Here is a 56008-nt window from a genome sequence, read left to right as displayed (position 1 = left end):
GTTGTGCCGCCACCAGGTGGAGACGGTGGTGGCCAGGATGCGGTCGTGGTCCTCCGGGAGGGTGGTGTACTTGTCCTTGAGGAAGCCGAAGAACTCGGAGTTGGTGGAGTTCAGGACGGTCAGGTCCTTGAACCCGGAGAGCACCTGGATGCCGTGGCCGTCGTAGGTGATCTGCGCGACGCGGGTCTCCTGGCCGGTGCGGACGAAGGAGTGCGCGATCTCCTCCGCGCCGACGAAGCGGGCGCCGCCCTTCGAGGTCTCGATCCGCTCCCAGCCGTACTCCTCGATGCGGATGCGGGCCCGGTGGATCGGCTCGTTGTTGTCGACGAAGTGGCGGGCGAGCTTGACGCCGAGGTCCTCGGCGCTCTCGATGCCGTGCTCCTTGGCGAAGGCGAACACCGTGTTCTTGGTGGTGTCGGTCGGCAGGACGTTGGCGTTGGAACCGCTGCGGTGGACCTCCTCCATGTCGCCGGACAGGGCGACGGAGACGTTCAGGTCCTTGATGTGGTGCGTGTCGCCGTCACGCGTGATCTTGACGACGCGGTTCTCTGCCTTGCCGTACTGGTTCTGTCCCAGGACGAAACGGGTCATGTGTCGGTCAGCTCCCTCGGTAAACGGAGTAGCCGAACGGGTTGAGCAGCAGCGGAACGTGGTAGTGCTCGCCGGGCACCACCGCGAAGGCGATGGTGACTTCGGGGAAGAACACGGGCCGGCCGTTCTCGCTGTCCCGGAGCGCGGGGGCGTCCTGCTGGGCCGCGGCTTGTTTCTTGGCGAAGTACGTCTCGGTGTCGTACACGAGCCGTACGTGGGTGGTGCCCTCCGGCAGGGCCGGGAGGTCCTTGCACCGGCCGTCGGCGTCGGTCGCGGAGCCGCCGAGTGCCCGCCAGTCCGCGTCCGCCCCCGAGCGGGCGGCGAGCCGGACGGCGACGCCCTCGGCGGGACGGCCGACGCTGGTGTCCAGGATGTGCGTGGACACGGAGGCGGTGGTGCTGGTGCTCATGGTCAGGCGTCCTGTTCGACGAGTCGGGTCAGGCGGATGCGGTTGATCCTGCCCAGTTCGGTGCGGACGATCTCCCGCTCCTGCTCGGGCGAGTTGCCGATCCGTTCCTTGACCGCGTCGCGCATCTGCTCGCCGGTCCGGCCGGTGGCGCAGATGAGGAAGACGTGGCCGAACTTCTCCTGGTAGGCCAGGTTCAGTTCGAGCATCTCCGCCTTGAGTTCCTCGGCGGCGCCGGCCATGCCCGCCTGTTCGCGGGACGATGTGGGGTCGCCCGGCTTGGGGCGGCCGATCGGCGGGTGCCCGGCCATCGCCTCCGCGAGGTCCTCGGCGGTCAGTCGGGCCATGGCGGCGTCGCTGGCGGCGTACAGGTCCTCGGGGGTGGCGAAGGGGCGGGCGGCGAGCAGTTGCCGGGCCCATGCCGTGGCGGCGCACGCCTCGAGGAGTTCGGCGCGTGCCGAGGACTCCTCGAGGGTGTTGAAGCGGGCCAGGCCCGTCGCGGAAGTGGACGTCACGGGAGCCTCCGTGGCCTTGTGCTGAGCGGGCGTGCCGATAGCTAACGCCCTCGGAAACAAGCCGTCAACACTTTGTTGAAAATTTGGGGTCAGAAAAGCCGCCGCCCGGTGACCGGACGGCGGCTGGAGGTGCGGGGGAACGGTGCCGCTCAGGTGTTCTTCTCGCGGTTGAGGTAGTTGTACACGGTGAAGCGGCTGACGCCGAGGGCGCTCGCGACGGTCTCCACGCCGTGCCGTACGGCGAAGGCGCCGCGCGCCTCCAGGGCCCGTACGACCTCCTGCTTGGCCCTGCGGTCGAGCTCGGCCAGCGGCCTTCCCTCCCGGCGCTCCATGGCGGCCAGGATGTGGTCCAGGGAGTCGGCGAGCTGGGGCAGGCGCACGGCGACGACGTCGGCGCCCTCCCAGGAGAGCACGACGTCCTCCCGGCCGGCCTCGTCCGGGGGCAGCATCTCGCCGCCCATGGCGTCGACGAGGGGTTTGACGGCGGCGACGAACGGCTCCTCGGCCGGGCCGGTCACCGCTCGACCTCACCCTCGGCGCCGTCCCCGACCACGTTGACCTGGAGCGAGATCCGGGTGGCGCCCGCCTCCAGGGAGCGGCGCAGCAGCGCCTCCACGGCACTCAGCACCTGGTCGGCGCCGCCCTCGGCGGTGTTGCCGAACGGGCCGACGTCGACGGCGTCCAGTTCGGCGGCCTCGACGACCTCCCGGGCCACCACCGCGTGGGCGGGCGCCTCGTCCAGGTCGAAGGGTTCGGTCGTGAACTCCACTCTCAATCGCACGCGGTCAACCTAACGCGCGGCGAGCGCGTTGCGCCGCCCCCTCTTGACAAGGGCGACACTCCCCGGGCAATCTTCCATTAAGCAGAAACGAACTTCCGTAATACGGAAACACCCTCGACACGGAAGGGAGCGCGGCACCCGATGGGATTCGCAGACCAGCGCTTCAACGTCAACCTGTCGATCCTCTTCACGGAACTCCCGCTCCTGGAGCGCCCCGCGGCCGCCGCCGCGGCCGGCTTCACCGCGGTCGAGCTGTGGTGGCCCTGGATCGACGCGCCCACCCCCGAGCAGTCCGAGCTCGACGCCCTCAAGTCGGCGATCGAGGACGCGGGCGTCCGGCTCACCGGGCTGAACTTCTACGCCGGACGGCTGCCCGGCCCCGACCGGGGCGCGCTGTCGCTCCCCGGCGAGGAGTCGGACCGCTTCCGCGCCAACATCGACGTGGCCGCCGACTTCGCCCGGTCGCTGGGCTGCACGGCGCTCAACGCCCTGTACGGCAACCGCGTCGAGGGCGTGGACCCGGCCGAACAGGACCGGCTCGCGCTGGAGAACCTGGTGCTGGCGGCCCGCGCGGCCGACCGGATCGGCGCGATCCTGCTGATCGAGGCGCTCAACAAGCCCGAGTCGCCGCGGTACCCGCTGGTGTCGGCACCGGCCGCGATCGAGGTCGTGGACAAGGTCAACGCGGCCACCGGCCTCGGCAACGCCAAGTTCCTCATGGACCTCTACCACCTGTCCATGAACGGCGAGGACCTGCCGCAGGTGATCGACGCGTACGCCGCGAAGACCGGACACGTCCAGATCGCCGACAACCCGGGCCGCGGCGCCCCCGGCACCGGCACCCTCCCGCTGGAGGAACTGCTCGACCGACTGGCGAAGGCCGGGTACGAGGGCTGGGTCGGCCTGGAGTACAAGCCGGGCGACGGCCCGAGCGCCGAGTCCTTCTCCTGGCTGCCGGCCGGGGCCCGCGCGGCCCGCTGAGCGCCACCCGCAGAACTTTTCTCAGAGATCGCCAGAGAGGTACCCATCATGAGCACGCTCCCCAAGGTCGCCTGGATCGGACTCGGCATCATGGGCTCGCCCATGTCCGAGAACCTGATCAAGGCGGGTTACCAGGTCACCGGCTTCACGCTGGAGCAGGAGAAGCTGGACCGCCTGGCCGCCGCCGGCGGCACCGCGGCCGGCTCGATCGCCGAGGCCGTGCGCGACGCCGACGTGATCGTCACCATGGTGCCCGCGTCGCCGCAGGTCGAGGCCATCGCCTACGGTCCCGACGGCATCCTGGAGAACGCGAAGTCCGGCGCGCTGCTGGTCGACATGTCCTCCATCACCCCGCAGACCTCGGTCGACCTGGCCGCGGCCGCCAAGGACAAGGGCGTGCGCGTCCTGGACGCCCCCGTCTCCGGCGGCGAGGCCGGTGCCGTCGAGGCCGTGCTGTCCATCATGGTCGGTGGCGAGCAGGCCGACTTCGACGAGGCCAAGCCGCTCCTGGAGGCGCTCGGCAAGACCATCGTGCTGTGCGGTCCGCACGGCTCGGGCCAGACCGTGAAGGCCGCCAACCAGCTCATCGTCGCCGTGAACATCCAGGCGTGCGCCGAGGCCGTGGTCTTCCTGGAGAAGTCCGGCGTGGACCTGAAGGCCGCCCTGGACGTGCTCAACGGCGGTCTGGCCGGCTCGACCGTGCTGACGCGGAAGAAGGACAACTTCCTGGCCCGCGACTTCAAGCCGGGCTTCCGCATCGACCTGCACCACAAGGACATGGGCATCGTCACCGACGCCGCCCGCAACGTGGGTGCCGCGCTGCCGGTGGGCGCCGTGGTGGCCCAGCTCGTCGCGTCGCTGCGCGCCCAGGGCGACGGCGGCCTGGACCACTCGGCCCTGCTGCGGGCCGTGGAGCGCCTGTCCGGCGCCCAGGTCTGACCGTCGTCGCACCCACCCGATGACCTCCGGGCGGCGCCGCCGCTGACACCTGTCCTGTCGCGCCCGAGCGGCGGCGCCGCCCGGAACCCACTTCAACAAACTGTTGACGTGCCCTCGCCCCAAATCTAGGCTCCACGAAGCGGAAACAACTTTCCACCATGTGATCCGCTGAACCCCTCGTCTGCAAGGCCACGGAAGGTCCACGATGTCGCAGCGCGTGCTCACCACCGAGTCCGGCGCCCCGGTCGCCGACAACCAGAACTCCGCTTCCGCCGGCATCGGCGGCCCCCTCCTGATCCAGGACCAGCACCTCATCGAGAAGCTCGCCCGCTTCAACCGCGAGCGCATCCCGGAGCGCGTCGTGCACGCCCGCGGCTCCGGCGCCTACGGCCACTTCGAGGTGACCGACGACGTCAGCGGCTTCACGCACGCCGACTTCCTGAGCACGGTCGGCAGGCGCACCGAGGTCTTCCTGCGCTTCTCCACCGTGGCCGACTCCCTCGGCGGCGCGGACGCGGTCCGCGACCCGCGCGGCTTCGCGGTGAAGTTCTACACCGAGGAGGGCAACTACGACCTCGTCGGCAACAACACCCCGGTGTTCTTCATCAAGGACCCGATCAAGTTCCCCGACTTCATCCACTCGCAGAAGCGCGACCCGTTCACGGGCCGTCAGGAGCCGGACAACGTCTTCGACTTCTGGGCCCACTCCCCCGAGGCCACGCACCAGGTCACCTGGCTGATGGGCGACCGCGGCATCCCGGCCTCGTACCGCCACATGGACGGCTTCGGCTCGCACACCTACCAGTGGACGAACGCCAAGGGCGAGTCCTTCTTCGTCAAGTACCACTTCAAGACCGACCAGGGCATCCGCTGCCTGACCGCCGACGAGGCCGCCAAGCTCGCGGGCGAGGACCCGACCTCGCACCAGACGGACCTGGTGCAGGCGATCGAGCGGGGCGTGTACCCGTCCTGGACGCTGCACGTCCAGCTCATGCCGGTGGCCGAGGCGGCGAACTACCGCTTCAACCCGTTCGACGTGACCAAGGTGTGGCCGCACGCCGACTACCCGCTCCGGCGCGTGGGCCGGCTGGTCCTCGACCGCAACCCGGACAACGTCTTCGCGGAGGTCGAGCAGGCGGCGTTCTCCCCGAACAACTTCGTCCCGGGCATCGGCCCCTCCCCCGACAAGATGCTCCAGGGCCGCCTGTTCGCCTACGCGGACGCGCACCGCTACCGCCTGGGCGTCAACCACACCCAGCTCGCGGTGAACGCCCCGAAGGCCGTGCCCGGCGGCGCCGCCAACTACGGCCGCGACGGCCTGATGGCGTCCAACCCGCAGGGCCGCCACGCCAAGAACTACGAGCCGAACTCCTACGACGGCCCGGCCGAGACCGGCCGCCCGCTGGCGGCCCCGCTCCCGGTGTCCGGCCACACCGGCACCCACGAGGCGCCGCTGCACACCAAGGACGACCACTTCGTCCAGGCCGGCGAGCTGTACCGGCTGATGAGCGAGGACGAGAAGCGGCGCCTGGTCGCGAACCTCGCCGGCGGCCTGTCCCAGGTCTCCCGCAACGACGTGATCGAGAAGAACCTCGCGCACTTCCACGCGGCCGACCCCGACTACGGCAAGCGCGTGGAGGGGGCGGTCCGCGCCCTGCGCGAGGACTGACCCACCGGCTCGCGCACGGAACCCGGCGGGGAGGCCGGGGCCGTGTGCGCGGCCCGCGCAGGCACCGAAGCGGCCCGGATGAGGGGTGACCGCCAGGTGCCGGCGCGGGCAGGGCGAGGACCGCGGCGGCCAGCGAGCCAGTGCGGTGGTGAAGGGCGGGAACGTTCCTCCTACGACCTGAGGGGAGGAGCCGTTCCGGCCCGTCGCACCGCCGCGGTCCCAGCCACCCGCCTCCCACACCGGGAGGCCCCCCGAGCCCCGTCCGGCGGCGCGAACGACCTGTCGCGCCCAGCCTCGCGCCGCCGGACGGACACCACGTGGAGAGATCCTCGGCACGCACCCTCACCGAGCACCTTCACCGGCCGACGAGCGCCGGATGCGGACGGTCCCGCATCCGGCGCTTCCCCGCGTTCACCGGGTGCGGATTCCCCTCCCGCGCAGCAGCCTGGAGACATGGCAACGGCACACCCACCCGAGCAACCGCACATCGTCGTCCACTCCCCCGCGCTCGACGGCTCCCGCCGGGTCACCTCCGGGGACGAGACCCTGGGCGTCGCCTCGCACATCGACGACGTCGCCGAACTGCTGCGCCTGGCCGACCTGTACGTGACCGACGTGGAGGGCAGCGACCTGGTCGAGTGGCAGGGCGGCGGCCCGGAGGACTGGCCGGGGCTGCACGAGCACCAGGAGCACGACTGACACCGTTGCGGACGAGCGCGCGTAGGAGTCCCCCGCGGCGGGCACAACCCCGTCACGGCACGGGGCGCACGGGGGTGGGGTCGTGGACGGTGGCACGGACATCGAGTGGGAGCCGCACCAGATCGCGCTGCTCGCCGGCGGGCCGCCGGGCGCCGTCACGGTGGCGTTGGTCGCCCTGCACCTGCTGGGCGCCGTAGAGAACGGACCCCGCAGGACGCTGTGCGCGGCGGGACCGGAGCCGGAGGGGCTGGGCCCCTTCGAGGGGGCGGTCCTCGACTGCCTCCACGAGCCGCGGACCGCGCGCGAGCTGGTCCGGCACCCGGACGTGCGCCTCGCCCTGGCCCTGACGCGGATCCCGCTGGCCGAGGGCGGGCTGCTGGGCCACCCCCGGCTGAGACCGACCAGGAGCGCCCGCCGGAGGGTGGAGTTCTGGCGGCAGCGGCACCCGCTGCCGACGGTCAGGCACGGGCTGACCGACGACGACACGCTGCTCGCGGTCGCCCTGCACGGCGATGTGGCCCTGAGGCTGCTCCTGCCGCGCTTCGCGCTGCGGACCGGGCTGGCGGCCCCGGGCACGGCGGCCGACGGGGTGCGCTTCTCCCTGGGCCGGGGCAGGTTCCTGAGGTGGCGCGACGCGTACGAGGACTCCGTCTCGGGCGACTGGGGCGGCACGGGCCACGGGGACCAGGCGGGCGGCTGCGGCTCGGGCGGTGGCGGGTCGGACTGAGCGCGCGGGCAGGCGGCCCGCGCACACGGGAGAGCGGCCCGTCCCCCGGGGGACGGGCCGCTCTCGGTGCGCTGCGGGCCGGGCGGGTCAGACCTTCAGCGGCTTGACCGCGGTCGGGGCGTGGCCCGGCTCGGTCGCCAGCTCCTCGAACTCCACGACGTTGCCGATGTCGTTGGTGCCCGACATGGAGATGTTGGTGACGCGCTCCAGGATCGCCTCGACGACGACCGGCACCCGGTGCTCGGCGGCCAGCTTCTTGGCCTGCTCCAGGGCCGTGCCCAGCTCGTTCGGGTCGGTCACCCGGATCGCCTTGCAGCCCAGGCCCTCGGCGACCTTGACGTGGTCGACGCCGTAGACGCCCAGCTCGGGCGAGTTGATGTTCTCGAACTCCAGGTTGACCTGGAAGTCGATGTCGAACGCCCGCTGCGCCTGGCGGATCAGGCCCAGGTAGGAGTTGTTCACCAGGACGTGCACGTAGGGGATCTTGTGCTGGGCGCCGACGGCCAGCTCCTCCAGCATGAACTGGAAGTCGTAGTCGCCGGAGAGCGCCACGACCTGGGCGTCCGGGTCGGCCTTGGCGACGCCGAGGGCGGCCGGGACGGTCCAGCCGAGCGGGCCGGCCTGGCCGCAGTTGATCCAGTGCCGCGGGCGGTAGACGTGCAGCATCTGGGCGCCGGCGATCTGGGAGAGGCCGATGGTGGAGACGTACCGGGTCTCCGGGCCGAAGGCCTTGTTCATCTCCTCGTAGACGCGCTGCGGCTTGATCGGGATGTCGTCGAAGTGCGTACGGCGCTGGAGGGTGGCCTTGCGCTCCTGGGCCGAGGCGGCCCACGCGGAGCGGTCGGGCAGCCTGCCGGCCGCCTTCAGCTCCTTGGCCACCTCGACGAACAGCTCCAGGGCGGCCTTGGCGTCGGAGGCGATGCCGTAGTCCGGGGCGAAGATCTTGCCGATCTGGGTGGGCTCGACGTCGACGTGGACGAACTTCCGGCCGGCCGTGTAGACGTCCAGCTTGCCGGTGTGGCGGTTGGCCCAGCGGTTGCCGATGCCGAGGACGAAGTCGGACTCCAGGAAGGTCGCGTTGCCGTATCGGTGCGAGGTCTGCAGGCCGACCATGCCGGCGTTCAGCTCGTGGTCGTCGGGGACGATGCCCCAGCCCATCAGGGTCGGCACGACCGGGGTGCCGGTCAGCTCGGCGAACTCCACGAGCAGGTCGGCCGCGTCGGCGTTGATGACACCGCCGCCGGCCACGATCAGCGGGCGCTCGGACGCGTTGAGCAGGCCGACGGCCTTCTCGATCTGGGCGCGGGAGGCGGCGGGACGGTAGACCGGGAGCGGCTCGTAGGTCTCCGGGTCGAACTCGATCTCGGTGGTCTGGACGTCGATGGGCAGGTCGATGAGGACCGGGCCCGGGCGGCCGGAGCGCATCAGGTGGAACGCCTGCTGGAAGACGCCCGGGACCTGCGCGGCCTCCAGGACGGTGACGGCCATCTTGGTCACCGGCTTGGCGATGGAGGCGATGTCGACGGCCTGGAAGTCCTCCTTGTGGATCACCGCGGTCGGCGCCTGGCCGGTGATGCACAGGATCGGGATCGAGTCGCCGGTCGCCGAGTAGAGACCGGTGATCATGTCGGTGCCGGCCGGGCCCGAAGTGCCGATGCAGACACCGATGTTGCCCGGGTGGGTGCGGGTGTAGCCCTCGGCCATGTGCGAGGCACCCTCGACGTGGCGGGCCAGGGTGTGCTGGACACCGCCGGACGCCTTGAGCGCCGCGTAGAAGGGGTTGATCGCCGCGCCCGGCACACCGAACGCGTCGGTGACGCCCTCGCGCTTGAGAATCTCAACTGCCGCTCGGGCAGCGGTCATACGAGCCATCGAGTACTCCTGCTCCGGCTGTCGGATTCGCACTCCCGTCGCGCCCCGCGGTGAGCTTCTTCCGTAGCAACTTCCGTATAGCGAAATTTGTTTTCTACGATCTGGAAGTAATGTAAGTGGGCAGCCCGGGGCCGTCAAGAGAGGACGATGGGGACATGTCCGGGACCATCTCGGTGTGCTGCACCGCCTGCGGGCGCCGGCACCGCTACACGGCACCGTCGTACCCCTGCGCGTGCGGGGCGCCCGTCGCCCCGGAGCTGGACCCGCGCGCCTCCGCGACCGCGGTCACCCACCGCACGTGGGACGAGGAGTGGATCGGGGTGCGCTGCGCGGCCTGCGGAACCGAGAGCCGGTGGCCGCGGCCGGAGCTGGGCTGCCCCTGCGGGACGGTGCTGTGCGTGCCGGTCGACCCCGCGGCGGCGGGCCGGGCCGGGCGCACCCCCGGCTCCCGGGTTCCGGCGCACCGGACCGTCCCGGTGCGCACCGCCCGCGACGCGGTCACCGCGGCGGTGCTCTACCTGCGCGGGCTGGGTCACCGGGACGTGCGCCGCGCCGATCAGCCGCCCCTGTCCGGCATCGGGCTCGCCGCGCCCGGCCTCGTCGTCCAGGTGGATCCGACGGTGGGCCCGGCCTCGGTGCGGGACGTGGAGTGCCTGTGGCTGACGGCCATGGCGGAGTCGGCGCTCGGCCTGTACTTCTCGCTCGCCGGGTACACCGAGGACGCCCGCGCCCGGGCCGACCTGCTGGACCTGCCGCTCTTCGTGCTGGACCCGACGGGGGTGTCGCGCCCGGTCAACGCGCCGGCCGTGGCGCTGGACGCCACGGCCGGCTGAGTCGTCGAGGTGCGGGGGGCTACGGGTGGGCGGCGTACCGCTCCCGCAGCTCCACCTTGCGCACCTTCCCCGAGACGGTCATCGGGAAGGAGTCGAGGAGCTGGAGGCGGCTGGGCACCTTGTAGTGGGCGAGCTGCCCCTCGCAGTACGCCCGCAGCTCCTCCAGCGTGAGCGGGTCGGCGGCGTCGCGCGGGACGACGCAGGCCAGCACCTCCTCGCCGTAGCGCTCGTGCGGTACGCCGACGACCTGCACGTCCGCGATCTTCGGGTGGCCGTACAGGAACTCCTCGACCTCGCGCGGGTAGATGTTCTCGCCGCCCCGGATGATCATGTCCTTGATGCGGCCGACGATCTCCACGTATCCGTCCTCGCGCATCACCGCGAGGTCGCCGGTGTGCATCCAGCGGCCCGCGTCGATGGCCTCGGCGGTCTTCTCGGGCTCCTCCCAGTAGCCGAGCATCACGCTGTAGCCGCGGGTGCGCAGTTCGCCCGCGTCGCCGCGCGGCAGGGTCACGCCGGTGACCGGGTCGACGACCTTGACCTCGATGTGGGGCAGGACGCGGCCGACGGTGCCGGTGCGGTGTTCGAGGTCGTCGTCCATGCGGGTCTGCAGCGAGACCGGGGAGGTCTCCGTCATGCCGTAGCAGATGGACACCTGCTCCATGTGCATCTCGGCGACCACCCGTTTCATCACCTCCACCGGGCAGGGGGAGCCCGCCATGATGCCGGTGCGCAGGGAGGTGAGGTCGTAGGAGGCGAAGTCCGGCAGGTTCAGCTCGGCGATGAACATGGTCGGGACGCCGTACAGGGAGGTGCACCGCTCCCGCTGCACCGCCTCCAGCGTGGCCGCCGGTTCGAAGGAGGGGGCCGGGATGACGATGCAGGCGCCGTGCGAGGTGGCGCCCAGGTTGCCCATCACCATGCCGAAGCAGTGGTAGAAGGGCACCGGCAGACACACCCGGTCCTGCTCCGTGTAGCCGACCGTGCGGCCCACCCAGTAGCCGTTGTTGAGGATGTTGTGGTGGGAGAGGGTGGCACCCTTGGGAAAGCCCGTCGTGCCGGAGGTGTACTGGATGTTGACCGGGTCGTCGCAGCTCAGCTCGGCGGCGAGCGCGTCGACCCGCTCCTGCGGCACCGCGGCGGCGCCCGCCGTGAACGCGTCCCAGGACGGGTCCGCGAGGTAGACCGTCTCGCGCAGCGCCGGGCACCGGCCGCGGACCTGTTCGACGATCGCCCGGTAGTCGCTGCTCTTGTGGGCCAGGGAGGCGACCAGCAGGGTGATGCCGGACTGCCGCAGGACGTACTCCAACTCGTGCGCCCGGTAGGCCGGGTTGACGTTCACCATGATGACGCCGATACGGGCGGTGGCGTACTGGACGAGGACCCACTCGGGGCAGTTGACCGCCCAGATGCCGACCCGGTCGCCCTTGGTGACGCCCTTGGCGAGCAGGGCCCGCGCCACCTCGTCGACGGCGGCGCCGAACTCGGCGTAGGTCCAGCGCCGTCCGGACGGCACGTCGACGAGGGCCTCGCGGTCCGGGTGGGCGGCGACCGCGCGGCCGAGGTCGGCGCCGACGGTGTCGCCGAGGAGCGGGGTGGTGCTGGTGCCGTGGGCGTAGGAGAGCGCGGTCACCGGAAGTCCTCCTCGCGGTACTCGGCGGTGGAACCGGCCGCGGTCGCCTCGCGCAGTTCGATGCGGCGGATCTTCCCGGAGACCGTCTTGGGCAGCTCGCCGAACTCCAGGCGGCGCAGCCGCTTGTAGGGGGCGAGGGTCTGGCGGGAGTGCTCGAAGAGGACCTTGGCGGTGTCGGGTCCCGGCTCCCAGCCCGCCGCCAGCACGATGTACGCCTTCGGCACCGCGAGGCGCAGTGCGTCCGGGGCGGGCACGACCGCGGCCTCGGCGACCGCCTCGTGCTCCAGCAGGGCGCTCTCCAGCTCGAAGGGGCTGATCTTGTAGTCGGACGCCTTGAACACGTCGTCGGCCCGGCCCACGTAGGTGAGGTAGCCGTCCTCGTCGCGCGCGCCGATGTCGCCGGTGCGGTAGTAGCCGCCGGCCATCGCCTCGGCGGTGCGGTCGGGGTCGCCGTGGTAGCCGGTCATCAGGCCGACGGGGCGGTCCGACAGGTCCAGGGCGATCTCGCCCTCGGCGGCGCCGGGCGCGCCGGTGACCGGGTCGAGCAGCTCGACGCGGTAGCCGGGGCTGGGACGGCCCATCGAGCCGGTCTTCAGCACCTGGCCGGGGCTGTTGGAGACCTGCACGGCGGTCTCGGTCTGCCCGAAGCCGTCCCGGATGGTCCGTCCCCACAGGCGGCGGACCCGCTCGATCACCTCGGGGTTGAGCGGCTCACCGGCGGCCACGACCTCGCGCGGCGGGGTGGCGAGCCGGGTGAGGTCGGCCTGGATGAGCATGCGCCACACGGTCGGCGGGGCGCAGAAGGTGGTCACCCCGGCCCGGTCCATCGCGGCCATCAGGCGGCCCGCGTCGAACCGGGTGTAGTTGTACAGGAAGACGGTCGCCTCGGCGTTCCACGGCGCGAACAGGTTCGACCAGGCGTGCTTGGCCCAGCCGGGCGAGGAGATGTTCAGGTGCACGTCGCCGGGCTTCAGCCCGATCCAGTACATGGTCGCCAGGTGACCGACGGGGTACGACACGTGGGTGTGCTCGACCAGCTTGGGGCGGGCGGTGGTGCCGGAGGTGAAGTACAGCATCAGCGGGTCGTCGGCGGCGGTGGGGCCGTCCGGGGTGAAGGCGTCGGAGGCGCCGTACACGTCCTCGTAGGCACGCCAGCCGGGGGCCGTCGTGCCGCCGCCCACGGCGATGCGCGTGTAGTCGCCGGGCACGTCGTCGAACTTGCCGGTGTCCTCGGCGCGCGCGACCACGTGCCTGACCCGGCCGCGGTCGACGCGGTCGCGCAGGTCGGCGGGGCCGAGCAGCGTGGTCGCCGGGATGACGACCGCGCGCAGCTTCATCGCGGCCAGCGCGGTCTCCCACAGCTCCACCTGGTTGCCGAGCATCACCAGGATGCGGTCCTCGGGTCCGACCCCCCACTCCCGCAGGCGGTTGGCGACCCGGTGGGAGCGGGCGGACATCTCGGCGAAGGAGACCCGGACCTCGCGGCCGTCCTCCTCGACGATGTGCAGGGCGGTGCGGTCGTTGCCGTCGGCGATGACGTCGAACCAGTCCAGCGCCCAGTTGAAGTGATCGGGACGGGGCCACCGGAACCCCTCGTGGGCGGCGGTGTAGTCCTCGCGGTGTTCCAGCAGGAAGTCCCGTGCGCTGCGGAACTGCTCCGTGGCCGTCGTCATCTGTCCTCCTCGGTGCCGGACCTTGCCGGGCGGCTCCGTGCCATCGTCTAATCCGTGATGTGGGTCTCACTACCCCCGAACGGGGGTGTGCGTCCCGGCACGATCGCGAAGGAGGGCGGGACGAGTGGCGGTGGACGCGGCGGAGGCGGCCCAGATCCGCAGCGCGCTGGTGCGGCTGCGGCGTACGACCGGGCTGCCCGTCGCCTTCGGCGGTCTGGTCGAGTCCGGGCAGCGCCAGGTGCGCATCAGCGAGCTGAGCGGCACGGCCACGGGGGCGCTCAGCGCGCTGGCGGTGACCTCCGGCAACGGGCTCGGCGGACGGGCGGTGGCGCTGTCGCGGCCGTGCGCCGTGACGGACTACTCCGTCTCGCGGCAGATCAGCCACGAGTACGACCTGCCGGTCGCCGCCGAGGGCCTGCGCTCGGTGCTCGCGGTGCCCGTGGTCGTACGGCGCCGGGTGCGCGGCGTGCTGTACGGCGCCCTGCGCACGGCCCAGCCGCTGGGCGACCGCACGCTGGGCGCGGCCGTCGCGGCGGCGCGGGACGCGGAGCAGGCGCTGGTGCTGCGGGACGAGGCGGACGAACTGCTGGCGGCGGCCTCGCCCCCGTCGGCGCCCGCGTCCGGGCCGGCCGGCGGCGCGGCCTGGGAGCAGGTGCGGGAGGCGCACGCGGCGCTGCGGGCGCTGGCGCCGCGGATCGCGGACCCGGCGCTGCGGGACGAGCTGCTGCGCGCGTGCGGCCTGCTGGCGGCCGGGGACGGCCCCGCCCCGGGGCCGAGGCTGGCGCCGCGCGAGGTGGACGTGCTGGCCTGCGTGGCCGCGGGCGCGACGAACGGGGCGGTGGCCGAGCGGCTCGGGGTGGGCCCGGAGACCGTCAAGAGCTATCTGCGCTCGGCGATGCGCAAGCTGGGCGCCCGCACCCGCACGGAGGCCGTCGCCGTCGCCCGCCGGACGGGGTGGCTGCCGTAGGACCCGGACCGGGTGCGCGGGCCCGGCCCGCCCCGTCGTCCCTCCGTGGGGCGCTGCCCCGGTGCCTAATATTGGCCCGGACACGACACACGGAGGGAGCGGTCACCGTGCCACGGGACTTCGCGGAGGCAGCCGGTTGCCGCTCCGACCTGGTGATCGGGCGGGAGGAGTCGTTCGGCGCGGCGCGTGAGCAGCTCTCCCGGGGCGGCAGTGTGCTGCTGCACGGTCCGGCGGGCATCGGGAAGTCGACGGTCCTGCGCACCCTGGCCGCGGAGTACGCCCGCTCCGCGCACACCGTGCTGCGCTGCTCGGCCACCGAGTCCGAGTCGCACCTCCCCTTCCTCGCCCTCGCCGACCTCCTCGGCCTGGTCCTCGGCGACGTCGCGCACGCCCTGCCCGCCGCGCAGCGCACGGCGCTGGAGTCGGCGCTCACCGGCCGCGGCGAGTCCACCCTGCAGCGGGACGGGCTCGCGCTGCGGCTGGCGGTGCTGTCCGCGCTGCGCGCCCTGGCCGACGCGGGGCCCGTTCTCGTGGTCGCCGACGACCTGCAGTGGCTGGATCCGGCCAGCGCGGAACTCCTCGGCTTCGCCGCCCGCCGCCTGGGCGACACGCCGGTACGGCTGCTGTGCGCGGTGCGCACGGAGGGGCCGGAGACGCGGGACGCGGAGTACGACCGCCACCTGCGCGCCTCTCCCCCGGACACCCGCGCGGTGCGGCTGGGGCCGCTGACCCGCGCCCAGGTGTCGGCGCTGCTGGACGAACGCGGCTACACGGGCCTGCACCGTTCCACCGTCCGGGACATCCACCGCACCAGCGGCGGCAACCCGCTGTTCGCCCTGGAGCTGGGCCGGGCCCTGGCCGAGAGTCCCGCCGCACCGCGCCCTGGCGAGCCGCTGCCGGTGCCGACCTCGCTGCGCGCCCTGGTCCTGTCCCGCCTGGAGATGCTCTCCGACGAGGCGCGCCGCACCCTCCTGGTGGCCAGCGCCGGCGCCCGCCCCACCCCGGCGCTGCTGCACGCGGCCGGGCGGGAGAACGCCGAGGCGGAGACCGCGCAGGCGGCCGCCCTGGGACTGCTGGCGCCCGACCCGGAGGGCCCGGCCGTGCGGTTCGCGCACCCGCTGATCTCGGCGGCGTTGTACGCCGAGGCCCCGGCGCCCGAGCGGCGGGCCGCGCACGCGGCGCTGTCCACGGCCGCCTCCGACCCGATCGAACGGGCCCGGCACCTGGCGCTGGCCACCACCGGCACCGACCCGCGGGTGGCGGCGCGACTGGCGGAGGCGGCCGCGCTGGCCCGGGACCGCGGGGCGCCGTCGGTGGCCGCCTCGCTGGGGCTGCTGGCCGCCCGCCGCACCCCGGCGGAGGGCACCCCGGGCCCGGACGAGCGCCGGCTCACGGCCGCCGAGGACGCCATCACCGCCGGAGAGCCGGACCTCGCCCGGGACGTGGCCCGCGAGGTGCTGACCCGGGCCACGGCGCCCGGCGAGCGGGTGCGGGCGTGGATGGTGGTGATCGAGGCGGCCGGACAGGCGATCGGCGAGGTCGACGCCGTCTTCCCGCAGGCGCTGGCCGACGCGGGCGACGACCCGAGGCTGCTCGCGCTGGTCCACTACCAACTGGCCTGGCGCTCCCTGGTGGTGCAGGGCGACTTCGCCCAGGGCCGGGAGGACGCCGCGCACGCGGCCCGGCTGGCGGCGCGGGGCGGGGACCGGCGCACCGAACTGCTGGCGCTCGCGTTCCAGGCGCAGTCGGAGACGCTGATGGGCCACCCGGACGCCGCGGCGACCATCCGGCGGGCGCTGGAGGAGCCGCAGGACGCGCGGGTGGCGTGCCACCACAACGGGGCGGGCTCCTCCCGGTTCCGGTGGCTGGTGATGAGCGACCGGCTGGCCGAGGCGCGGACCACGGTCACCGCGCTGCTGCGGGAGGTGCGCCGGCGCGGGATGGCCGAGAGCGAGGTCCACTACCTGCGGTTCCTCGCGGAGACCGAACTGCATTCGGGCCACTGCGGCCGGGCCCTCGAACTGTCCCGCGAGAGCCTGACCCTGGCGCGCGACGCGGGCATCGGGGAGGGCGCGGGCGTGATGCAGGGTGCCCTCGCCGAGGCCGCGGGCGGCGATCCGCAGCGGGCGCTGGAGCTGGCGCGGGAGGCGGTGCGGCGGACGGAGGAGGACGGCGACGCCGTGTACCTGTCGCGGGCGCTGGCCGCGCTCGGTCACGCGCACCTGGTGACGGGCGACGCGGCGGCGGCCGTACGGGCGCTGCGCCGGGTGCGGGAGCTGGAGGCGGGGGCGGGGATCACGGACCCGGCGCGCGGCCGGTGGCAGGGCGACCTCGCGGAGGCGCTGGTGCGCACCGGGCAGCCGGCCGAGGCGATGGACGTCATCGAGGTCACCCGGGCGCACGCGCTGCGGCTGGGGCGCCGGAGCGTGCTCGCCGTCCTCGACCGCTCGGAGGCGCTGGTGCGGGCGGCGCGGGGCGAGCACCGGGCGGCGGTGACGCGGCTGACGTCGGCGCGCGAGCACCTGGCCGCCCTGGGCTTCGGGCTGGAGGAGGCGCGGGCGGTGTTCGCGCTGGCCGAGCTGCACGCCGAACGGCCGGGGCGCGCGCCGGAGACGGCGTCGTACGACGAGGCGGCGCGGCTGTTCCGGCGGTGCCGGGCGCTGCCCTGGCTGCGGCGGGTGGAGGCGGCCGTCGCGGCGCGGACGGCGGAGCCGGGTCCGGCGCGGGCGGCCGAGCCGGACCGGCTGGCGGGGCTCGCCGCGATGGAACGCCAGGTGGCCGCGCTCGTCATGGAGGGCTCGACCAACCGGGAGGCCGCCGCGCGGCTGTTCGTCAGCGTCAAGACCGTCGAGGCGACGCTGACCCGGGTCTACCGCAAGCTCGGGATCCGCTCCCGGGTCGACCTCGTGCGGCTGGCGGCGGGCGGGCGCGGCGACTGAGCACGCTCGGGTTTACGGCCGCCGGACCGAGGGTTTTCCCTGTCCGCCGCCCCTTAGGGGGTTCCCTCATTGGGCCGCCGGACCGCCGGTTCTAGCGTGAGCACGTGCCGCCGGCCCGGGCACGCGGGGGCCTGTCCCGAGACCCCCGTCCCACCCCCCACCCCGGGCCACCCCCACCGGCGACCGTCCGAGGAGTCTCATGTCCGGGCCCACCCGTTCCAGACCGACCGCCGCCCCGGCCTTCGCCCGCGGCACGGACACCTGCCAGGGCGAGTGCGGCGGACCCCCGCGTGCGGGGGGCGCCCTGGCAGGTCCACCGGTGTCCTGAGCACCCCTCAGGTGCAAGACCGGGGGGCGTTGCGGGCCTCCACGAGCGGCCCGCAACGCCCCCTTTCCACGTCCGTCTCCCGGGTTCCTCCCGCACCGGTGGTTGCCGGGGCGCCGGCGGGGCACCCGGGGCCACTGTGGACGCACGGGACGGCGGCGGAATCCTGGTGACCGGCTGGTTCAGCTTTCTGCACGGGGAGGCGACGGCCGGGGACGTGCTGGCGCTGGCACGGGTGGAGGAGGTGCTGCGGGACGCGGACCTCGCCTACGACGTGGTGTGGAGTCCCGGTTTCCGTGCCGACGGCATGCACTTCGCGGACGTGGACCCGGCGGCGTACTCCCGGCTGGTGTTCGTGTGCGGGCCGGTGCACGGTCCGCAGGTCGAGGAGTTGCACCGGGTCTTCGCGCACTGCGTGCGCATCGCCGTGGGGGTCTCCGTGGTCGACCCCGGCTCCCCTGCCGTCACCGGCTTCCACCGGGTGCTGGCCCGCGACGCCGCCGGGGCCGCGCCGGGCCTCGACCTGGCGGCCCGCGCCCCCGCGCTGCCGGGCGTACCGGTCGTCGGGGTGGTGCTCACCCACGGGCAGCACGAGTACGCGGGTCGGCGACGGCACGAGGAGGCCGCCGCGGTGCTGACGCGCTGGCTGGGCGGCCTGGACTGCGCCCGGCTGGAGCTGGAGACCCGCCTCGACGCGCACGACTGGCGGCTGTGCGGCACACCGGCCCAGTTCGAGGCCCTGCTGTCCCGGCTCGACCTGGTCGTCACCGACCGGCTGCACGGACTGGTGCTCGCGCTGCGGGCCGGCGTTCCGGTGCTGGCGGTGGACCCGGTGGAGGGCGGGGCGAAGGTGACGGCGCAGGCCGTCGCCTGCGGCTGGCCCGCGGTGGTGGGCGCCGGGCGGCTGGACGCGGCGCTGCGCGAGGGCGTGCTGGAGCACTGGTGGCGCTGGTGCCTGACCGACGGCCGGGCCGAGGCGGCGCGCACCGGTGCCCGGTTCCGGGCGGACGACGCGGTCACGGACGCGGCCGACGCCCTGGTCGCGGCGCTGGGTCCCGCCGGCCGGCCCGCATGACGCCGCCCGCCGGCTAGGCGTGGAAGGCCGTCGTCGCCTCGATCGGAGCCCGCTCGGTCCTCACCCGGTTCACCGGTGCGGCCTCGTCGGCGTACCCGAAGGAGATGCCGACGAGCAGCTTGCCCCCGGTGACGCCGAGTTCGGTGCGGACGGTGTCGGCGTAGAAGCTCAGCAGTCCCTGCGGGCAGCTGTCCACGCCGTACGCGGTCATCGCCAGGAGCAGCGTCTGCATGTAGGCGCCGACGTCGGCGGCCAGCCGGGCGTCCCCGTCGCCGTGGACGAAGAGGAACGCCGCGTGCGGCGCGCCGTAGAAGCCCAGGCTCTCCGCGTCGTAGGCCGCGCGGGCCGGGTGGTCGTCGGGGCCGATGCCCAGCGCCCCGTACAGCTCGGCGCCGAACGCCGCCCGACGGGTCTGGTGCACCGGCGCGTACATCTCCTCGGAGTACGGGAAGTCCACCGAGGTGCGCCCTTCGGCGTGGGCGCTTCGCAGGGCGTCGGCCAGGCGCCGGCGTGCCGCGCCGCTCACCACCTCCACCTGCCACGGTTGTGCGTTGGAGTTGGACGGCGCGGCGCCGGCCAGCGAGAAGATCCTGCGCATCGTGTCCTCGGGAACGGGTTCGGGACGGAAGGCGCGGGACGCGTGACGGCCGCGTATCAGCTTCTCCGCGCTGCCGCTCAGCTCGGTGGGCAGGAAGGTGCTCATGGGACTCCTCGGTGACGGAGGCTTCAAGTAAACGGGTCCGTTTACTTGCGGAGTCACCTTAGCGCGACGCGGCCGACGAAGTAAACGAGTGCGTATACTTACTTCATGAACACGACCGCGAGTACGACGGCCACGGCGTCCCGGCGGCCCGGGCGCGGCGGGCGGGAGCGCATTCTGGCCGCCGCCGCCCGGCTGTTCGCGGCCCAGGGCATCGGCGCGACCGGCATGGAACAGGTCGCCGAGGAGGCGCCGGTGTCCAAGCGGACGCTCTACGCGCACTTCCGCACCAAGAACGACCTGGTCATCGCCCACTTGCGGGGCCTCGCGCAGTCGGGGGCGACCCTGGAAGGCGTGCTGACCCGTCAGGACGTCCCTCCGCGTGAGCGGATCCGCCGGTTGTTCGACCAGCCGGCGACGGACGCGGCCCCGGTGCGCGGGTGTCCGTTCATCGACGCCGCCGCGGAGTTCCCCGACCCGCAGAGCGCGGTGCACTCCTACGCCCGGGAGCAGAAGCTGCGCATGGTGCACCTGATCGTCGCGGTGCTGACGGAGCTGGGCTGCCGCGACCCCCTGCCGCTCGCCGAGCAACTGGCCACCCTCGCCGACGGGGCGGCCAGCCGCGCCATGGTGCTGGACGACGCGGACTACGGCCGCCACGCACGGGCGGCGGCGGAGGTACTCCTCGATCAGGCGCTGCGTCAGCCGGTGTAGCTGCGGGCCGTCGAGTCGCGCTGGGCGGGCTCCAGCGACCGCAGCCGGGCCTCCACCTCGGGCGGCAGGACCCGGCGTTCGCGCAGCACCCACGGCAGGGCGGCCGTCGCCTCGGCGAAGGCGCGCAGGGACGCGGTGTCGCGGGGGACGGTGCGGGCCAGGTGCAGGGTGCGGCGCAGGGCGGGGCCGAGCGGGCGGCGCAGCCAGGTGAACCACAGGGTGTTGCGGATGCCCTGCGCCCGGCGCACCGTCGAGTCCCGCACCCGGGACGGCTGGTGATGGATCGTCAGGTGGTCGGCGTAGGTCAGCCACCAGCCGTCGGCGGCCAGGTCGGCGGCGAGCAGTTCCTCCTCGCCGCCCAGCCACAGCCGGGGGTGGAAGCCGCCCGCGGCGCGGAAGGCGTCGGTGCGCAGGACGGTCGCGGCGGCCAGGAAGGAGCCGAGCGCCGGTCCGGGGAGCCAGTCGGGGCGGGGGACGGGCGAGTCGCGCAGTTCCCCGACGATCGGGTCCTCGGTGCCGTCCGGTTCGACCAGGATGCGGGCGGTGACGGAGCCGACCGCCGGGTACCGGTCGAGCAGGTCGGCGGCCCCGGACAGGGAGCCGGGCGCCCACCAGGAGTCGTCGTCGCAGAAGGCGACGTAGGGGGTGCTCACCTGACGGACGGCCAGGTTGCGGCCGACGGCGCCGAGGTTGCGGCCGGGCCGCAGGAGCCGCACGCCGGGGTGGTGGCGGGCGACGGCGGCGGCCGTGCCGTCGGTGGAACCGTTGTCGGTGACGATCACCGCCGGTTCCTCGGGCAGTTCGGCGAGCCGGTCCAGGGTGCGCAGGAGTTCGGGGCACCGGTTGTGGGTGATGACGACGACGGTGGTCCGGGTGTCCGTCACGAGGCCGCTCCGTCGAGGAGGCGGGCGGCCCGCTCCACGTGCGGGGGCAGCGGCCTGCGGGCGCGCAGGGCGGCGGGCAGGCGGGTGAGGGTCTCGCGCAGGGCGTGCCGGGCGTGCGGGTCGCGGCGGGCGTCGGCGGCGAGGGCGCGGGTGCGGGCCAGCGCGTACGGAAGGGGGCGGCGCAGCCAGGCGGTGAGGAGTTCGTTGCGGCGTACGACGGCCGGGCGGCCGCTGCGGGGGCGCGGGTCGGGGTGGTGGTGGGCGACCACGTCGGGGCAGTGCGTGACGCCCCAGCCGCGGGCGGCGAGGTCGTAGGCGAGGAGGGTCTCCTCGGCGCCGAAGAAGAGCAGCGGGTGGTAGCCGCCCGCGTCGAGGTAGGCCGTGCGCCGGGCGACGGCGGCGCAGCCGAGGAAGCCGAGGACCTGGGTGCCGGGGAGGTCGGTGGCCGTGCCCAGCGGGGAGCGGGCGAGCAGGTCGTTGAGGGGGTCGGCGGCGTCGGCGGGCCCGACGAGGGTGCGGGCGGAGAGCAGGCCGAGCCGGGGGTGCGCCTCGAAGTGCCGGGCGGCGGCGGTCAGGGAGCCGGGGGCCCACCAGGAGTCGTCGTCGCTGAACGCGACGTAGGGGGTGTCCAGGGCGCGGACCCCGTGGGTGCGGGCGAGGGCGCCGCGGTTGACGGGCAGGGCCAGGACGCGGACCCGGGGGAAGTCGCGGGCCAGCATGGCGCGGGTGCCGTCGGTGGAGGCGTTGTCGACGACGAGGACCTCGGGCCGTTCGGGCAGGGCGAGCAGGTTCCGCACGGTGACGGCGAGGCTCGCGCGGCGGTTGCGGGTGGCGATGACGATGCCGACGGGGGCGGGGCGCGTGGGGTCCGGGCGGGAGCGTTCGCGCGTGGTCGCCGGACCGTGGTGCTGCGCGGCGTGCTTCATGGTGCCTCTTCCGGGGCGTCGTGGGGTGCGTCCAGCGCGTGCAGGGCTTCGAGGACGGCGTCGGGGGTGATCCGCAGCAGCGCGGGGTCGGTCTCGTGGCCGTGCGGGTCGCCGTCGGGGCCCGGGTGCCACAGGGCGCGGTGCCGGGGGTGGGGCGGCGGGCCCCAGCGGCTGGGCGGCACCGGGCCGAAGAGGGTGACGGTGGGCGTGGCGTGGGCGACGGCGAGGTGGGCGATGCCGGTGTCGCCGCTGACGACGGCGTGGGCGTCGGCGACGAGGGCGGAGAGCCGGTCGTGGGGCAGGCCGCCGCCGAACACGTCCGTGTCGGGCAGGCCGGCGAGCTTGGCCAGCCTGGCCACCAGGTCCGCCTCGTCCGCTCCCCCGGTGACCACGACCCGGCGCCCGCGAGCGCGCAGTGCCTCGGCGACGGCCGCGTACCGTTCCACGGGCCAGCAGCGGGAGGGGGCGCCGGCGCCGGGGTGCAGGACGACGGCGCCGGGGGCGGGGGACGGCGTGTCCGGGCGCGGCAGCAGGAGGTCGGCGGGGTCGGCGTCGATGCCGTACGCGCGCAGCAGCCGGCACCAGCGGTCGCGCTCGTGCTCCTCGGCGTACCAGGGCGGGCCCTCGATCTCGGGGGTCCCGGGGTGCGCGAACGCCAGCAGCCGCCGGGGGCGCAGGCGGGCCAGGAGGCGGTGGCTGGGCGGTCCGTTGCCGTGCAGGTCCACGGCGACGTCGGGGGGCGGCCCGGTCCAGTCGAGGGCGCGCGGGACGGCCCGCCCGGGTTCGGCGGCGGGCAGCACCCGGTCCACGGCGCCGGTCGCGGCGGCCACGGGGGCCAGCTCGGCGGGGCAGGCCAGCACCAGCTCGTGCCCGGGATAGGCCCGCCGCAACGCCCGCAGCGCGGGCACCCCGGCCAGCAGGTCGCCGAGCCCGAGGGCCCGCAGCACCAGGACGCGGGGCCTGTCCCCGCCGTCGTGCCGGGCGGGTTCCCGGCCTCCCCGCGCCGGGCGCGCCGTCTCCGCCGTTGGCGGATGCACGGGATCCCCGGTCACCGGCCCGCCGGCCGACCCCGGGGACGGAAAGCCACCCAGGGACGACGACGCACCGCCCTCCGCCGGGCCCCCGCCCCCCGTTCGGGCCCGGTGTCCGTCGGGCGTGGGGGGCGCGGCGTGGGGGTGCCGTGGCGCGGAGGGCGGGGCGAGCGGGGCGCGGGGGTGTGCCCGGGGGCCGGGGCTCATCGGGCCCCTTCCGCCGCGCGGGCCAGGAGGGCGGAGGAGGAGCGGCCGTCGAGGTAGGGGAGGAGGACGGCCTGGCCTCCCCACTCCTGGAGGAGCGCGGCCTCGGGGAGGTCGGCGCCGGCGTAGTCGCCGCCCTTGACCCAGACGTCGGGGCGCAGGTCGCCGAGGAGGCGTTCGGGGGTGTCCTCGTCGAAGACGGCGACGGCGTCGACGCAGGCGAGGGCGCGCAGGACGCGGACGCGGTCGGCGAGGGGGTTGACGGGGCGGCCCCCGCCCTTGCGGCGCCGGACGGAGGCGTCGGAGTTGACGCACACGACCAGGCAGTCGCCGAGCCGCCGGGCGGCCTGGAGGAGGCCCACGTGTCCGGCGTGCAGGAGGTCGAAGCAGCCGCCGGCGGCGACGACGGTGCCGTGTCCGGCGCGGACCCGGGCGGCCAGGGCGCCGGGGTCGTCGGTGTCGGGCGGCGAGGCGGGGGCCTGGCCGGAGTCGGCCGGGGGCACGGCGGCGGCGCCGCCCGCGGCGACGAAGGCCGTGGCGGCGCCCACGGCGCCCTCGACGGCCTCCCCCACCAGCGCCCCGTCGGCGAGCAGTCCGGCCGCGGTGGCCGCGAACCGGTCCCCGGCGCCGCAGGCGTCGCCGTGGTGGGCGGCGGGCGCCGGGACGAGGAGCGGGTGCTCGCCGTACGACAGGAGCGCGCCGCGCGGGCCGAGGGTCACGGCCACCGCGGCCGCCCGCCAGTCCCGTACGAGGGCGGCGGCGGCGAGGGCGGCGGCGCGCAGGCCGCCGCCCGGTTGGTCCGGGGACGGTGCGAGCGCGTGGGCCTCCTTCTCGGCCGGCGTCACCAGGCGGGTACCGGGGACCGGCGGCCCCCCGCGCGGGTGGGGGTCCCAGACCAGCGGCGGGCGCGCGGCGAGCACGTCGCGCAGGGCGTCCGCCGCGCCCCGGCCGTAGTCGGAGACCAGCACGGCCCGGGCGGAGCGCAGCGCGTCGCGGGCCTCGTCGGTGGCCGCGCGGACCCGGCCGCCGCCCCGGTCGAGGCGGACGACGGGACGGTCCTGGGCGAGGACGCGGGTCTTCTCCGGCACCGTGCCGGTCAGCGGCAGGGGGACCAGGGTCAGCCAGGGGTCGAGCAGTTCACGCAGGGCGCGGCCGGCCGGGTCGTCGCCGACGCCGGTGATCAGCGTGACCTCGCGGCCGTCGCGGGCGGCGAGGTACGCGGCGAGGGCGGCGCCGCCGGGGCGGATCCGCTCGGCGCACTCCGAGACGACCGGGACCGGCGCGTCCGGTGCGAGCCGGTCGGCGGAGCCGCTCAGGTCCCGGTCGAGCAGCGCGTCGCCGACCACGACCAGCGGGGTCCTCCTGTCAGCCTTGGCAGCCATGTCTCCCCTCACCTCCGCTTCCGCTGGGCCGCGCGCCCGGCACCGCGCGCGGTCCGTGCGCCGCGCGCCCCGCGCTCCAGGGCCACGTCGAAGGCCGCGCAGATCATGTGGACGGCGACCAGGTGGATCTCCTGGACGGTGGCCGTCGCGGGCGCGTCGACGCACAGGGACTCGTCGCTGCCCGCCATGAGGGGGTTGGGGGCGCAGCCGGTGAGCGCCCACACCCGTACGCCGGCCGAGCGGGCGGCGTCGGCCGCGGAGAGCAGGTTGGCGCTGGCGCCGGAGGTGGACAGCAGCATCAGGACGTCGCCCCGGCGGCCGTGGGCGCGCACCTGGCGGGCGAACACCTCGTCGACGCCGTAGTCGTTGGCGATGGCGGTGGTGGAGGAGGTGTCCGCGTGCAGGGCGATCGCGGAGAACGGCGGGCGGTCGTCACGGTAGCGGCCGACGAGTTCGGCGGTCAGGTGCTGGGCCTGGGCGGCGCTGCCGCCGTTGCCCGCGGCGAGCAGCCGGCCGCCGCCGCCCAGCACGGCCGCGAGCCGTTCGCCCCAGCGCTGGGTGACGTGCGCGGAGGCGCGGAACGCCGTCAGTGCCGCCTGGAGTTCGTCGCAGTGCCCGGCCACGGGCGGGTGCACGGTCATGACGCCACCTCCGTCGACAGCGCGTGTTCGGACCGGGTCAGGCGGTAGACCTGCTCCGCGCCGTCGGCGACGCGGGCCCAGGTGTAGTGCCGCAGAACGCGTACGCGGCCGTTCCTGCCGTACTGGCGGCGCAGCCGCTCGTCGGCGAGGAGCGCACGGGCGGCCTCCGCGACGGCCTCGGGGTCCTGCGGGGCGACCAGACGGCCGGTGACGCCGTCGGCGACGGAGTCGCGGTGGCCGCCGACATCGGTGGCGAGGACGGGCACGCCGCACGCCATGGCCTCCAGCGGCACGATGCCGAACGGCTCGTACACCGGGGTGCACAGCACCAGGTCGGAGCTGCGCAGGAGGGCGGGCATGTCGTCCGGGTCGACGGCGCCGAGCAGCCGGACGCGGTCGGCGACGCCGGCGCGGCGGGCGATGCCGGTCAGGCGCCGGGCCTCGGGTTCGGCCTCCACGGCGCCGGCGGGCGGGCCCCCGGCGATGAGGAGTTCGGTGCCGGGGACGTGGGCGAGGGCACGGATCGCCAGGTCGTAGCCCTTGCGGGGGACGAGCCGCCCGCAGGCGAGCAGCCGGTGCGGCAGGCGCCGTTCGGGCGTGCGGCCGGTGTCGGCGGCGGGGTGGAAGTGCTCTGCGTCCACGCCGCAGGGCACGACGGAGACCTGGCGGGGCGGGACGCCCATGTCGCCGAGTTCGACCACCTCGTCGGTGCAGGTGGCCAGGACCCGTGCGCAGTCGCGGCCGAGCTGCCGTTCGATGCCGATGCGCTCGTAGGGGCTGGTGTCCCGCATGCCCTGGTGGCGGCGCTTGACGGTGCCGAGGGCGTGGAAGGTCTGGACGAGCGGGATGCCGTGCGGCCGCACGCCGATCCGGGAGGCCGTGCCGGACATCCAGAAGTGGGCGTGCACGACGTCGGGCCGTTCGCGGGCCCAGGCGCGGGCCAGGTGGGCGCCGAAGGCGGGCATGTGCGGGAAGAGTTCGTCCTTGGGGAGCCGCACGGGCGGCCCGGCCGGCACGTGCTCGACGACCGCGCCGCCGGGCAGGGGCACCCGGTCGGGCAGGTCCGCGGCGTCGCGGCGGGTGTAGACCGTGACGTCGTGGCCGCGTCCCGCCAACTCCTCGGTGAGACGGGCCACGTAGACGTTCTGTCCACCGGCGTCGACGCCGCCGAGCGCGGCCAGCGGGCTCGCGTGCTCGGAGACCATGGCGATCCTCATCGGGTCACCTCCTTGAGCAGCCGCTCCCAGTCGTCCAGGAAGCGGGACAGCCCGTAGTGGGCGAGGGCCGCCGCACGGGCTCCGTCGCCGACCGTCCGCGCGTGCAGCGGGTCGGCGAGGAAGTCGCGTACGGCGTCGGTCAGTACGTCGATGCGGTTGGAGACCACTCCGGCGCCCGGGGGCACGGCCTCGGCGACCTCGGTGGTGGCGAGGGCCACCACGGGCATGCCCAGGTGCATGGCCTCCAGCAGGGACAGGCCGAGCGAGGTCCAGCGGACGGGGTGGACGTAGACGCGGCGGCGGGCCATCTCGGTGTGCAGGTCGCTCTGGGGGACGTCCCGCGTGCGGCAGCGCGCGGGGGCGAGACCGAGGTGCTCGGCCAGGCCCTCGGTGCGCATGCCGAACACGTCGAGCGGGGCGGCGCGGGAGAAGACGGGGAGCAGGTCGGTGCCGGTCGTGCGCCCGCGCCGGACGGGCTCGTTGACGACGACGGCGGCGCGTTCCAGCTCGCCGGTCCAGCGGTGGCCGGGGTCGACGATGCCGTGCTCGACGACGGCCGTGTCCGCCGGACCCGCGTCCCACATCAGCCGGTTGAAGTGGGTGACGTGGACGAGGGTGACGCCGGGGATGTCCGCGGCCGGGTGGCGGGTGCGGGGCACGTCGCCGTCGGGGGCGTTGTGCTCCAGGTAGACCAGCGGGGGACGCCGTCCCAGCCACCGGTCCACGAGGGCGAGTTCGTGCGGGCGCTGGAGGATCACGAGGTCGACGTCCTCCTCGCGCAGCCGCTCGGGCGGTACTTCCACGACGGAGTGGGGCCAGTCCCAGGTGCGGGCGCGGCCGAGGCCGTCGGGTCCGCGGTCGGGGGTGACGGGGACGAGGTACGTGTGGGGGCCCTGTACGAAGGCGGTGGTCCACGACCCGTGCACGTGCCAGATCAGGATCCTCATGTCTCCCCCATCAGCTTCTCGACGGCGGTGGCCACGTCGGTGGCGGTGACGGTGTTCAGGCAGGGGTGCCCGGCGACCGGGCAGTCCCGGGCCCTGCTCCCGGCGCAGGGCGCGTCCTGGTCGCCCAGCAGGACGTAGGGGACGCCGTAGGGCCGCCAGCGCTCGGCGGGTACGACGGGGGCGAACAGGGAGACGACGGGGGTGCCGACGGCCGCGGCGAGGTGGGCGGGCGCCGTGTTGCCGGTGACGACGACGGCGGCGCCCGCGAGGACGCCGGCCAGTGCGGGGGCGTCGGTGCGGCCGCCGAGGTCGGTGCCGTGCCGGCCGGCGACGTACGCGGTGAGGTCGCGCTCGTCGCCTCCGCCGGTGACCAGGACGCGGTGTCCGGCGGCGGCGAGTTCGCGTACGGCCTCGGCGGCGCGCTCGGGGCTCCAGGCGCGGGCGGGGACGCTGGCGCCGGGGTGCAGGACGACGTAGGGACCGGGGCCGGTGAGGGCGTCGGCGGGCGGCGGCGTGCGCACGCGCAGCCGCCCGTCGTCGGGGCGGGGGAACCCGGCCGCCTCGGCGAGGTCGAGCGCGGCCTCGGCCTCGTGGGCGTGCGGGGCGCGCCGGTGGCGCAGGTCGAGGAGGGAGCCGGGGTAGTCCACGCTGTCCGCGGCGATGTACCGGACGCCGGCCAGGCGCAGCACCAGGGCGGTGGGCAGCGGGGACTGGTGGAAGGAGGTGAGGACCAGCGCGGTGTCGGCGTCGATGCGTTCCACGAGCGCGTCGATGTCCTCGCGGCTGACGTCGGGCGGCGCGAATCCGCCCCAGGGCGCCTCCCACACCAGCACCTCGTCGACGCCGGGCAGCAGCCGGGCGGCGGGCGCGCCGCGTGCCCCGCAGACCATGGTGACGTGGTCGGCCCGGGCGGCGACGGCCCGTACGGCGGGGCCGGCGAGCAGGACGTCGCCGAAGCTGTCGAGCCGGGTGACGAGCGCCCTCATGCCGGCCTCCCTCGCCTGTCGCCGCCGCCCCGCGTCCGCGCCGCCCCGCCGGGGGGCACGGGGCGCGAGGTGTCCGACGCGTCGGCGGCCCCGCTCCGGTCCGGGCCGTGCGCGGGGTCCGGGGCCCCCGCCGGGCCCCCGCCGGGTGCGGCGAGCGGCCGCCCCCCGCCGCCGCCGACGACGGCGCCGACCCCGCCCCCGCCGTCCGCACCGTCCGCACCGTGCCCGCCGTGCCCGCCGTGCCCGCCGGCACCGGCGCCGGGGGCCGCCGGGCCGCCCGCGGCGCGGTCGGCGACCACGCGGTCGGCGCTGCTCCCGCCCCCTCCCGGGCGGACGGGGAGGTCCGGCGGACCGTCGAGGACCGCCCGTACGGCGGTCAGGAGGTCCGGGGCGACGTGGGGCGCGGCGGTCCTCTCCTCGGGGCGGGTGCGGTCGTTGGGGACGAGGATGCCGTGGGCGCCGGCGCGCTCGGCGGCCTCCATGTCCGCGCCGATGTCGCCGACGACGACGCAGGAGGCGGGCGCGGCGCAGACGCGTCCGGCGGCCCACAGGACCATGCCGGGCTGCGGCTTGCGGCAGTGGCAGCCGTCGTCGGGACCGTGCGGGCAGACCGCCCAGACGTCGAAGGGGCCGATCAGGTCGTCGATGCGGCGGTTGACGCGCCGTACGTCGTCGTCGCTGATCAGGCCGCGGGCCACGCCGGACTGGTTGGTGACGACGCCGACGCGGACGCCGTTCTCGCGCAGCAGCGCCACCGCCTCGCGGGCGCCGGCGACGGGCCGGACCAGGTCCGGGTCGCCGTTGTAGGGGACGTCGTGGACGAGGGTGCCGTCGCGGTCGAAGAGGACGGCTCGCACGGCACGGCCGGCGGCGCTCATGCGGCCACCTCCCGCCAGGCGGGGGCGGCGCGGTGGCGCCACAGTCCCGCGAGCCGGTGCCAGGTCGCGGCGGGCGGGATGAGCACGCTGGTGACCAGCATGGTGGTGACCTCGTGCCGGGTGCGCGGGCCGGGCGCGATGCGGGCCCAGGCGAACTCGGCGGTGCCCGCGGCCCAGCCGGCTCCGGCGAGGGCGGCGGCCCGGGGGCGTCCGGCCGCCGCGAGGGCGAGGGCCGCGGCACCGGCGGCGGTGGTCGCCGCGTGGCGCCGGATGCGGCCCCGGGGCGCGACCGCCTTGGCCCACCAGCCGGGGCCGTGCAGCCGCCGCATCAGGGCGTCGTCGGCGTTGCCGCGCTGCTGCTTCAGGGAGACCCAGCGTCCGGCGGGGCGGACCGGGTGGCGGGTGGTGCGGCGGCCCCGCCGGATGCGCCAGCCCGCGTCCAGGACGCGCAGCGCGAGGTCGGCGTCCTCGCGGAAGGCGCGGGTGAAGCGTTCGTCGAAGCCGCCGACCTGCTTGAGCACGTCGGTGCGGTAGGCCATGTCGGCGGTGATCCAGCGGGCCTGCGCGAGTCCGGCGGTGCCTCGCTCCCAGTCCGTGGGACGGCGCTCGCCGGGCAGCGGTACGGCGATCACGCCCTGTACGGCGCCGGTGTCGGGGGCCGCCTCGGCGAGGTCCTGGATCAGCTGGTCGCACCAGTGCGGGCCGACCTGGACGTCGTCGTCGAGGAACGCGGTCCAGGGCGAGGTGACCGCCCGGACACCGATGTTGCGGGCGGCGGCGGGGCCCCGGCCCCCGCTGCGCAGCACCACCGTGCGCTCGCGCAGGTCGCCGAGGACGGTCAGCGCGTGTTCCAGCGCGCCGGGGTCGGCGTCGGAGTCCGGCCGGTCGTCGACCAGGACGATCTCGTCGGGGTCCGGGCCGTGCGCGGCGACCAGCGCGGCCAGGCAGTCGGCGAGCGTGTCGCGTACGAGGGTGGGGACGACGACGGCGTAGCCCGTCCTGGTTCCGCCGGTCCCGGGGGCGGTGCTCATGCGAACGCCCGTCCCCGGCGCACCGCGAAGGGGCCGATGGCGAGCAGGTCCACGGGGGCCGAGCCGAAGCACTCCAGCGCGTCGCGCGGGTCGTCGACCATGGGCCGCCCGGCGGTGTTGAGGCTGGTGTTGACGACGACGGGGAGCCCGGTGCGGCGTTCGAAGGCGGCGAGCATCCGGGCGACGAGGGGTTCGCGGCGTTCCTCGACGGTCTGGATGCGGGCGGTGCCGTCGACGTGGACGACGGCCGGGATGCGCTCGCGCCAGGCGGGGTCGACGTCGTGCACGAAGAGCATGTACGGGCTGGGGACCGGCCCGGTGAAGATGTCTGCGGCGCGCTCGGCGAGCACCATGGGCGCGACGGGACGGAACTCCTCGCGGCCCTTGACGTGGTTGAGGCGTTCCAGGTTCTCCGCGCGGCCGGGGTGGGCCATCAGGGAGCGGTGGCCGAGGGCGCGCGGCCCGAACTCGCTGCGGCCCTGGAACCAGGCGACGACGCCGTCGCGGGCCAGCTCCTCGGCGACCGTCTCGGCGATGTCGTCCGGCTCCTCGTAGGGGATCGCCGCCGTCTCCAGCCAGGCGCGGATCTCGTCGTCGCTCCAGCCGCGGCCGAGGTCGGCGCCGGGCATCGGCTCGGGCGCGGCGCCCTCCTGGGCGGCGGCCACGTGCAGGGCGCCGCCCAGGGCGGTGCCGGCGTCGCCCGCGGCGGGCTGCACCCACACGTGCCGGTACGGGCCGCGGGCGGCGATCTTCGAGTTGGCGACGCAGTTGAGGGCGACGCCGCCGGCCATGGTCAGGGCCTCGCCGCCGGCCTCGCGGTGCAGCCAGTGGACGAGTTCGAGGAGGAGTTCCTCCAGGACGGCCTGGGTGCTGGCGGCGAGGTCGGCGTGGTCCCGCGTCCAGTCCTCGCCCTTGGCGCGCGGCGGGGCGAGGGCGGCCCAGTCGACGCCGTGGGCGCGGAAGCCGCCGTCGCCGGTCGCGTGGACGTGCTCGCGCAGCCGCTCCAGGAAGCGGGGCCTTCCGTAGGAGGCGAGGGCCATCACCTTGTACTCGTCGCTGCTGCGCAGGAAGCCGAGGTGCTCGGTCAGTTCCTCGTAGACCAGACCGAGCGAGTGCGGCAGGGCCTGGGTGGCGAGGACGTCGAGCTTGCCGTCGCGGTAGCGGCCGGCCAGGTGGGAGGCGGACTCGCCGCGGCCGTCGAGGACGAGGACGTCGTTGTCGGGGTGGGGCGAGGCCGGTCCGGCGGAGGCGGCGTGCGCCACGTGGTGGGGGACGAAGACGACCTGGTCGGGGTGGAGTCCCGGCAGCGCCTCGGCGAGGAACTCGGGGGCGCGGCGCGCGTAGGCGAGCCGCAGCGGGTCCCAGGGGTCGTCCAGTCCGAGGTCGCGGGCGGGCCGGGCCAGCTTGGGGTCGAAGGAGTACGCGACGGCGTCCAGTTCCCCCGGCCGCACCCCGGCGTGCTCCAGGCACCACCGCGCCGACAGCTCCGGGACCTCCCAGGCGGAGAACGGCACCGGGCGCTTGCCGTGCTTGCGCCGGCTGAACCGCTCCTCCTCGGCGGCCGCGACGGTACGGCCGTCGACGACGAGGGCGGCGGCCGGGTCGTGGAACAGGGCGTTGATACCAAGGATGCGCATGGGGCGGGCTCCTCTCTCGGCGTCGCGGGTGCCGCGGGGCGGTTGCCTCAAACACTTGGAGACAGGTCACTTCCGGAGGAAAGCGGACGTGTCACCGTATGTGACCGTCTGAGGCCGCCGTCCGGGGTCCGTCGTCCGGGGTCCGTCGTCCGGGGTCCGCGTCAGGCGGCGACGGCGTGCGCGAACCAGCCGATGGTCCGCTCCAGCCCCTCGTCCCAGCTCACGCTCGGCCGCCAGCCCAGCCGCTCGCGGGCCAGGGTGGTGTCCGGCCTGCGCCGGCCGGGGTCGTCGACCGGGCGTTCGACGAAGCGGATGCGGGAGCCGGAGCCGGTGAGTTCGACGACCCGGCGGGCCAGCTCGAGCATGGTGATCTCGTCGGCGCCGCCGATGTTCATCGGCCCGTTCTCCCCGGACGCGGCGAGGGCCAGGACGCCGGTGACGGTGTCGTCGACGTAGCACAGGGAGCGGGTCTGGCCGCCGTCGCCCGCGACGGTGAGCGGCATGCCGTCCAGCGCCTGCGCGATGAAGGTGGGCACGGCCCGGCCGTCGCCGGTGCGCATGCGGGGGCCGTAGGTGTTGAAGATGCGGACGATGGCGGCGTCGGTGCCGTGCACCTGGCGGTGCGCCGTGACCAGGGCCTCGGCGAAGCGCTTGGACTCGTCGTAGACGCTGCGCGGGCCGACCGGGTTGACGTTGCCCCAGTACGTCTCGCGCTGCGGGTGCTCCAGCGGGTCGCCGTAGACCTCGGAGGTGGAGGCGAGCAGGAAGCGGGCGCCGTCGGCGCGGGCGCGTTCCAGGGCGTTGCGGGTGCCGGTGCTGCCGACGTCGAGGGTCTCCAGGGGCAGCCGGAGGTAGTCGGCGGGCGAGGCGGGGCAGGCGAAGTGCAGGACGAGGTCGAACCGGCCGGGCAGGCCGCGCAGGGCCACCGGATCGGTCGCGTCGGCCCGGACGAACCGGAATCCGCGCCGCCGCTCCAGCTCGGCCACGTTGGCGCGGGAGCCGGTGGCCAGGTTGTCGAGGCAGACGACGTCGGTGCCGGCGTCGAGCAGCCGGCCGCACAGGTGGGATCCCACGAACCCGGCTCCGCCGGTCACCAGGGCCCGGCGCCAGACGCGCGCGTTCACGGTGGTCTCGCTCACGGGGTCCTCCTCACTCTCGCCGTCACGTGCGTGCCGGCTGAGTAACCCCGCGCCTACCATCCCTACCCCGAACACCGGTTCGAGGGGGTGCTATAAACTGCATATATACACGCAGCGTATAGTCCCCGCATGCCTTCGCTGACCAGCAAGATGACAAAAACGGGGACCGGGTTCCGCGTACTCGCGACTTTCGCCGCCGCGGCCTCGCTGACCCTCTCGCTGAGCGGCTGCACGAAGCTGGAGACCACCTCCCCCAGCTCCGTCCGCAACGCCGCCGGCACCCAGCAGGCCCGCACGGGCGGACTCGGCACCGTCGACTGCGCGCACGCCAAGTGCATCGCGCTCACCTTCGACGCCGGACCGAGCGAGAACTCGTCCCGGCTGCTCGACATACTCAAGGAGAAGCACGTCCCGGCGACCTTCTTCCTGCTCGGCAAGCGCCACATCGACACCTATCCCGAACTTGTCAGGCGCATGGCCGACGAGGGCCACGAGGTGGCCAGCCACACCTGGACGCACAAGATCCTCACCGACGCGAAGCCGGACGAGATACGCGAGGAGCTCGAGCGCCCGAACAAGGAGATAGAGCGCCTGACCGGCAAGCGCCCCACCCTGATGCGCCCGCCGCAGGGCCGCACCGACGACACCGTGCACGGCATCTGCCGCGAGCTGGGCCTGTCGGAGGTGCTGTGGAGCGTGACCGCCAAGGACTACCAGACCGACGACTCCGACCTGATCACCGAACGCGTCCTGGACCAGTCCTCGCGGGACGGCATCATCCTGCTGCACGACATCTACGACGGCACCGTGCCCGCCGTGCCCGGCATCGTCGACGCGCTCAAGAAGCGCGGCTACGTCTTCGTGACGGTGCCCCAGCTGCTGGCCCCCGGCAAGGCCGAGCCGGGCAAGGTCTACCGCTAGGACCCGTCCGGCGTGCCACGATCGCCCCGTGGCCACCTTCTCCCTGAACCGCACCGTCCCGCTCGCCCCGGACAAGGCCTGGCGCCGGCTCACCCGCTGGGAGCGGCACGGGGACACCGTGCCGCTGACCCGGGTCACCGCCGCCCCGCCCGGCCCCACCCACCGGGGCACGCTGGTCGTGGCCCGCACGGGTGCCGGACCGCTCGCCTTCGACGATCCGATGGAGGTGACCGTCTGGCAGCCGCCGTACGGGGACACCCCCGGCCGGTGCCGGATGGACAAGCGCGGCCGGGTGGTCCGGGGCTGGGCGGAGCTCGACGTCCGTCCCGCACCCGGCGGCGGGGCGCGGGTCGGATGGCGCGAGGAGCTGGACGTCCCGCTCCTCCCCTCCCTCCTCGACGGCGTCCTCGCCCGCTCGGGGCGCCTCGTCTTCGGCCGCACCGTCGACCACCTGCTGCGGCACCCGTGAACGACGGGTTGCGAGCCGGGCACGGCACAGGGACGAGAACGCGCCGCACGCCTCGCGGCCCCCGTTTCCCGCGTACCGTGCCGACATGTCTCCCAGAGCGCGCACCCTCATCCAACTGTCCCTCGCCGGAGCCCTGTTGACCGCAGCCGTGGCGGCACCGCCCGCCTGGGCCGCCGACCGGGGCCGCCCGGTCCCGCTGCGCGTCGCCACCTACAACGTCCACGCCGGGGCGGGGTCGGACGGCGTCTTCGACCTCGACCGGCAGGCGGCGGTGCTGCGCGCCCTCGACGCGGACGTGATCGGCCTCCAGGAGGTCGACGTGCACTGGGGCGCCCGCAGCCAGGGGCTCGACATGGCCGGGGAGCTGGCGCGGCGGCTCGGCATGCGGGTGTCGTTCGCGCCGATCTACAGCCTCGACCCGGTGACGGCCGGCGAACCCCGGCGCGAGTACGGCGTGGCGGTGCTGTCGCGCTTCCCGGTCCGCTCCGCGGCCAACCACGAGATCACCCGCCTGTCCACGCAGGACGAGAACCCGGTGCCGGCCCCCGCGCCCGGGTTCGGCGAGGTCACGCTCAAGGTCCGCGGCGTGCCGGTGCAGGTGTTCGTGACCCACCTCGACTACCGGGCGGACCCGGCGGTGCGCGAGGCCCAGGTCGCCGACACCCGGCGGATCATGGCCCGTGAGCGGGCGGAGCTGCCCGGCGCCCGCCAGTTCCTGCTGGGCGACTTCAACGCCGGGCCCTCCGCCCCCGAGCTGGCCCCGCTGTGGAAGGAACTGCGCGACGCGGGAGCGGGGTCCCCGGACACGTATCCGGCCGAGGCCCCCGCGAAGCGGATCGACTACGTGGCCGTGGGCGAGGGCGTACGCGTGCACGACGTCGCGGTCCCCCAGGAGCCCACCGCCTCGGACCACCGTCCGGTCGTGGCGGAGGTGTCCCTGGACAGGCGGGTCCCCGGCCGGGACTGAGACCGGCTCGGCAGAGCCGCCGGCCGCCGAGCACGGGGACGGCCCTACGCCACCGCCCCGCCGCGCCGCGCCGGTGCGGCCGGGACGTCGTGGTGGATGGGGGTGCGGGCACCGGTCAGGGAGGTGCCCGTGCCGCCGTGGCGGGTCGCGACGATCTCGGCGGCGATGGACAGGGCCGTCTCCTCGGGGGTGCGGGCGCCGAGATCGAGGCCGATCGGTGACCTGAGGCGGGACAGCTCCAGGTCGCTCACGCCGGCCTCGCGCAGCCGGGCCTCGCGGTCCAGGTGGGTGCGGCGGGAGCCCATCGCGCCGACGTACGCCACCGGCAGGCGCAGCGCCAGGCGGAGCAGCGGGACGTCGAACTTGGCGTCGTGGGTCAGGACGCACAGCACCGTACGGGCGTCGACGGCGGTGCGCGCCAGGTACTCGTGGGGCCACTCGGCGACGATCTCGTCCGCGTCCGGGAAGCGGGCCCGGGTGACGAAGACGGGGCGCGCGTCGCACACCGTCACGTGGTAGCCGAGGAAAGCGCCGATCCGCGCCAGCGCCGAGGCGAAGTCGATCGCGCCGAAGACGATCATGCGGGGTGCGGGGACGGCGGACTCGATCAGCAGGGTGAGCGGCGCTCCGCAGCGCGAGCCCCGTTCACCGATCCGCAGGGTGCCGGTGCGACCGGCGGCCAGGAACGCCCTCGCCTCCGCGGCCGCCGTGCGGTCCAGCTCGGGACCGCCGCCGAGGCCGCCGGTGCGGGAGCCGTCCGCCCCGACGGCCAGCGCGCGGCCCAGCAGCTCCGCCGGGCCGCTCACGATCCGTGCCACCGCCGCCGTCCCCCCGCGCGCGGCGGCGGCGAGGACCGCGGCCAGGGCCGGACGGGCGGGGGCCGCCGCCGGTACCGGGGCGACCAGGACGTCGATGACCCCGCCGCAGGTCAGACCCACGGCGAAGGCGTCCTCGTCGCTGTACCCGAAGCGCTCCAGGACGGTGTCGCCGTCCTGGAGCGCCTGCCGGCACAGCTCGTACACGGCTGCCTCCACGCACCCGCCGGAGACCGAACCGACCACCGTGCCGTCGGCGTCCACCGCGAGGGCGGCGCCGGCCGGCCGGGGCGCGCTGCCGCCGACGGCCACCACGGTGGCCAGGGCGAAGTCGCGGCCCTGCTCGACCCACCGGTGCAGCTCTTCGGCGATGTCCAGCATCTTCCGGTCCTCCTCCGCACGACGGGTACGTGCGGGGTTCCCCTCGGCGCGGCTAGTGCACGCCCATCCAGCTCTCGATCGGGTTGAGCGCGAAGTAGACGAGGAAGATCACCGTCAGGCCCCACATGAACGCGCCGATCTCCCGGGCCTTGCCCTGCGCGACCTTGATGGCGACGTAGGAGATGACGCCGGCGGCGACACCGGCCGTGATGGAGTACGTGAACGGCATCAGGACGACGGTCAGGAAGACCGGGATCGCGGTGGCCCGGTCGGCCCAGTCCACGTGCCGGGCGTTCATCATCATCATCGCGCCGATGACCACCAGGGCGGCCGAGGCGACCTCCTGGGGCACGATCGCGGTGATCGGCGTGAAGAAGAGGCAGGCCGCGAAGAACAGGCCGGTGACGACCGAGGAGAGCCCGGTGCGCGCCCCCTCGCCGACGCCGGTCGCGGACTCGACGAAGACGGTCTGGCCGGAGCCGCCCGCCACACCGCCGATGGCACCGCCGGCGCCGTCGATGAACAGCGCCTTCGACAGGCCCGGCATCCGGCCCTTGTCGTCGGCGAGCTTCGCCTCGGTGCCGACGCCGATGATGGTGGCCATCGCGTCGAAGAACCCGGCGAGCACCAGCGTGAAGACGATCATGCCGACGGTCATCGCGCCGACCTCGCCCCAGCCGCCGAACTCCAGGCTGCCGAAGAGCGAGAAGTCCGGCATGGAGACCGCGCTGCCGTGCAGTTCCGGGGCGCCGTTGGCCCACTGCTTGGGGTCGATGACCCCGGTGGCGTTCAGGATCGCCGCCACGATCGTGCCGGTGACGATGCCGATCAGGATGGCGCCGGGCAGGTTGCGGGCCTGGAGCATGAAGATCAGCAGCAGGGTGCCCGCGAAGAGCAGGACGGGCCAGCCGGCGAGTTCTCCGGCCGGGCCGAGGGTGAGCGGGGTCGCCTCGCCCGGGTGGACGAAGCCGCCCTTGACCAGGCCGATGATGGCGATGAACAGGCCGATGCCCATGGTGATGCCGTGCTTGAGGGCGAGCGGGATCGCGTTCATGATCATCTCGCGCAGCCCGGTGACCACGAGCAGCATGATCACCACGCCGTACATCACGCACATGCCCATGGCCTGCGGCCAGGTCATCTGCGGGACGACCTGCCCGGCGATCACCCCGGACACCGAGAGCCCGGCGGCCAGGGCGAGCGGCACCTTGCCGACGAAGCCCATCAGGAGCGTGGTGACCGCCGCGGCGAGTGCCGTGGCGGTGATCAGGGCCTTCTGGCCCAGGGTGTCCCCCGCCGCGTCCTTGCCGGACAGGATCACGGGGTTGAGGAGGACGATGTAGGCCATCGCCATGAAGGTGGTGATGCCGCCGCGCACCTCACGCGCGACCGTGGATCCCCGGTGGGATATGTGAAAGTACCGGTCGAGCCAAGACCGTCCGCCGGGAACGCGGGAGCCCGCGCCCGCGTCTTCGGCGGTGGTCTCGGGCTCCACTGACTGCTGGGTCATGGGGCCGTCTCCCAAGGTTCATAGGTGCACCCGGCCGGCCGCTGGGGCGGCCGCGGGATTTGGGATATGCACGACCCGGGGGACGGCCCGAGGCGAACGCATGTGTGGTGGTACTGGTGCTTCCGGTGGTACTGGTGCTTCCGGTGGTACTGCTCGTGCCGGCGGCACGGGCGGTTCTCCTGGCGCTTCACGTACCGCGAGCGGAGCGGTACCCGGCCGGTGCTCCGGGCGGCGCGGAGTGTGTGACGTTCCGTGCGCCGCCCGGAGGGTCTTCGTGCGTCGCGTCCCGGACGGCCGCCTTCCGGCCGCCGGACGGGCGGTGCGGGCCTGTGGAGCTGGTGCGGTACCTCAACGGGGACTCCGGGCGGGCGGTCGGCGACGAAGCGGGAGGCCTCACGGCGCGAGCCGTGAGAACCCGTCCCTCCAGGGGGAGGGGGGCGTCGCGTTCTGTTCGTGCGGAACGACGACGGCCTCAGTAGACCGTCGTGCGCTCCACCGGGGTCAGTCGCAGAAACCATGAAGGAGTTGGCTGGCCAGGGCGGGCATCTTGTAGATTCGTATGAACGGAGGGGCTCAACCGCCCCCCCTGTTCTCCTCCGGAATCGGGCGACACAGCCGCGTGACCTGGAACACTTCGAGACAAAGAACGGCGGCGACGAGAATGCGGCTGCGCGCACTGCTGGACACCGACGCGCTGGGCCTCAAGCTGCTCGGCGGCGAGGACGAGCTGGACCGCACGGTCCGCGGCGTGATGACCACCGACCTGCGGGACCCCAGCCGCTATCTCTCGGGCGGCGAGCTGGTCCTCACCGGCCTGGCCTGGCGCCGGAACGCCGCCGACTCCGAACCGTTCGTCCGCATCCTGGTGCAGGCCCAGGTGGCCGCGCTGGCCGCCGGCGAGGCGGAGCTGGGGGACGTGCCGGAGGACCTGGTGGTGGCGTGCGCGCGGCACCGGCTGCCGCTGTTCGCGGTGCACGAGTCGGTGGCCTTCGCGACGATCACCGAGCACGTGGTGCGCCAGGTCTCCGGCGAGCGGGCCGGGGACCTCGCGGCCGTGGTGGACCGGCACCGCCGGATGATGACCTCGGGGCCGGCGGGCGGCGGGCCCGACGTGGTCCTGGACCTGCTCGGCTCCGACCTCGACCTGCGGGCCTGGGTGCTCTCCCCCACCGGACGGCAGGTCGCCGGTCCGAAGGACGCGGAGCCCGCGCTCCCGGCCGAGGTGTGCGCCAAGCTCGCGGCGGAGCACCTCGCCGCCACCCGCACGGGCCGGCGCGCGCCGCACCGGGTCCCGGTGGGCCCCACGACGTACAGCCTCTTCCCGGTGCGCGGCCGGGGTCCGCTCGCCCCGACGGCCGCGGGTGCCCGTGCCGCGCAGGGTCAGGCGGCGGGCCGGGAGGTGCGTGAGACGGCGCTGTCCGACTGGCTCCTGGTGGTGGAGGCGGACGCCGGGGACTGGGCCGAGGAGCGGCTCGACCTGCTGTACGGCGTCACCCAGCTCATCGCGGTCGAGCGGGACCGGCGGGACGCGGCGCGCACGGTGCGGCGGCGGCTGGCCCAGGAGGTCCTGGAGCTGGTGCAGACGGGCGCCGCCCCCGCCGAGATCGCGGCCCGGCTCCGGGTCGCGGCACCGGTGCTGCTGCCGGGCCTCGGCGCGGCACCGCACTGGCAGGTCGTGGTGGCCCGGGTGGAATGGGCGGACGGCGACGGGCAGACCGGCCGCATCGCGCAGACCCTGCTGGAGGAGATCCTCGTCGACCCGCACGCCACCGGCCCCGAGCAGTCGGACCGCATCGCCGTGGCGCACACCGGCGAGGAGGCGGTCGCCCTGGTACCGCTGCCGGCGGTCTCCACCGAGCACGACGGCTCCGAGGCCGGCGTCCTGGCGGAGGCCCTGCTGGAGGCCGTACGGGAGCCGCTGTCGGCCGGTCTCGACGGCGACGGGCGGGTCACGCTCGGCGTGAGCGCGGCCGTGCACTCGGCGGAAGGGCTGCGCGGGGCGCTGGAGGAGGCCCGGCACGCGCGCCGGGTCGCCGCGGCGCGCCCCGGCCGGGTCTGCGCGGCCGGTCATCAGGAGCTGGCCTCGCACGTCCTGCTGCTCCCCTTCGTCCCCGACGACGTGCGCCGCGCCTTCACCGCCCGGCTGCTCGACCCGCTGCGGGACTACGACCGCCGTCACCGGGCCGAGCTGATCCCGACGCTGGAGGCGTTCCTCGACAGCGACGGCTCGTGGACGCGCTGCGCGAACCGGCTGCACCTGCACGTCAACACGTTGCGCTACCGCGTCGGGCGGATCGAGCAGTTGACGGGGCGCGACCTGTCGCGGCTCGAGGACAAGCTCGACTTCTTCCTGGCCCTGCGGATGAGCTGAGGCCCGGGGCGCGCGGAGGCCGCGGAAGGGCCCCGCGCGCTCCCAAACCTCGACGGCACGAAGTCCACGACTTTGTGAAAACTTTCACCCATCCTCTTGGCCGGGCCGCCGGATCCGTGCTGAGATGCGGCCACCACTCGTGAGCTCGATGGCGTGCTAAGGGGAGGGCGACGTGGCGCATTCCGCCATGGCTGGTTCTGGCTGGGGAACGACCGAAGGTGACGATCCGCTCCAGACCGCGGTATGGCGGTTGCGCTCGCGCGGCTGCTGGGCCGACGCGGCGTCCCTGCTGGAGCCGGTCACCGCGGACACCGCCCTGCAGCGGACCGCGCTGCTGGTGGAGCGGTGCCTGTACACGGAGCAGGGCTGGGCCGAGGCCGAGGACGCGTTGCGCACCGCGGAGGCCCTGGCCCACAGCGACGACGAACGCGGGGCCGCCGCCTGTGAACGCGGTCAGCTCGCGTACGCCGCCACGGTGCACGGCGTGCGCGACCGGGCCGACGAGGCGCGGGCCGCGCTGGGCCGGGCGGCGGCGCTGATCGCGCCGGGGGCGAGGGGCCGGGCGCTGCTCGACTTCCGGCGCGGGCTGCTCGCGGAGAACCTGGCCAGGTCCCCGCAGGCCGCCCGAGCCGCGTACCGGCGCGCACACGCCGGGGCGACGGCGCACGCCGAGCCGCTGCTGCTGTCCTTCACCTGGCGGCATCTGGCCGGTCTGGCGCTGCGCGAGGGGGAGTTGACCGAGGCGCGGCACGGGTTCGCCGAGTCGCTGCGCATCCGCGAGGAGCTGGGCTACCTCGTCGGCACGGCGCCCGCGCTGGCGTCGCTCGCGGACGCGGAGTCGGAGCCGGAGGCGTCCCGGCTGCGAGAGGAGGCACGGCGGCTGTTCCGGCTGCTGGGCGGGGTGCCGACGTGGCTGGCACGGCAGTTGGCGCCGCCGGCGGCCGACGCGGCGACGGCCTGAGGGGGCCGCGTCCGGACGGGCGTCACGGGAACCTGCTCCAGCGCGGGGCCGTGTGGGCCCAGGCCGCGTCCCACTGGGCGAGGTTGCGCCGGTGCAGCACGAGGCCCGTGGCGGCGTGGACGGCGAGGCCGGTGACGACGACGCCCAGGAAGGCGAGGATCGCCCAGCCCATGGTGCGGCTGCGGATCTGCTCCGTGGTCAGCGGCGCCTCGGTGATCCGGCCCTCGTCGTCGACCCAGACCAGGACGGTGCTGTCCGCCGGCAGGCCCGGCTCCACCTCGGTCGTCCCGGTCGTCGTCACCCCGTCGGGACCGGTGTAGCGGACCGGGACCGGGTATCGGGTCTTCTTCGCCTCGTCCGACCCCGGCTCGGGGTGGCGCGGGGCGTCGTGCGTCAGGACGGCGGGGCGGTGGTCGCGGGTCCGCGTCTCGTGCTCGGCGGTGCTGCGGTAGTGCCGGTAGGCGCTGTCGCCGACCCCGAACATGGCCGCCGGGGCGGCCACCAGCACGGTCAGCACGAGCCCGAGCGAGATCCAGGCCCGCAGCCGGTCGCTGGGCCGCCGCAGCGGGTTGCGCCGCCACCGCCACAGCAGGAGATACGGGTGCCGCACGGGCTCGGGGTCCGGAACGGCGGGTGGTGGCTGGGCCTGAGGAATCTCTCCGGCCACGGATGTCTCCTTCCTGGGAGGGCGCGGTCCGAAGGGCGGTCTGCCGGAACGGACCCGCGTGCGTGACGGCGGGGTACGGCCGACGCCGGGGCGGGCGCCGGCCGTACGAGCGGGGGGACGGGGGCGTGTCGAGGGGACGGGGGTGCGGTCGGCGGGGAGCTCGCGGTACGCCGTCGCGCGTACGGCGCCGGTGCCGGTGCCGGTGCTTCGACGGCCGGGGCGAGCGGGGCCCCGGCCGCCGGGCGTGGCGGACGCCCGCCCCGGAGCACCTGCAGCGGGGCGCCCGGCGCCGTACGGCGGACGACCGACGGCGGACGGGACGAGCGGTGTCCCTCCGCCGGAGCCGGCCGGCGCCGGGGCGCCCCGCGCCGCCCCGGCGGACGGTGCCCCGTCGCGAGGGACGGTCCGCGCGGCGCCCGGCCGCCGCGACCGCACCGCGTTCCGGCGGCGGCCCGCGGCTCAGTGCGGGTGGCCCTCCGGCGGGTCCGTGCCCGTGGTGGACGGGTGGGTGTGGGCGGCCTCCAGGAGTTTCGCGGCGCCGCGCACCGCGGCCGTGTGCGGGGCCGGTACCGCGCGCAGCGGTACGTGCAGCCGGTCGGCGAGCCGGCAGGTGATCTCGGGACGCAGGGCGCCCCCGCCCGCCAGCAGCGGCCCCCGGCCCAGCGCGTCGAGGGTGAGGGACGTGCCGTCCTGCCGCAGCATCGAGGTCGTCATGTCGGCCAGCGCCTCCCCGATCCGCGAGGGCGGGGTCGCCTCGTCGATGTCCCCCGTGCCCAGGGCCGTGCGGCGCGCGTCGAAGACGTCGCCGTCGACGAGGAGCACCACCTCCGTGAGATGGGCGCCGATGTCCATGACGAGCAGCGGCCGGGACAGGTCGGCGCCCGCCGCGAGGGCCACCGCCCGTGCGCTGGGCACGGTCAGCACGTTGCGCGGGCGCAGCACCTCCACGGCCGTTCGGGCCTCGGTCCGGTAGGCCAGTCCGTCCAGGACCGGAGCGGTCACCACGATCACCGGCCGGGCGAAGCGGGGCAGCCGGTGGCCCAGCAGCCGGTCGAGCATCCGGGCCGTGCCCCCTGCGTGTCGACGATGGAGCCGCGCTGGATGGGGTAGACCGCCCCCGCTCCGGGGAAGGTCACCGTCGGCACGTCGAGGATCATCCCGCGCCCGGCGACCCAGGCGCGGGTACGGGCGCTGCCCATGTCGAGGGCGACGCCGCTGCACTGCCGGCACAGCGGCCAGGGCCGGTGCCGGAACAGCCCGGTGCGGGGCCGCCGGAGCACGGTCATCGTCCGGCCTCCCGCACCTGCTGGCAGCGGGCGCAGTAGCGGGCCTGGGGCACGATCATCAGCCGGTCGCGGTCGATGCCGCGCCGGCACAGGTGGCAACGGCCGTAACGGCCCTCGGCCAGGCGGTCGAGGGCCGCCTCCACGTCGGCCAGGACCATGCGCGCGGAGGCCGCCAGCTTGACCCGGACCTCGGTCTGCGCGGCGGACCGCCGCTGGATCAGTTCCTCGGTGCGGGACGGGACGGCCGCGATCTGGCGCAGCTGGTCCTCGCGGAACTGCCGCTGCTCCTGGAGGTTGTCCCGGAGCGCGGTCAGGTCCTCGGGCGACAGACGCGCGTCGCGGTCGTCGATGATCTGGTTGTTCACCACTTCACCCCTTGGGCAGGGCGGGAGGGACGAGTACGGGACGGACGGGCGCGGTCAGGCGGCGGCGCGGCGCTGGCAGGCGACGCAGTACCGCGTGTAGGGAAGGATCTCCAGGCGCTCCCCGGGCACGGGCTTGCCGCAGCCCATGCAGGTGCCGTAGGTGCCGTCCTCGACCCGGGCGAAGGCCTCCTCGATCTCCTTGAGCACCCGCTCGATCGCGGCCTGCTGCGCGGACATGAGCTGGTCGTCCGCCTGGCCGCTCTCACCGAGGGCCTGGAGCTGGGTCATGCGGGTGTTGCGGGCGTGTTCGAGGCGCTGGCGCGCCTCGTGAGCGGTCAGCCGCTCGGGGCGGGGTTCGATGCGGGAGGCGTCGAGCGACACGGTGAAGGGTCCTTTTCTCGGAAGGTTCTGCGGGGTTCTCGGAAGGTTCTGCGGAATCTCGAAGGTTCTGCGGGTATGCCGAGCGCCGGGCCGATCGGACCCGGTCGTCCTCCACCATGGCCGGGCCCGCGGGGGAAACCCATCGGGCGCAGGACCCATTTGCACGGGGACACGGGATCCACTCGCCGGTGCGCCCGTATGGGTATGCCGCGACCCGGAAATGGGGACCGCGCCCCATCGACCGGGCGGGTGCGCGGGGAGCACGCTGGTCGCTTGCTCGGTCGCTACCTGGACCGCAGCTCCCACCGAGGGTGCGCGATGACCGACAGTAGAGGCGTACCAAGTCGACACGTCGCTGAAGGAGGCGTACCCCCGGTGTCCCTGTTCTGGCGGATCTTCGGGCTGAACGCGGTGGTGCTGGGCTTCGCCACGGCACTGCTGCTGTGGGCTCCGGTGACCGTCTCCGTGCCGATCGTGCTGACCGAGGCCGTCGTCCTCGTGGTCGGCATGGGCGTCATGCTGGTGGCCAACGGCGCGCTGCTGCGCTGGGGGCTGGCTCCGCTGGAGCGGCTCACCAAGCTGATGACCACCGTCGACCTGCTGCGTCCCGGTCAGCGGCTGCCGGTCGCCGGCGGCGGCGAGGTCCCGGAGCTGATCCGCACGTTCAACGCCATGCTGGACCGTCTGGAGAACGAGCGGGCCACGAGCAGTGCCCGGGTCCTGCTCGCCCAGGAGGCGGAGCGGCGTCGTATCGCCCAGGAGCTGCACGACGAGGTCGGGCAGAGCATGACGGCGATCCTGCTGGTCCTGGGCCGTGCGGCGGACGACGCCGACGACCCGCTGCGCGACGAGCTGCACCAGGCGCAGGAGATCACCCGGGAGTGCCTGGACGAGGTCCGCCGCCTGGTGCGCCGGCTGCGGCCCGGTGTCCTGGACGACCTCGGGCTGATCAGCGCGCTGTCCTCGCTCACGCACGACTTCGCCACCCACACCGGCCTGCGGGTGGTGCGCCGTTTCGACGCCGACCTGCCGGTGCTGGACCACGAGACCGAGCTGGTCCTCTACCGTGTGGCGCAGGAGAGCCTGACCAACGCCGCCCGCCACGCGGACGCCGAACGGCTGGAGGTGGGCCTGTCCGGCGCCGACGGCGCGGTGACCCTCACCATCGCCGACGACGGCCGCGGCATCGAGGCGGCGCACGAGGGCGCCGGCATCCGCGGCATGCGTGAACGGGCCCTGCTCGTCGGGGCCGACCTGGACATCACGTCGGCGCCCGGCGTCGGCACCCGCATCCGGCTGACCGCACCCCTTCCCAGGAAGTAGCCCAGACCATGTCCGACCCGTCCCTGCCCGAGCCGTCCGCGTCCGGCCACTCCGCCACCGCCCCGACGACCGGGACGCCCACGGCCGCCGCGGCCTCCGCCCACGGCCCCTCCCAGGGGCCCGCCCCGGCGAAGATCCGTATCCTGCTCGCCGACGACCACGCGCTGGTGCGCCGCGGAGTGCGCCTCATCCTCGACCGGGAGCCGGACCTCGAGGTGGTCGCCGAGGCCGGGGACGGCGCGGAGGCCATCGACATGGCGCGGGCCCACGAGGCGGACCTCGCGGTGCTGGACATCGCGATGCCCCGCCTCACCGGCCTGCAGGCGGCCCGCGAACTGGCCGCGCTGAAGCCGGGGCTGCGCATCCTGATGCTGACCATGCACGACAACGAGCAGTACCTGTTCCAGGCGCTGAAGTCGGGTGCCTGCGGATACGTGCTCAAGTCGGTCGCCGACCGGGACCTCGTCGCCGCCTGCCGGGCCGCGATGCGCGACGAGCCCTTCCTGTACCCGGGTGCGGTGACGGCGCTCATCCGCAACTACCTCGACCGGGTGCGGCACGGCGAGGAGACCTCCGACCACATCCTCACCCCGCGGGAGGAGGAGGTCCTCAAGCTCGTCGCCGAGGGCCACTCGTCGAAGGAGATCGCCGAGATCCTCTTCATCAGCATCAAGACCGTCCAGCGGCACCGGGCGAACCTGCTGCAGAAGCTCGGCCTGCGCGACCGCCTGGAGCTGACCCGGTACGCCATCCGCGCGGGGCTCATCGAGCCCTGACCCTCCCCTGAACCGCCCGTGGCTCTGGCCGCCCACTCCCCGGCCGGAGCCCCGGGCTCCTCTCCAGGAAGAACCCACCACCAGCCGCTCATCCGCCACGAAAGGGGACGGTGATGCGCCGACGGCTCGGGGCCGTGCTCACCGTCCTGCTGACTGTCCTGCTGCCGCTGGTCCCGGCCTGGCCCGCGGCCGGGGCGCGGGTCGGCCCCGACGGTCCCCTGGCGGCGGCCGTCGCGACGGCCGTGCCGCACCCGGCGCTCGACCTCCACGCCGACGACGGCTGCACGCCGGTCTGCGCCGCCCAGCCCCGGGCCCGGCACGACCAGCCGGCCGAGCGTCCGGCGGCACCGGACCACCACGCGACCGCCACCGGGCACCGCGCGGGCGCGGTCCCCGGCTCCCGGCCGAGGACCTCGGCGGCGCCCGGTCCGGCGCCGGTCTCGCCCGGCCGTACGAGCCACGACAGCGGCCGGGCGCCACCCGTCTCCTCCGGCATCTGAGACACCACACCCGACGTTTTCCCTTCTTCCGCCGCGGCCGCGCTCGGCCGCCGCCGCGGCGTGCCCGCCGGAGGCCCGTGTTGAAACGCTCTCGTCCCCCTTCCCGTCCGCGTTCGCGCTCGCGTTCGCGTGCCCTGAACGTCCGTGCACTCGTCGCGCTCGCCGTGATGGCCGCGTCCGTGGCCATCGCCCTGACCATGCCGGTCCGCCTCGGTCTCGACCTGCGCGGCGGCACCCAGATCGTGCTGGAGACCAAGTCCACCGAGACCACCAAGGCCGACCGCGAGGCCACCGACCGCACGGTGGAGGTGCTGCGCGGCCGCATCGACGCCCTCGGTGTCGCCGAGCCGACCATCGTCCGCTCCGGCGAGAACCGCGTCGTCGTCGAGCTGCCGGGCGTCCAGGACCCGAAGAAGGCCGCCGACGTCCTCGGCCGCACCGCGCAGCTCACCGTCCACTCGGTGCTCGGCCCGGCCGAGGACCCGGCCGGAGAGAACGGCAAGGCAGGCAAGGACGCCAAAGACGCCAAGGACACCAAGGACACCAAGGACGGCGAGCGGGTGCTGCCGGACGAGTCCGGACAGTCCCTGCGGCTGAAGGCCCCCACCCTGACCGGGCAGGACGTCAAGGGCGCCGACGCCCGCTTCGACCAGCAGAACGGCGCGGGCTGGCACGTCACCGTCGACTTCAAGGACGCCGGCAGCGACCGCTGGGCCCGGGTGACCGGCGAGGCGGCCTGCAACCCGGCCGGTGACCCCCAGCGCCGGGTCGCCATCGTCCTCGACAACAAGATCATCTCCTCGCCGCAGGTCGACCCCTCCGTGTCCTGCGGGGCGGGCATCACCGGCGGCTCCACGCAGATCACCGGCTCCTTCGACGACGCCGAGGCCCGCGAACTGGCCCTGCTCATCAAGGGCGGCGCCCTGCCCGTGCCGGTGGAGACCGTCGAGCAGCGCACCATCGGCGCCACCCTGGGCGACGAGGCCATCACGGCCGGCGCCTGGGCCGCCGTCATCGGCACCGCGCTCACCGCGCTGTTCATCATCGTCGTCTACCGCCTGATGGGCGCCCTGGCCACCGTGGCGCTGCTCTGCTACGGCCTGATCTCCTACGCCGCCCTGGCCCTGGTCGGCGCGACCCTGACCCTGCCGGGCCTCGCCGGCTTCGTCCTGGCCATCGGCATGGCGGTGGACGCCAACGTCCTCGTCTTCGAACGGGCCCGCGAGGAACAGGCGGCCCGGACCCGTCCGAGCACGCGGTCCGCGCTGACCGCCGGTTTCCGCAGCGCCTTCAGCGCGATCGCCGACTCCAACATCACCACGCTCATCGCCGCCGCCCTGCTGTTCTTCCTGGCCTCCGGTCCGGTCAAGGGCTTCGGTGTCACGCTGGGCATCGGTGTGCTCGCCTCCATGGTCAGCGCCCTGGTGATCACCCGGGTGCTGGCCGAGTTCGCCGCGAGCCGCCCGGCGGTCTTCCGCCGCCCCGCCCTCACCGGCATCTCGACCACCGGGCCGGTCCGCGACGCCCTGCTGCGCCGCAACCCGTTCCTGATGAGCCGGCCGCGCCGCTGGCTGGCGGCCTCCCTGATCGTCATGGTGGTGGCGGGCTCCGGCATCCTGGTGCGCGGTCTGAACTACGGCATCGAGTTCACCGGCGGCCGGCTCATCGAGTACTCGACCGCCACCCAGGTCGATCCCGAACGGGCCCGGGACGCCCTCGCCGACGCGGGCTTCCCGCGCGCCGTCGTCCAGTCCTCCGGCGAGGGCGACCTCACCGTGCGCACGGAGGAGCTGACCGACACCGAGGCGGCGACCGTCACGAAGACCGTCGCCGGACTGGGCGGCGAGACGGAGAAGGTCCGCGACGAGCTGATCGGCCCGAGCCTGGGCGAGGAACTGCGCCGCAACGCCCTGATCGCCCTCGGCCTCGCCCTGGGCGCCCAGTTGCTGTACCTCGCCGCCCGGTTCCGGCTGCTGTTCGGCACCGCGGCGGTCAGTGCGCTCGCCCACGACGTGGTCATCCTGGTCGGTGTGTTCGCCTGGCTGGGCAAGCCGATCGACGGCGTGTTCCTGGCCGCGCTGCTCACCGTGATCGGCTACTCGGTCAACGACTCGGTGGTCCTCTTCGACCGGGTCCGGGAACTGCTGGGCAAGGAGCGCAAGACCCCCTTCGCCCGGCTCACCAACGACGCGATCCTGCAGACCCTGCCCCGCACGGTCAACACGGGCATGGGCGCGGTGCTCATCCTCGCCTCGCTGGCCGTCCTGGCCGACGACTCGCTCACCGACTTCGCGCTCGCGCTGCTGATCGGCGTGGGGGTCGGGACGTACTCCTCGGTCTTCACCGCCTCCCCGCTCGCCATCGAGCTGTTCGACCGCGGCACCGGGTCCCGCTCCGCGCGCCGCACGGGCGGCAAGGGACGCGGTACGGGCAGGACGGGGAAGCCCGGCAAGCAGGTGCCCGCGAGCCGCGCGGAACGGCAGGAGGTCCCTTAGGGCCCGTGAGGACCTGACAGATCCCGACCGACCGTATGGGTGCCCTCGCCCCAGGGGCGCCCGTGCCACAGGTCGGCGCCGGTGCGGTGCTGAACGGGGGCGCCCTCGCTCAGTGGGCGCCCCCCCGTTCAGTGGGTGCCGGTGAAGTGCTGCCCGACCAGGACCCGCACCACGTCCGGGTCGCCGGCGATCAGCGCGTCGAGGAGCGCGGTGTGCTCGTGCGCGTCGGCGACCAGGTCGGCCCGGCCGCGCACGGAGGGTGAACCGGGCGGCGGCCACTGCGCGCGGCGGTGCACGTCACCGGCGATCCGGACGAGCTGCTCGTTGCCGGCCAGCACGAGCACCGCCCGGTGGAAGGCGCGGTCGGCCTCGGCATAGGCGGCCGGGCAGCCGGAGGACGCGGCCCGGACGGTGGCCTCGGCGAGGGGGCGCAGCTCCGCCCAGCGCGCGGCGGGCACCGTACGGGCCAGGCGGAGCCACACCGGGGCCTCGATGAGGGCCCGCACCTCGGCCAGTTCGGCCAGTTCGCGGTCGCCGCGTTCGACGACGCGGAAGCCGCGGTTGGGGACGACCTCGACGGCGCCCTCCAGGGCGAGCTGCTGCATGGCCTCGCGCACGGGGGTGGCCGAGACGCCGAACCGCTCGCCGAGCACGGGCGCCGAGTAGACCTCGCCGGGCCGCAGCTCACCGGTGACCAGCGCGGCGCGCAGGGCGTCGAGGATCTGCCCGCGCACGGAGGAACGCCGGACCACGGCCCGCGGACCGGGCGCGGAGGTGCGGGACGGGTGCGGTGCGGAGGGCTCGCCGTGGGTGTGCTCGCCGCGCGCCGTTCCGTCCGCCGCCCCGGGCTGCACCGGGACGCGCACCGCCTCGACCGCCCCACCCGTCCCTGCGGCGCCCTGCGCGCTGTGCTCCACGGGTCCTCCTGCGGGACGTGTCGGTACTTGAGGTCATTGCGGTGGGTTGTCACCTGTCCGTCAAGCACGATAAACGCACGGGCCGTCAGTTCAAATCCGAAGGACTTGGATAAGGTAAGGCTTACCTGCTCGCCTTCGAGCAGTCCGTTGTCCCGACGCGGATCGGTGGTGCCGCATGCCCCTCGCCCCTACGGCCTTCACGGACGCCTACGCGCGCCTGTCCGAGGTCCTCCCCGGGCTGGGCGTCACCGAACTGGCGGCGGCCGACGCGGTCCCGGGCGGCGGCGGCTGGGTCACGGCCGCCGCGCTCGCCGCCGGCGGGACGGAGCTGACGGCGTTCCTCGCCTGGGACGAGGCACAGGTGCTGCGGGACTACGGACAGCGGGCCCGGCCGGACGTGATCGCGAGCTTCGGTCTGCACCGGTACGCGTGGCCGGCCTGTCTGCTGATCACCGTGCCGTGGTTCCTGCACCGCCGGGTGCCCCGCCTCCCCGCGGCCCACGTGGCCTGCGACCGCACGGCCGCCGGGTTCCCCCTCGGCCGGATGGCCGTCCACGCCGCCTCGTTCGCCTGCCTGCCCGGCGATCCGGCCGCCGTCCTGCCCGGGGCCCGGGTGGTCGCCGACGAGGAGGCGCTGCGCGCCGAGGTGCGGGCGTCGGTCGCCGAGCACCTGGAGCCGGTCCTGGCGGGATTCGGCCCCCGGATGCGGCGGCGCGGACGCGCCCTGTGGGGCATGGCGACCGACGAGGTCGTCGAGGGCCTGTGGTACGTCGCCCACCTGCTCGGCGAGCAGGAGCGGGCGCGGCACGAACTGGAGCTGCTGCTGCCGGGCGCCACCAAGCCCTACGTCGGGGACGCGGCCTTCCGCGAGCTGAAGGGGCCGGACGGCGTGCCGCTGCACACGCGGGACCGGGCGAGCTGCTGCATGTTCTACACCCTGCGTCCCGAGGACACCTGCGCCACCTGCCCGCGGACCTGTGACGCGGACCGCGTCGAGAAGCTGCTCGCCACGGCGGGCGGAGCGGCCGTCGGCTAAGATCACCCGCGAGGTTTCACAACTCCCCCACCCGTCGCGGGAATTTTCCGTGGAACCGCCCGTACGGGTATTCTTAATCGAACTCAACTCCCGCCCCTCACGCGGCAGTTCGAGCAGAATGCCGCCCTGTGCGCTCCCTCTGCACTTCCTTGGCGGCCTCTTGCCCCGAAACCCCCTGAGGGCCGCCGGGTTTGGGCCACCATGGCGGGCGTTACGCCCTATCCCACTGCAAGGGACCCCTGATGAGACTGACCGACATATCGCTGAACTGGCTGCTTCCGGGCGCCGTGCTGCTCCTGGGCATGCTGGCGGCGGTGGCGGTACTCGCGCGCGGCAAGCGTTCCTCGGGGAAGGACGCGGGCGCGGACGACTCGTGGGAGCGGATGGAAGAGCGCCGCAGGCGCAAGGAGGCCCTCTACGGCACCTTCTCCTACGTCCTGCTCTTCTGCTGCGCCGCGGTCGCCGCGGCGCTCTCCTTCCACGGTCTGGTCGGCTTCGGCGAGCAGAACCTCGGCCTGAGCGGCGGCTGGCAGTACCTCGTGCCGTTCGGGCTCGACGGCGCGGCGATGTTCTGCTCCGTCCTCGCGGTGCGCGAGGCGAGCCACGGTGACGCGGCGCTCGGCTCGCGGATACTCGTGTGGGCCTTCGCGTTCGCCGCGGCCTGGTTCAACTGGGTGCACGCCCCGCGCGGCCTGGGGCACGCGGGTGCCCCGCACTTCTTCGCGGGCATGTCCCTGTCGGCGGCCGTGCTGTTCGACCGTGCCCTGAAGCAGACCCGCCGTGCCGCGCTGCGCGAGCAGGGTCTGGTGCCGCGTCCGCTGCCGCAGATCCGCATGGTCCGCTGGCTGCGCGCTCCCCGGGAGACCTACCGCGCCTGGTCGCTGATGCTCCTGGAGGGCGTGCGCAGCCTGGACGAGGCGGTCGACGAGGTGCGCGAGGACCGGCGTCAGAAGGAGGAGAAGAAGCTGCGGCGGCGCGAGCAGGAGCGGCTGGAGCGGGCGCAGCTCAAGGCGATCAGCCGGGGCCACGGCCACCGGGGCTTCCCGGGCCGCGGCGGCCGCCAGGTCGAGGTCGAGGTGCAGCAGGTCGAGCGGGGCTCGGAACGCGCCGCCGCGGAGCCTGCCATATCGACCCCGGAGCCCTTGCCCGCGGCAGGCCGGCGCCCCTCCCTGCAGCCCGTGCGGAGCGGCTCTGAGCAGAGGGCCGTGGAGACCGTGGACCTCACCGCGGAGGACGACACCCAGGCCCTGCCCCGCCTGGACTCCCTGGAGCGCAAACTCAAGGACCTGGAGCAGCAGTTCGGCTAGTCCGGGCGCTCGGTTCCGACGGCCTGGGACGCCGGTTCCCCCGGTGTCTCAGGCCGCTTCCGCGTCTGTTCCCGCCACCGGCTCCACCCCCAGTTCGAACCAGACCGACTTGCCCGCCCCGCAGGGCCGTACGCCCCAGTCGTCGGCCAGCGACTCGACCAGGACCAGCCCCCTGCCGTTGGTGCTCCCCTCCTGCGGGGCGCGCGGCCTGGGCGGCCGGCCCCGGCCCGCGAAGTCCCGGACCTCGACCCGCAGGGCACGCGGCCCTACCGTCGCGGTCAGCACGGCGCCCTCGTCGGTGTGGACGAGCGCGTTGGTGACCAGTTCGCTGGTGAGCAGCTCCGCCACCTCGGACTGGCCGGGCCCGCCCCAGTGCCGCAGCAGCTCACGCACGGCCCGCCGGGCCTCGGGCACCGCCCGCAGATCGGCCCGGCCGAGCCGCCGCCTGAGCTGAGACACCGCCTCCTCCTTCATGTCCCCCGTCGGCGCGCTGATGTCGCTTCCCCCCGTCCATTCCGTCTGGGTCGAACATCTTCACGGTGAAAGCCTTGCCCGTTCGAGCCCTCGGCAGTCATCGAGTTTCGGGGAGGCGGCCCGGCCGGTCACGGCCGGGGAACGTTGCGCAGGTTGGAGCGGGCCATCTGGACCATGCGTCCGACGCCGCCGTCCAGGACGATCTTCGAGGCGGACAGGGCGAACCCGGTGACCATGTCGGCGCTGATCCTCGGCGGGATGGACAGGGCGTTGGGGTCGGTGACGACGTCGACGAGTGCGGGGCCCTTGTGCTTGAACGCCGCCTTCAGCGCCCCGGGCAGGTCCTTGGGCTTCTCCACCCGTACGCCGAAGACACCGCAGGCCTCGGCGACGGCGGCGAAGTCGGGGTTCGTGTTGGCCACGCCGTGCGAGGGCAGGCCGGCCACCAGCATCTCCAGCTCCACCATGCTCAGCGCGGAGTTGTTGAAGAGCACGACCTTGACCGGCAGGTCGTGCTGGACGAGGGTGAGGAAGTCGCCCATCAGCATGGTGAACCCGCCGTCGCCGGACATCGAGACGACCTGCCGGCGCCGGTCGGTGAACTGGGCGCCGATCGCCATCGGCAGCGCGTTGGCCATCGAGCCGTGGGAGAAGGAACCGATGATGCGGCGGCGGCCGTTGGGCGAGAGGTAGCGGGCCGCCCAGACGTTGCACATGCCGGTGTCGACGGTGAACACGGCGTCGTCGTCGGCCAGTTCGTCCAGCACGGCGGCGGCGTACTCGGGGTGGATCGGGACGTGCTTGTCGACCTTGCGGGTGTACGCCTTGACGACGCCCTCCAGCGCGTCCGCGTGCTTCTTCAGCATCCGGTCGAGGAAGCGGCGGTTCTTCTTCTCCTTCACCCGCGGGATCAGGCAGCGCAGCGTCTCCCGGGCGTCGCCCCACACCGCGAGGTCCAGCTTGGAACGCCGGCCCAGGTGCTCGGGCCGCACGTCGATCTGGGCGATCTTCACGTCGTTCGGCAGGAAGGCGTTGTACGGGAAGTCGGTGCCGATCAGGAGCAGCAGGTCGCACTCGTGGGTGGCCTCGTAGGCGGCGCCGTAGCCGAGGAGCCCGCTCATGCCGACGTCGTACGGGTTGTCGTACTGGATGAACTCCTTGCCCCGCAGGGCGTGTCCCACGGGTGCCTTGATCTTCCCGGCGAACTCCATGACCTCGGCGTGCGCGCCGGCGGTGCCGCTGCCGCAGAACAGGGTGACCTTGTCCGCGTCGTCGATCATCCGCACCAGCCGGTCGATCTCCTCGTCTCCGGGGCGGACGGTGGGCCGGGAGGTGACGAGCGCCGTCTCGGCGGCCCGCTCCGGGGCGGGCTCGTCCGCGATGTCGCCGGGCAGCGAGACGACGCTGACGCCGCCCTGGCCGACGGCGTGCTGGATGGCGGTCTGCAGCAGCCTGGGCATCTGCTTCGGGCTGGAGATCAGCTCGCTGTAGTGGCTGCACTCGCGGAAGAGCTGGTCGGGGTGGGTCTCCTGGAAGAAGCCGAGGCCGATCTCGCTGGAGGGGATCTGCGAGGCGAGGGCGAGGACGGGGGCCATGGAGCGGTGGGCGTCGTAGAGCCCGTTGATGAGGTGGAGGTTGCCGGGGCCGCAGGAGCCCGCGCACGCGGCCAGCTTCCCGGTGATCTGGGCCTCCGCCCCGGCGGCGAAGGCGGCGGTCTCCTCGTGCCGCACGTGCACCCATTCGATGCCGGAGTGGCGGCGCACGGCGTCCACGATCGGGTTGAGGCTGTCCCCGACGACTCCGTAGAGGCGCTCCACCCCGGCGCGGGTGAGGATGTCGACGAACTGTTCCGCGACGTTCTGTTTGGCCATGGGTCCAGCTATGCCACAGCGAACGGCCTCACGCCTCCCAAACGGCGGCGGCCGTACGGTCGTCCGCGTATCCCTTGACCCGGACGCCGCCGTCGGAGAGGAACTCCCCCAGCCCCGGCGCCGGGCGGCCGGCCCATCTGCGGGCGAGGAGTTCACCCAGCGCGGGTTCGTGGCGCAGCGGCTCCGCGAGGCCCGCGGTGCACATGAGCAGCACATCACCCGGGCGGGCTACCGAGGCCCGGAAGCGGAAGGGCTCGCGGGGCGGCTCGGCGGGCGGTCCGTCGTACGGTCCCGGGGCGGAGGTGACGCCGAGGTCCAGGGTGAGCCGGTCGCCCTCGGGCGTCCCGCCCGGCGCGTCCCGGGGCGTCCCGGGCGTTGCCCGGGGTGCGGAGCCGAAGCCGAGGACGGGTTCGCCGGTGAGGTCGCGGACGGCCGGCTCCATGTCCTGCCACACGCCGTCGCGCAGCCGGAGCAGTCCGCCGGCGCCGACGCCGAAGAACACCCGCGTACGGCAGTCGGGGTCGGCGGGCAGCAGCAGACAGCGCAGGGTGGCCGCGTACTCGTCCGGGGCGAGGCCCTGTTCGGCGGCACCGGCCCGCAGCCGGCCCAGGCTGCGGTCGGTGAGGCGGTGCAGTCCGGACTTCAGGTCGCCGCGCCGGGCCGCCCGCAGGTCCTCGGCGAGCCGCGCATGGCTGCGCCCCACGGCCCGCCCGATCCACCGGCACACGTCGGCCGCCGCCCGGTGCGCCCCGGCGGTGGCGCGGGCGCCGGTCGCCATCGCCACCAGGACCAGCGCCTGCTCGCCGGTGCCGAACCGGGCGACGAGCAGCGCGTCGCGCCGCGGTTCGCCCCGGTAGCGCGCGGAGTCCCCGCGCACGGAGACGGCCCGCAGCGTGCACGTCCCGTACCGGGCGCCCTCCAGCACGGTGTCGGGGACCAGCCCGTCGAGCCCGTCGGGATCGGCGGGCGGCAGGGCGGTGGGCTCGGCGTCGTAGGTGGGCGGCCCGGACCCGACGTAGTCACGGTCGGCGCCGTGCGGCTCGGCGGGCGGCGAGGGGACGAACGGCGGCGGGGGCGGGGGCAGGTCGGCCGCGGTCCTGGGCGGCGGGACGGGCGCGGGCGGTTCGCGCAGATCGGCGGGCCCGCTCCCGGAGGTGGTGAGCCCCCGCGGGGCCCCGCCCCGGGGCCGCGGCGAGGGCGACCGGGGGTGCGGCGGGGGCGACGGGGGTGGCGGTGAGGCTGGCGGGGGCGGTGAGGACGGCGACGGCGGCAG

The 56008-nt window shown here is 74.6% G+C and carries 50 protein-coding genes and 2 pseudogenes (1 of these 52 cut by a window edge); 21 read left to right on the top strand and 31 right to left on the bottom strand.

What is annotated here, in order from left to right; all coding sequences use genetic code 11:
* From pucL to Sdi02f_RS00245, 5 genes are all read right to left on the bottom strand, one after another.
* Window positions 1–591 carry the 5' portion of a factor-independent urate hydroxylase gene (gene pucL, locus Sdi02f_RS00265; RefSeq protein ID WP_030403418.1) on the bottom strand. Its footprint begins 345 nt before the window's first position, so the window shows 591 of its 936 coding nt (coding positions 1–591); the start codon lies at window positions 589–591; its stop codon lies beyond the left edge, outside the window.
* Window positions 592–598: 7 nt separating this feature from the next.
* A complete protein-coding gene (gene uraH, locus Sdi02f_RS00260; RefSeq protein ID WP_030403417.1) occupies window positions 599–1000 on the bottom strand; it encodes a hydroxyisourate hydrolase in 402 nt (133 codons plus the stop codon).
* Window positions 1001–1002: 2 nt separating this feature from the next.
* The gene (gene uraD, locus Sdi02f_RS00255; protein ID WP_030403416.1) at window positions 1003–1512 is read right to left on the bottom strand and encodes a 2-oxo-4-hydroxy-4-carboxy-5-ureidoimidazoline decarboxylase; all 510 of its coding nucleotides are present in this window, start codon (window positions 1510–1512) and stop codon (window positions 1003–1005) included.
* 149 nt (window positions 1513–1661) lie between these two features.
* Window positions 1662–2030: a helix-turn-helix domain-containing protein gene (locus Sdi02f_RS00250; RefSeq protein ID WP_030403415.1), complete on the bottom strand. Its 369-nt coding sequence runs from the start codon at window positions 2028–2030 to the stop codon at window positions 1662–1664.
* Window positions 2027–2293: a YkoF family thiamine-binding protein gene (locus Sdi02f_RS00245; RefSeq protein ID WP_037799143.1), complete on the bottom strand. Its 267-nt coding sequence runs from the start codon at window positions 2291–2293 to the stop codon at window positions 2027–2029. The genes Sdi02f_RS00250 and Sdi02f_RS00245 overlap by 4 nt, the downstream gene beginning before the upstream one ends.
* A gap of 141 nt (window positions 2294–2434) precedes the next feature.
* On the opposite strand from Sdi02f_RS00245, the gene Sdi02f_RS00240 reads away from it, so the two are divergent.
* The 5 genes from Sdi02f_RS00240 (at window position 2435) to Sdi02f_RS00220 (ending at window position 7308) form a co-directional block, all read left to right on the top strand.
* Entirely contained in the window at window positions 2435–3274 is an 840-nt protein-coding gene (locus Sdi02f_RS00240; protein WP_030403413.1) for a TIM barrel protein, read from the top strand.
* A gap of 48 nt (window positions 3275–3322) precedes the next feature.
* Window positions 3323–4213: a 2-hydroxy-3-oxopropionate reductase gene (locus tag Sdi02f_RS00235; protein WP_030403412.1), complete on the top strand. Its 891-nt coding sequence runs from the start codon at window positions 3323–3325 to the stop codon at window positions 4211–4213.
* A 205-nt stretch (window positions 4214–4418) separates the two neighbouring features.
* Complete coding sequence (locus Sdi02f_RS00230) at window positions 4419–5882, top strand: catalase (protein WP_108932471.1); 1464 nt, start codon at window positions 4419–4421, stop codon at window positions 5880–5882.
* A gap of 453 nt (window positions 5883–6335) precedes the next feature.
* Window positions 6336–6581: a hypothetical protein gene (locus tag Sdi02f_RS00225; protein WP_030403410.1), complete on the top strand. Its 246-nt coding sequence runs from the start codon at window positions 6336–6338 to the stop codon at window positions 6579–6581.
* 82 nt (window positions 6582–6663) lie between these two features.
* The gene (locus tag Sdi02f_RS00220; RefSeq protein WP_108932470.1) at window positions 6664–7308 is read left to right on the top strand and encodes a TIGR04222 domain-containing membrane protein; all 645 of its coding nucleotides are present in this window, start codon (window positions 6664–6666) and stop codon (window positions 7306–7308) included.
* An 87-nt stretch (window positions 7309–7395) separates the two neighbouring features.
* On the opposite strand, the gene gcl is transcribed toward Sdi02f_RS00220, so the two are convergent.
* Window positions 7396–9180 carry a glyoxylate carboligase gene (gcl, locus tag Sdi02f_RS00215; RefSeq protein WP_030403408.1) on the bottom strand — a complete coding sequence of 595 codons (1785 nt, stop codon included), beginning with the start codon at window positions 9178–9180 and terminating at the stop codon, window positions 7396–7398.
* A gap of 155 nt (window positions 9181–9335) precedes the next feature.
* Between gcl and Sdi02f_RS00210 the strand changes: the two genes are divergently transcribed.
* Complete coding sequence (locus Sdi02f_RS00210) at window positions 9336–10013, top strand: hypothetical protein (protein ID WP_031086994.1); 678 nt, start codon at window positions 9336–9338, stop codon at window positions 10011–10013.
* 19 nt (window positions 10014–10032) lie between these two features.
* Here the strand turns inward: Sdi02f_RS00210 and lbuL are convergent, their stop codons facing one another.
* Both lbuL and ibuL read right to left on the bottom strand, forming a co-directional pair.
* Window positions 10033–11646 carry a linear/branched/unsaturated fatty acid:CoA ligase LbuL gene (gene lbuL, locus Sdi02f_RS00205; protein ID WP_031086995.1) on the bottom strand — a complete coding sequence of 538 codons (1614 nt, stop codon included), beginning with the start codon at window positions 11644–11646 and terminating at the stop codon, window positions 10033–10035.
* A complete protein-coding gene (ibuL, locus tag Sdi02f_RS00200; RefSeq protein ID WP_108932469.1) occupies window positions 11643–13319 on the bottom strand; it encodes an isobutyrate:CoA ligase IbuL in 1677 nt (558 codons plus the stop codon). Before ibuL ends, lbuL begins: the two co-directional genes overlap by 4 nt.
* Before the next feature lie 124 nt (window positions 13320–13443).
* Here ibuL and Sdi02f_RS00195 point away from each other — a divergent pair, with 124 nt between their 5' ends.
* The 3 genes from Sdi02f_RS00195 to Sdi02f_RS00185 all read left to right on the top strand — a co-directional run bounded on the left by Sdi02f_RS00195 (window position 13444) and on the right by Sdi02f_RS00185 (window position 18625).
* On the top strand, window positions 13444–14286 hold the full coding sequence (locus Sdi02f_RS00195; protein WP_030403404.1) for a helix-turn-helix transcriptional regulator: 843 nt from the start codon (window positions 13444–13446) through the stop codon (window positions 14284–14286).
* Between the two features lie 107 nt (window positions 14287–14393).
* Entirely contained in the window at window positions 14394–17225 is a 2832-nt protein-coding gene (locus tag Sdi02f_RS00190) for an ATP-binding protein (protein ID WP_108932468.1), read from the top strand.
* Window positions 17226–17689: 464 nt separating this feature from the next.
* The gene (locus Sdi02f_RS00185; RefSeq protein WP_245962118.1) at window positions 17690–18625 is read left to right on the top strand and encodes a polysaccharide pyruvyl transferase family protein; all 936 of its coding nucleotides are present in this window, start codon (window positions 17690–17692) and stop codon (window positions 18623–18625) included.
* 13 nt (window positions 18626–18638) lie between these two features.
* Here Sdi02f_RS00185 and Sdi02f_RS00180 read toward each other — a convergent pair whose 3' ends face one another.
* Window positions 18639–19328: a nitroreductase gene (locus Sdi02f_RS00180; RefSeq protein ID WP_030403401.1), complete on the bottom strand. Its 690-nt coding sequence runs from the start codon at window positions 19326–19328 to the stop codon at window positions 18639–18641.
* A gap of 105 nt (window positions 19329–19433) precedes the next feature.
* On the opposite strand from Sdi02f_RS00180, the gene Sdi02f_RS00175 reads away from it, so the two are divergent.
* Window positions 19434–20039 carry a TetR/AcrR family transcriptional regulator gene (locus tag Sdi02f_RS00175; RefSeq protein ID WP_053639360.1) on the top strand — a complete coding sequence of 202 codons (606 nt, stop codon included), beginning with the start codon at window positions 19434–19436 and terminating at the stop codon, window positions 20037–20039.
* Here the strand turns inward: Sdi02f_RS00175 and Sdi02f_RS00170 are convergent.
* The 12 genes and pseudogenes from Sdi02f_RS00170 to Sdi02f_RS00115 form a co-directional block, all read right to left on the bottom strand.
* The gene (locus Sdi02f_RS00170) at window positions 20027–20923 is read right to left on the bottom strand and encodes a glycosyltransferase family 2 protein (protein ID WP_030403399.1); all 897 of its coding nucleotides are present in this window, start codon (window positions 20921–20923) and stop codon (window positions 20027–20029) included. The two genes, Sdi02f_RS00175 and Sdi02f_RS00170, sit on opposite strands and share 13 nt — an antisense overlap.
* On the bottom strand, window positions 20920–21849 hold the full coding sequence (locus tag Sdi02f_RS00165; protein WP_030403398.1) for a glycosyltransferase family 2 protein: 930 nt from the start codon (window positions 21847–21849) through the stop codon (window positions 20920–20922). The genes Sdi02f_RS00170 and Sdi02f_RS00165 overlap by 4 nt, the downstream gene beginning before the upstream one ends.
* The gene (locus Sdi02f_RS00160; protein WP_167458096.1) at window positions 21846–22886 is read right to left on the bottom strand and encodes a glycosyltransferase family 9 protein; all 1041 of its coding nucleotides are present in this window, start codon (window positions 22884–22886) and stop codon (window positions 21846–21848) included. The genes Sdi02f_RS00165 and Sdi02f_RS00160 overlap by 4 nt, the downstream gene beginning before the upstream one ends.
* A gap of 197 nt (window positions 22887–23083) precedes the next feature.
* On the bottom strand, window positions 23084–24466 hold the full coding sequence (gene rfaE2 / locus Sdi02f_RS00155; protein WP_167458129.1) for a D-glycero-beta-D-manno-heptose 1-phosphate adenylyltransferase: 1383 nt from the start codon (window positions 24464–24466) through the stop codon (window positions 23084–23086).
* An 8-nt stretch (window positions 24467–24474) separates the two neighbouring features.
* Window positions 24475–25107, bottom strand: a complete 633-nt coding sequence (locus tag Sdi02f_RS00150; protein ID WP_108932466.1) for a D-sedoheptulose-7-phosphate isomerase — start codon at window positions 25105–25107, stop codon at window positions 24475–24477.
* A complete protein-coding gene (locus tag Sdi02f_RS00145) occupies window positions 25104–26324 on the bottom strand; it encodes a glycosyltransferase (protein WP_108932465.1) in 1221 nt (406 codons plus the stop codon). The genes Sdi02f_RS00150 and Sdi02f_RS00145 overlap by 4 nt, the downstream gene beginning before the upstream one ends.
* Entirely contained in the window at window positions 26321–27271 is a 951-nt protein-coding gene (locus tag Sdi02f_RS00140) for a glycosyltransferase (RefSeq protein ID WP_030403393.1), read from the bottom strand. The genes Sdi02f_RS00145 and Sdi02f_RS00140 overlap by 4 nt, the downstream gene beginning before the upstream one ends.
* Complete coding sequence (locus Sdi02f_RS00135; protein ID WP_030403392.1) at window positions 27268–28257, bottom strand: glycosyltransferase family 9 protein; 990 nt, start codon at window positions 28255–28257, stop codon at window positions 27268–27270. The genes Sdi02f_RS00140 and Sdi02f_RS00135 overlap by 4 nt, the downstream gene beginning before the upstream one ends.
* Before the next feature lie 344 nt (window positions 28258–28601).
* A pseudogene (locus Sdi02f_RS35780) lies at window positions 28602–29135 on the bottom strand (D-glycero-alpha-D-manno-heptose-1,7-bisphosphate 7-phosphatase); the annotation flags it as partial.
* On the bottom strand, window positions 29132–30166 hold the full coding sequence (locus Sdi02f_RS00125; RefSeq protein WP_108932463.1) for a glycosyltransferase: 1035 nt from the start codon (window positions 30164–30166) through the stop codon (window positions 29132–29134). The gene Sdi02f_RS00125 and the pseudogene Sdi02f_RS35780, both read right to left, overlap by 4 nt.
* Window positions 30163–31803, bottom strand: coding sequence for a carbamoyltransferase family protein (locus Sdi02f_RS00120; protein WP_030403389.1), 1641 nt, complete (start codon window positions 31801–31803; stop codon window positions 30163–30165). Before Sdi02f_RS00120 ends, Sdi02f_RS00125 begins: the two co-directional genes overlap by 4 nt.
* A gap of 161 nt (window positions 31804–31964) precedes the next feature.
* On the bottom strand, window positions 31965–32927 hold the full coding sequence (locus tag Sdi02f_RS00115) for an NAD-dependent epimerase/dehydratase family protein (protein ID WP_031085315.1): 963 nt from the start codon (window positions 32925–32927) through the stop codon (window positions 31965–31967).
* 144 nt (window positions 32928–33071) lie between these two features.
* On the opposite strand from Sdi02f_RS00115, the gene Sdi02f_RS00110 reads away from it, so the two are divergent.
* The 3 genes from Sdi02f_RS00110 (at window position 33072) to Sdi02f_RS00100 (ending at window position 35299) form a co-directional block, all read left to right on the top strand.
* Window positions 33072–33863, top strand: a complete 792-nt coding sequence (locus Sdi02f_RS00110; protein ID WP_245962117.1) for a polysaccharide deacetylase family protein — start codon at window positions 33072–33074, stop codon at window positions 33861–33863.
* Between the two features lie 28 nt (window positions 33864–33891).
* On the top strand, window positions 33892–34332 hold the full coding sequence (locus Sdi02f_RS00105; protein ID WP_108932462.1) for an SRPBCC family protein: 441 nt from the start codon (window positions 33892–33894) through the stop codon (window positions 34330–34332).
* Between the two features lie 85 nt (window positions 34333–34417).
* Window positions 34418–35299 (top strand): endonuclease/exonuclease/phosphatase family protein, encoded by an 882-nt coding sequence (locus tag Sdi02f_RS00100; RefSeq protein WP_030403385.1) that lies wholly within the window; start codon window positions 34418–34420, stop codon window positions 35297–35299.
* A 44-nt stretch (window positions 35300–35343) separates the two neighbouring features.
* On the opposite strand, the gene Sdi02f_RS00095 is transcribed toward Sdi02f_RS00100, so the two are convergent.
* Entirely contained in the window at window positions 35344–36495 is a 1152-nt protein-coding gene (locus Sdi02f_RS00095) for an XdhC family protein (protein ID WP_053639353.1), read from the bottom strand.
* 52 nt (window positions 36496–36547) lie between these two features.
* A complete protein-coding gene (locus Sdi02f_RS00090) occupies window positions 36548–38005 on the bottom strand; it encodes an NCS2 family permease (protein ID WP_030403383.1) in 1458 nt (485 codons plus the stop codon).
* 661 nt (window positions 38006–38666) lie between these two features.
* Between Sdi02f_RS00090 and Sdi02f_RS00080 the strand changes: the two genes are divergently transcribed.
* Entirely contained in the window at window positions 38667–40376 is a 1710-nt protein-coding gene (locus tag Sdi02f_RS00080) for a PucR family transcriptional regulator (RefSeq protein ID WP_031185151.1), read from the top strand.
* 172 nt (window positions 40377–40548) lie between these two features.
* The gene (locus Sdi02f_RS00075; RefSeq protein ID WP_030403381.1) at window positions 40549–41337 is read left to right on the top strand and encodes a hypothetical protein; all 789 of its coding nucleotides are present in this window, start codon (window positions 40549–40551) and stop codon (window positions 41335–41337) included.
* A gap of 22 nt (window positions 41338–41359) precedes the next feature.
* On the opposite strand, the gene Sdi02f_RS00070 is transcribed toward Sdi02f_RS00075, so the two are convergent.
* The 4 genes and pseudogenes from Sdi02f_RS00070 to Sdi02f_RS00055 form a co-directional block, all read right to left on the bottom strand.
* Window positions 41360–42004, bottom strand: coding sequence for an Rv1733c family protein (locus Sdi02f_RS00070; RefSeq protein WP_167458095.1), 645 nt, complete (start codon window positions 42002–42004; stop codon window positions 41360–41362).
* Window positions 42005–42463: 459 nt separating this feature from the next.
* Window positions 42464–43290 (bottom strand): annotated as a pseudogene (locus tag Sdi02f_RS00065) (rod shape-determining protein).
* The gene (locus Sdi02f_RS00060; RefSeq protein ID WP_030403378.1) at window positions 43287–43658 is read right to left on the bottom strand and encodes a TraR/DksA family transcriptional regulator; all 372 of its coding nucleotides are present in this window, start codon (window positions 43656–43658) and stop codon (window positions 43287–43289) included. The pseudogene Sdi02f_RS00065 and the gene Sdi02f_RS00060 overlap by 4 nt, the downstream one beginning before the upstream one ends.
* Window positions 43659–43709: 51 nt before the next feature.
* Window positions 43710–44036 carry a TraR/DksA C4-type zinc finger protein gene (locus tag Sdi02f_RS00055; protein ID WP_030403377.1) on the bottom strand — a complete coding sequence of 109 codons (327 nt, stop codon included), beginning with the start codon at window positions 44034–44036 and terminating at the stop codon, window positions 43710–43712.
* A 375-nt stretch (window positions 44037–44411) separates the two neighbouring features.
* Between Sdi02f_RS00055 and Sdi02f_RS00050 the strand changes: the two genes are divergently transcribed.
* The 4 genes from Sdi02f_RS00050 to secD all read left to right on the top strand — a co-directional run bounded on the left by Sdi02f_RS00050 (window position 44412) and on the right by secD (window position 49130).
* Window positions 44412–45359, top strand: coding sequence for a HAMP domain-containing sensor histidine kinase (locus Sdi02f_RS00050; protein WP_030403376.1), 948 nt, complete (start codon window positions 44412–44414; stop codon window positions 45357–45359).
* A gap of 8 nt (window positions 45360–45367) precedes the next feature.
* Complete coding sequence (locus Sdi02f_RS00045; protein ID WP_031185152.1) at window positions 45368–46135, top strand: response regulator; 768 nt, start codon at window positions 45368–45370, stop codon at window positions 46133–46135.
* 113 nt (window positions 46136–46248) lie between these two features.
* Window positions 46249–46635 (top strand): hypothetical protein, encoded by a 387-nt coding sequence (locus tag Sdi02f_RS00040; RefSeq protein WP_031085322.1) that lies wholly within the window; start codon window positions 46249–46251, stop codon window positions 46633–46635.
* Window positions 46636–46715: 80 nt separating this feature from the next.
* Window positions 46716–49130, top strand: a complete 2415-nt coding sequence (secD, locus tag Sdi02f_RS00035) for a protein translocase subunit SecD (protein ID WP_108932460.1) — start codon at window positions 46716–46718, stop codon at window positions 49128–49130.
* A gap of 128 nt (window positions 49131–49258) precedes the next feature.
* Here secD and Sdi02f_RS00030 read toward each other — a convergent pair whose 3' ends face one another.
* Window positions 49259–50047 (bottom strand): GntR family transcriptional regulator, encoded by a 789-nt coding sequence (locus tag Sdi02f_RS00030; RefSeq protein ID WP_030403372.1) that lies wholly within the window; start codon window positions 50045–50047, stop codon window positions 49259–49261.
* 175 nt (window positions 50048–50222) lie between these two features.
* Between Sdi02f_RS00030 and Sdi02f_RS00025 the strand changes: the two genes are divergently transcribed.
* Window positions 50223–51083, top strand: a complete 861-nt coding sequence (locus tag Sdi02f_RS00025) for a (2Fe-2S)-binding protein (RefSeq protein ID WP_053639350.1) — start codon at window positions 50223–50225, stop codon at window positions 51081–51083.
* 242 nt (window positions 51084–51325) lie between these two features.
* Window positions 51326–52390, top strand: a complete 1065-nt coding sequence (locus Sdi02f_RS00020) for a DUF2637 domain-containing protein (protein WP_030403370.1) — start codon at window positions 51326–51328, stop codon at window positions 52388–52390.
* 48 nt (window positions 52391–52438) lie between these two features.
* On the opposite strand, the gene Sdi02f_RS00015 is transcribed toward Sdi02f_RS00020, so the two are convergent.
* The 3 genes from Sdi02f_RS00015 to Sdi02f_RS00005 form a co-directional block, all read right to left on the bottom strand.
* Window positions 52439–52864 (bottom strand): ATP-binding protein, encoded by a 426-nt coding sequence (locus Sdi02f_RS00015; protein WP_051783593.1) that lies wholly within the window; start codon window positions 52862–52864, stop codon window positions 52439–52441.
* A gap of 128 nt (window positions 52865–52992) precedes the next feature.
* Window positions 52993–54735 carry a pyruvate dehydrogenase gene (locus Sdi02f_RS00010; RefSeq protein WP_030403368.1) on the bottom strand — a complete coding sequence of 581 codons (1743 nt, stop codon included), beginning with the start codon at window positions 54733–54735 and terminating at the stop codon, window positions 52993–52995.
* Window positions 54736–54763: 28 nt separating this feature from the next.
* The coding region (locus Sdi02f_RS00005; protein ID WP_368668273.1) for a protein phosphatase 2C domain-containing protein at window positions 54764–56008 on the bottom strand (1245 nt) is incomplete at its 5' end.

It is taken from the genome of Streptomyces ardesiacus (assembly GCF_003112575.1).
Lineage (GTDB): Bacteria > Actinomycetota > Actinomycetes > Streptomycetales > Streptomycetaceae > Streptomyces > Streptomyces ardesiacus.
Note: the sequence above shows the minus strand (reverse complement) of the source record. Positions and strands in the feature narration are given on the sequence as shown.

Bases quoted from the DNA above. Each gene is read 5' to 3' on its own strand.
- Sdi02f_RS00235 (WP_030403412.1), top strand. From the start codon at position 3,323: ATGAGCACGCTCCCCAAGGTCGCCTGGATCGGACTCGGCATCATGGGC.
- Sdi02f_RS00210 (WP_031086994.1), top strand. From the start codon at position 9,336: ATGTCCGGGACCATCTCGGTGTGCTGCACCGCCTGCGGGCGCCGGCAC.
- Sdi02f_RS00240 (WP_030403413.1), top strand. From the start codon at position 2,435: ATGGGATTCGCAGACCAGCGCTTCAACGTCAACCTGTCGATCCTCTTC.
- Sdi02f_RS00225 (WP_030403410.1), top strand. From the start codon at position 6,336: ATGGCAACGGCACACCCACCCGAGCAACCGCACATCGTCGTCCACTCC.
- Sdi02f_RS00080 (WP_031185151.1), top strand. From the start codon at position 38,667: ATGCGGCTGCGCGCACTGCTGGACACCGACGCGCTGGGCCTCAAGCTG.
- Sdi02f_RS00180 (WP_030403401.1), bottom strand. From the start codon at position 19,328: ATGAGCACCTTCCTGCCCACCGAGCTGAGCGGCAGCGCGGAGAAGCTG.
- rfaE2 (WP_167458129.1), bottom strand. From the start codon at position 24,466: ATGGCTGCCAAGGCTGACAGGAGGACCCCGCTGGTCGTGGTCGGCGAC.
- Sdi02f_RS00045 (WP_031185152.1), top strand. From the start codon at position 45,368: ATGTCCGACCCGTCCCTGCCCGAGCCGTCCGCGTCCGGCCACTCCGCC.
- Sdi02f_RS00025 (WP_053639350.1), top strand. From the start codon at position 50,223: ATGCCCCTCGCCCCTACGGCCTTCACGGACGCCTACGCGCGCCTGTCC.
- uraH (WP_030403417.1), bottom strand. From the start codon at position 1,000: ATGAGCACCAGCACCACCGCCTCCGTGTCCACGCACATCCTGGACACC.
- Sdi02f_RS00010 (WP_030403368.1), bottom strand. From the start codon at position 54,735: ATGGCCAAACAGAACGTCGCGGAACAGTTCGTCGACATCCTCACCCGC.
- Sdi02f_RS00125 (WP_108932463.1), bottom strand. From the start codon at position 30,166: ATGAGCACCGCCCCCGGGACCGGCGGAACCAGGACGGGCTACGCCGTC.
- Sdi02f_RS00095 (WP_053639353.1), bottom strand. From the start codon at position 36,495: ATGCTGGACATCGCCGAAGAGCTGCACCGGTGGGTCGAGCAGGGCCGC.
- Sdi02f_RS00110 (WP_245962117.1), top strand. From the start codon at position 33,072: ATGCCTTCGCTGACCAGCAAGATGACAAAAACGGGGACCGGGTTCCGC.
- Sdi02f_RS00140 (WP_030403393.1), bottom strand. From the start codon at position 27,271: ATGAGGATCCTGATCTGGCACGTGCACGGGTCGTGGACCACCGCCTTC.
- Sdi02f_RS00015 (WP_051783593.1), bottom strand. From the start codon at position 52,864: ATGAAGGAGGAGGCGGTGTCTCAGCTCAGGCGGCGGCTCGGCCGGGCC.
- Sdi02f_RS00100 (WP_030403385.1), top strand. From the start codon at position 34,418: ATGTCTCCCAGAGCGCGCACCCTCATCCAACTGTCCCTCGCCGGAGCC.
- gcl (WP_030403408.1), bottom strand. From the start codon at position 9,180: ATGGCTCGTATGACCGCTGCCCGAGCGGCAGTTGAGATTCTCAAGCGC.
- Sdi02f_RS00135 (WP_030403392.1), bottom strand. From the start codon at position 28,257: ATGAGGGCGCTCGTCACCCGGCTCGACAGCTTCGGCGACGTCCTGCTC.
- Sdi02f_RS00175 (WP_053639360.1), top strand. From the start codon at position 19,434: ATGAACACGACCGCGAGTACGACGGCCACGGCGTCCCGGCGGCCCGGG.
- Sdi02f_RS00230 (WP_108932471.1), top strand. From the start codon at position 4,419: ATGTCGCAGCGCGTGCTCACCACCGAGTCCGGCGCCCCGGTCGCCGAC.
- Sdi02f_RS00020 (WP_030403370.1), top strand. From the start codon at position 51,326: ATGAGACTGACCGACATATCGCTGAACTGGCTGCTTCCGGGCGCCGTG.
- Sdi02f_RS00040 (WP_031085322.1), top strand. From the start codon at position 46,249: ATGCGCCGACGGCTCGGGGCCGTGCTCACCGTCCTGCTGACTGTCCTG.
- Sdi02f_RS00120 (WP_030403389.1), bottom strand. From the start codon at position 31,803: ATGCGCATCCTTGGTATCAACGCCCTGTTCCACGACCCGGCCGCCGCC.
- ibuL (WP_108932469.1), bottom strand. From the start codon at position 13,319: ATGACGACGGCCACGGAGCAGTTCCGCAGCGCACGGGACTTCCTGCTG.
- Sdi02f_RS00150 (WP_108932466.1), bottom strand. From the start codon at position 25,107: ATGACCGTGCACCCGCCCGTGGCCGGGCACTGCGACGAACTCCAGGCG.
- Sdi02f_RS00090 (WP_030403383.1), bottom strand. From the start codon at position 38,005: ATGACCCAGCAGTCAGTGGAGCCCGAGACCACCGCCGAAGACGCGGGC.
- Sdi02f_RS00145 (WP_108932465.1), bottom strand. From the start codon at position 26,324: ATGAGGATCGCCATGGTCTCCGAGCACGCGAGCCCGCTGGCCGCGCTC.
- Sdi02f_RS00165 (WP_030403398.1), bottom strand. From the start codon at position 21,849: ATGAAGCACGCCGCGCAGCACCACGGTCCGGCGACCACGCGCGAACGC.